The organism is Mesorhizobium sp. M0293 (assembly GCF_040321735.1).
Lineage (GTDB): Bacteria > Pseudomonadota > Alphaproteobacteria > Rhizobiales > Rhizobiaceae > Mesorhizobium.
This window is the reverse complement of record NZ_JAMYSA010000034.1, coordinates 1-55,843: the sequence shown is the minus strand read 5'-3', so window position 1 is coordinate 55,843 and position 55,843 is coordinate 1. Positions and strand designations below refer to the sequence as shown.

At 61.2% G+C, this 55,843-nt stretch carries 58 protein-coding genes and 3 pseudogenes; 33 read left to right on the top strand and 28 right to left on the bottom strand.

Annotated elements, in window-relative coordinates:
• The first annotated feature begins 11 nt into the window (after positions 1-11).
• Positions 12-197: a hypothetical protein gene (locus tag NKJ06_RS15235; RefSeq protein WP_352810126.1), complete on the top strand. Its 186-nt coding sequence runs from the start codon at positions 12-14 to the stop codon at positions 195-197.
• Between the two features lie 65 nt (positions 198-262).
• Here NKJ06_RS15235 and NKJ06_RS15230 read toward each other — a convergent pair whose 3' ends face one another.
• The 3 genes and pseudogenes from NKJ06_RS15230 to NKJ06_RS35805 form a co-directional block, all read right to left on the bottom strand.
• Entirely contained in the window at positions 263-430 is a 168-nt protein-coding gene (locus tag NKJ06_RS15230) for a PAN domain-containing protein (RefSeq protein WP_352810124.1), read from the bottom strand.
• Positions 431-563: 133 nt separating this feature from the next.
• Positions 564-788 (bottom strand): annotated as a pseudogene (locus tag NKJ06_RS15225) (PAN domain-containing protein); the annotation flags it as partial.
• An 81-nt stretch (positions 789-869) separates the two neighbouring features.
• Positions 870-1,169 carry a Mu transposase C-terminal domain-containing protein gene (locus NKJ06_RS35805; protein WP_502905618.1) on the bottom strand — a complete coding sequence of 100 codons (300 nt, stop codon included), beginning with the start codon at positions 1,167-1,169 and terminating at the stop codon, positions 870-872.
• Positions 1,170-1,238: 69 nt separating this feature from the next.
• On the opposite strand from NKJ06_RS35805, the gene NKJ06_RS15215 reads away from it, so the two are divergent.
• The 15 genes from NKJ06_RS15215 to NKJ06_RS15145 all read left to right on the top strand — a co-directional run bounded on the left by NKJ06_RS15215 (position 1,239) and on the right by NKJ06_RS15145 (position 18,039).
• Positions 1,239-1,919 carry a hypothetical protein gene (locus NKJ06_RS15215; protein WP_352810122.1) on the top strand — a complete coding sequence of 227 codons (681 nt, stop codon included), beginning with the start codon at positions 1,239-1,241 and terminating at the stop codon, positions 1,917-1,919.
• Between the two features lie 71 nt (positions 1,920-1,990).
• The gene (locus NKJ06_RS15210; RefSeq protein WP_352810120.1) at positions 1,991-2,239 is read left to right on the top strand and encodes a type II toxin-antitoxin system Phd/YefM family antitoxin; all 249 of its coding nucleotides are present in this window, start codon (positions 1,991-1,993) and stop codon (positions 2,237-2,239) included.
• Positions 2,236-2,643 carry a hypothetical protein gene (locus NKJ06_RS15205; RefSeq protein WP_352810118.1) on the top strand — a complete coding sequence of 136 codons (408 nt, stop codon included), beginning with the start codon at positions 2,236-2,238 and terminating at the stop codon, positions 2,641-2,643. Before NKJ06_RS15210 ends, NKJ06_RS15205 begins: the two co-directional genes overlap by 4 nt.
• A 585-nt stretch (positions 2,644-3,228) precedes the next feature.
• Entirely contained in the window at positions 3,229-3,417 is a 189-nt protein-coding gene (locus NKJ06_RS15200) for a hypothetical protein (protein WP_352632958.1), read from the top strand.
• A 180-nt stretch (positions 3,418-3,597) separates the two neighbouring features.
• A complete protein-coding gene (locus NKJ06_RS15195; RefSeq protein ID WP_352810116.1) occupies positions 3,598-4,497 on the top strand; it encodes a DUF3991 and toprim domain-containing protein in 900 nt (299 codons plus the stop codon).
• 326 nt (positions 4,498-4,823) lie between these two features.
• On the top strand, positions 4,824-5,429 hold the full coding sequence (locus NKJ06_RS15190; RefSeq protein ID WP_352810114.1) for a DUF1419 domain-containing protein: 606 nt from the start codon (positions 4,824-4,826) through the stop codon (positions 5,427-5,429).
• A gap of 10 nt (positions 5,430-5,439) precedes the next feature.
• Entirely contained in the window at positions 5,440-5,838 is a 399-nt protein-coding gene (locus NKJ06_RS15185; RefSeq protein ID WP_352740252.1) for a DUF3085 domain-containing protein, read from the top strand.
• A gap of 86 nt (positions 5,839-5,924) precedes the next feature.
• The gene (locus NKJ06_RS15180; RefSeq protein WP_352810112.1) at positions 5,925-11,015 is read left to right on the top strand and encodes a helicase-like domain-containing protein; all 5,091 of its coding nucleotides are present in this window, start codon (positions 5,925-5,927) and stop codon (positions 11,013-11,015) included.
• A gap of 328 nt (positions 11,016-11,343) precedes the next feature.
• Complete coding sequence (locus tag NKJ06_RS15175) at positions 11,344-11,532, top strand: hypothetical protein (protein ID WP_352810110.1); 189 nt, start codon at positions 11,344-11,346, stop codon at positions 11,530-11,532.
• A 287-nt stretch (positions 11,533-11,819) separates the two neighbouring features.
• The gene (locus NKJ06_RS15170; RefSeq protein ID WP_352810108.1) at positions 11,820-13,007 is read left to right on the top strand and encodes an IS701 family transposase; all 1,188 of its coding nucleotides are present in this window, start codon (positions 11,820-11,822) and stop codon (positions 13,005-13,007) included.
• Between the two features lie 376 nt (positions 13,008-13,383).
• A complete protein-coding gene (locus NKJ06_RS15165) occupies positions 13,384-13,854 on the top strand; it encodes a Ros/MucR family transcriptional regulator (protein ID WP_352785164.1) in 471 nt (156 codons plus the stop codon).
• 664 nt (positions 13,855-14,518) lie between these two features.
• On the top strand, positions 14,519-16,261 hold the full coding sequence (locus NKJ06_RS15160) for a ParB N-terminal domain-containing protein (protein WP_352785161.1): 1,743 nt from the start codon (positions 14,519-14,521) through the stop codon (positions 16,259-16,261).
• A 97-nt stretch (positions 16,262-16,358) separates the two neighbouring features.
• Positions 16,359-16,835 carry a UCP036055 family protein gene (locus NKJ06_RS15155; RefSeq protein WP_352785158.1) on the top strand — a complete coding sequence of 159 codons (477 nt, stop codon included), beginning with the start codon at positions 16,359-16,361 and terminating at the stop codon, positions 16,833-16,835.
• Entirely contained in the window at positions 16,832-17,716 is an 885-nt protein-coding gene (locus NKJ06_RS15150) for a DUF7007 domain-containing protein (protein WP_352810106.1), read from the top strand. The genes NKJ06_RS15155 and NKJ06_RS15150 overlap by 4 nt, the downstream gene beginning before the upstream one ends.
• Positions 17,716-18,039 (top strand): hypothetical protein, encoded by a 324-nt coding sequence (locus NKJ06_RS15145; RefSeq protein WP_352810104.1) that lies wholly within the window; start codon positions 17,716-17,718, stop codon positions 18,037-18,039. The genes NKJ06_RS15150 and NKJ06_RS15145 overlap by 1 nt, the downstream gene beginning before the upstream one ends.
• A 13-nt stretch (positions 18,040-18,052) precedes the next feature.
• On the opposite strand, the gene NKJ06_RS15140 is transcribed toward NKJ06_RS15145, so the two are convergent.
• The gene (locus NKJ06_RS15140; protein ID WP_352810102.1) at positions 18,053-18,361 is read right to left on the bottom strand and encodes an alkylphosphonate utilization protein; all 309 of its coding nucleotides are present in this window, start codon (positions 18,359-18,361) and stop codon (positions 18,053-18,055) included.
• A gap of 515 nt (positions 18,362-18,876) precedes the next feature.
• On the opposite strand from NKJ06_RS15140, the gene NKJ06_RS15135 reads away from it, so the two are divergent.
• From NKJ06_RS15135 to NKJ06_RS15115, 5 genes are all read left to right on the top strand, one after another.
• Entirely contained in the window at positions 18,877-19,464 is a 588-nt protein-coding gene (locus NKJ06_RS15135) for a hypothetical protein (protein WP_352726782.1), read from the top strand.
• A 334-nt stretch (positions 19,465-19,798) separates the two neighbouring features.
• Positions 19,799-20,725, top strand: coding sequence for an ArdC family protein (locus tag NKJ06_RS15130; protein ID WP_352810100.1), 927 nt, complete (start codon positions 19,799-19,801; stop codon positions 20,723-20,725).
• Positions 20,726-21,840: 1,115 nt separating this feature from the next.
• Positions 21,841-22,149, top strand: coding sequence for a DUF736 domain-containing protein (locus NKJ06_RS15125; protein ID WP_023819777.1), 309 nt, complete (start codon positions 21,841-21,843; stop codon positions 22,147-22,149).
• A gap of 354 nt (positions 22,150-22,503) precedes the next feature.
• Positions 22,504-22,914, top strand: coding sequence for a hypothetical protein (locus NKJ06_RS15120; protein ID WP_352810098.1), 411 nt, complete (start codon positions 22,504-22,506; stop codon positions 22,912-22,914).
• A complete protein-coding gene (locus NKJ06_RS15115; protein WP_352810096.1) occupies positions 22,911-25,181 on the top strand; it encodes a relaxase/mobilization nuclease domain-containing protein in 2,271 nt (756 codons plus the stop codon). The genes NKJ06_RS15120 and NKJ06_RS15115 overlap by 4 nt, the downstream gene beginning before the upstream one ends.
• Positions 25,182-25,313: 132 nt before the next feature.
• On the opposite strand, the gene NKJ06_RS15110 is transcribed toward NKJ06_RS15115, so the two are convergent.
• The 14 genes from NKJ06_RS15110 to NKJ06_RS15045 all read right to left on the bottom strand — a co-directional run bounded on the left by NKJ06_RS15110 (position 25,314) and on the right by NKJ06_RS15045 (position 39,159).
• A complete protein-coding gene (locus NKJ06_RS15110; protein WP_352794992.1) occupies positions 25,314-25,595 on the bottom strand; it encodes a helix-turn-helix domain-containing protein in 282 nt (93 codons plus the stop codon).
• Positions 25,592-25,915, bottom strand: coding sequence for a type II toxin-antitoxin system RelE/ParE family toxin (locus NKJ06_RS15105; protein WP_352810094.1), 324 nt, complete (start codon positions 25,913-25,915; stop codon positions 25,592-25,594). The genes NKJ06_RS15110 and NKJ06_RS15105 overlap by 4 nt, the downstream gene beginning before the upstream one ends.
• 221 nt (positions 25,916-26,136) lie before the next feature.
• A complete protein-coding gene (locus NKJ06_RS15100; RefSeq protein ID WP_352810092.1) occupies positions 26,137-28,185 on the bottom strand; it encodes a type IV secretory system conjugative DNA transfer family protein in 2,049 nt (682 codons plus the stop codon).
• 256 nt (positions 28,186-28,441) lie between these two features.
• Positions 28,442-29,488: a P-type DNA transfer ATPase VirB11 gene (gene virB11, locus NKJ06_RS15095; RefSeq protein ID WP_352810090.1), complete on the bottom strand. Its 1,047-nt coding sequence runs from the start codon at positions 29,486-29,488 to the stop codon at positions 28,442-28,444.
• The gene (virB10, locus tag NKJ06_RS15090; RefSeq protein ID WP_352810088.1) at positions 29,454-30,767 is read right to left on the bottom strand and encodes a type IV secretion system protein VirB10; all 1,314 of its coding nucleotides are present in this window, start codon (positions 30,765-30,767) and stop codon (positions 29,454-29,456) included. The genes virB11 and virB10 overlap by 35 nt, the downstream gene beginning before the upstream one ends.
• 7 nt (positions 30,768-30,774) lie before the next feature.
• Positions 30,775-31,611 (bottom strand): P-type conjugative transfer protein VirB9, encoded by an 837-nt coding sequence (virB9, locus tag NKJ06_RS15085; RefSeq protein WP_352810086.1) that lies wholly within the window; start codon positions 31,609-31,611, stop codon positions 30,775-30,777.
• Positions 31,608-32,339, bottom strand: a complete 732-nt coding sequence (locus NKJ06_RS15080) for a VirB8 family type IV secretion system protein (RefSeq protein ID WP_352810084.1) — start codon at positions 32,337-32,339, stop codon at positions 31,608-31,610. Before NKJ06_RS15080 ends, virB9 begins: the two co-directional genes overlap by 4 nt.
• A gap of 13 nt (positions 32,340-32,352) precedes the next feature.
• Positions 32,353-33,423, bottom strand: coding sequence for a TrbL/VirB6 family protein (locus tag NKJ06_RS15075; protein ID WP_352810083.1), 1,071 nt, complete (start codon positions 33,421-33,423; stop codon positions 32,353-32,355).
• Positions 33,424-33,649: 226 nt separating this feature from the next.
• On the bottom strand, positions 33,650-34,363 hold the full coding sequence (locus NKJ06_RS15070) for a type IV secretion system protein (protein ID WP_352810081.1): 714 nt from the start codon (positions 34,361-34,363) through the stop codon (positions 33,650-33,652).
• 11 nt (positions 34,364-34,374) lie between these two features.
• Positions 34,375-35,256, bottom strand: a complete 882-nt coding sequence (locus NKJ06_RS15065; protein WP_352810079.1) for a hypothetical protein — start codon at positions 35,254-35,256, stop codon at positions 34,375-34,377.
• Complete coding sequence (locus tag NKJ06_RS15060) at positions 35,253-37,664, bottom strand: VirB4 family type IV secretion/conjugal transfer ATPase (RefSeq protein ID WP_352810077.1); 2,412 nt, start codon at positions 37,662-37,664, stop codon at positions 35,253-35,255. Before NKJ06_RS15060 ends, NKJ06_RS15065 begins: the two co-directional genes overlap by 4 nt.
• Before the next feature lie 2 nt (positions 37,665-37,666).
• On the bottom strand, positions 37,667-37,975 hold the full coding sequence (locus NKJ06_RS15055) for a VirB3 family type IV secretion system protein (RefSeq protein WP_023819753.1): 309 nt from the start codon (positions 37,973-37,975) through the stop codon (positions 37,667-37,669).
• Between the two features lie 5 nt (positions 37,976-37,980).
• The gene (locus NKJ06_RS15050) at positions 37,981-38,289 is read right to left on the bottom strand and encodes a TrbC/VirB2 family type IV secretion system protein (RefSeq protein ID WP_023819752.1); all 309 of its coding nucleotides are present in this window, start codon (positions 38,287-38,289) and stop codon (positions 37,981-37,983) included.
• A gap of 12 nt (positions 38,290-38,301) precedes the next feature.
• The gene (locus tag NKJ06_RS15045) at positions 38,302-39,159 is read right to left on the bottom strand and encodes a lytic transglycosylase domain-containing protein (protein ID WP_352810075.1); all 858 of its coding nucleotides are present in this window, start codon (positions 39,157-39,159) and stop codon (positions 38,302-38,304) included.
• A 56-nt stretch (positions 39,160-39,215) separates the two neighbouring features.
• On the opposite strand from NKJ06_RS15045, the gene NKJ06_RS15040 reads away from it, so the two are divergent.
• Both NKJ06_RS15040 and NKJ06_RS15035 read left to right on the top strand, forming a co-directional pair.
• Complete coding sequence (locus tag NKJ06_RS15040) at positions 39,216-39,788, top strand: hypothetical protein (RefSeq protein WP_352810074.1); 573 nt, start codon at positions 39,216-39,218, stop codon at positions 39,786-39,788.
• The gene (locus NKJ06_RS15035; protein ID WP_352810072.1) at positions 39,788-40,387 is read left to right on the top strand and encodes a thermonuclease family protein; all 600 of its coding nucleotides are present in this window, start codon (positions 39,788-39,790) and stop codon (positions 40,385-40,387) included. Before NKJ06_RS15040 ends, NKJ06_RS15035 begins: the two co-directional genes overlap by 1 nt.
• Here NKJ06_RS15035 and NKJ06_RS15030 read toward each other — a convergent pair.
• Together NKJ06_RS15030 and NKJ06_RS15025 are read right to left on the bottom strand one after the other, a co-directional pair.
• Entirely contained in the window at positions 40,344-40,628 is a 285-nt protein-coding gene (locus tag NKJ06_RS15030; protein ID WP_352810070.1) for a hypothetical protein, read from the bottom strand. The genes NKJ06_RS15035 and NKJ06_RS15030 overlap by 44 nt on opposite strands.
• 255 nt (positions 40,629-40,883) lie before the next feature.
• Positions 40,884-42,122, bottom strand: coding sequence for a DUF1173 family protein (locus NKJ06_RS15025; protein ID WP_352810068.1), 1,239 nt, complete (start codon positions 42,120-42,122; stop codon positions 40,884-40,886).
• A 221-nt stretch (positions 42,123-42,343) separates the two neighbouring features.
• Here NKJ06_RS15025 and NKJ06_RS15020 point away from each other — a divergent pair, with 221 nt between their 5' ends.
• The 3 genes from NKJ06_RS15020 to NKJ06_RS15010 all read left to right on the top strand — a co-directional run bounded on the left by NKJ06_RS15020 (position 42,344) and on the right by NKJ06_RS15010 (position 43,855).
• Positions 42,344-42,562, top strand: a complete 219-nt coding sequence (locus tag NKJ06_RS15020; protein WP_352810066.1) for a hypothetical protein — start codon at positions 42,344-42,346, stop codon at positions 42,560-42,562.
• A 382-nt stretch (positions 42,563-42,944) separates the two neighbouring features.
• Positions 42,945-43,376, top strand: a complete 432-nt coding sequence (locus NKJ06_RS15015; RefSeq protein ID WP_352810064.1) for an antitoxin Xre-like helix-turn-helix domain-containing protein — start codon at positions 42,945-42,947, stop codon at positions 43,374-43,376.
• Positions 43,373-43,855 (top strand): RES family NAD+ phosphorylase, encoded by a 483-nt coding sequence (locus NKJ06_RS15010; protein ID WP_352810062.1) that lies wholly within the window; start codon positions 43,373-43,375, stop codon positions 43,853-43,855. The genes NKJ06_RS15015 and NKJ06_RS15010 overlap by 4 nt, the downstream gene beginning before the upstream one ends.
• A 178-nt stretch (positions 43,856-44,033) precedes the next feature.
• On the opposite strand, the gene NKJ06_RS15005 is transcribed toward NKJ06_RS15010, so the two are convergent.
• From NKJ06_RS15005 to NKJ06_RS14990, 4 genes and pseudogenes are all read right to left on the bottom strand, one after another.
• Complete coding sequence (locus NKJ06_RS15005) at positions 44,034-44,798, bottom strand: ABC transporter ATP-binding protein (protein WP_352810060.1); 765 nt, start codon at positions 44,796-44,798, stop codon at positions 44,034-44,036.
• A 24-nt stretch (positions 44,799-44,822) separates the two neighbouring features.
• Positions 44,823-45,821: an ABC transporter substrate-binding protein gene (locus NKJ06_RS15000; RefSeq protein WP_352810058.1), complete on the bottom strand. Its 999-nt coding sequence runs from the start codon at positions 45,819-45,821 to the stop codon at positions 44,823-44,825.
• A 51-nt stretch (positions 45,822-45,872) separates the two neighbouring features.
• Positions 45,873-46,286, bottom strand: a pseudogene (locus tag NKJ06_RS14995) (ABC transporter permease); the annotation flags it as partial.
• Between the two features lie 567 nt (positions 46,287-46,853).
• Complete coding sequence (locus NKJ06_RS14990; protein ID WP_352810056.1) at positions 46,854-47,195, bottom strand: hypothetical protein; 342 nt, start codon at positions 47,193-47,195, stop codon at positions 46,854-46,856.
• A 587-nt stretch (positions 47,196-47,782) separates the two neighbouring features.
• Here NKJ06_RS14990 and NKJ06_RS14985 point away from each other — a divergent pair.
• Positions 47,783-48,235 carry a helix-turn-helix domain-containing protein gene (locus tag NKJ06_RS14985; protein ID WP_352810054.1) on the top strand — a complete coding sequence of 151 codons (453 nt, stop codon included), beginning with the start codon at positions 47,783-47,785 and terminating at the stop codon, positions 48,233-48,235.
• Between the two features lie 144 nt (positions 48,236-48,379).
• Positions 48,380-48,712, top strand: coding sequence for a hypothetical protein (locus NKJ06_RS14980; RefSeq protein ID WP_352809409.1), 333 nt, complete (start codon positions 48,380-48,382; stop codon positions 48,710-48,712).
• Between the two features lie 42 nt (positions 48,713-48,754).
• Here the strand turns inward: NKJ06_RS14980 and NKJ06_RS14975 are convergent, their stop codons facing one another.
• The 3 genes from NKJ06_RS14975 to NKJ06_RS14965 are packed head-to-tail and all read right to left on the bottom strand — an operon-like array spanning position 48,755 to position 50,472.
• Positions 48,755-49,453: a transglycosylase SLT domain-containing protein gene (locus tag NKJ06_RS14975; protein ID WP_352810052.1), complete on the bottom strand. Its 699-nt coding sequence runs from the start codon at positions 49,451-49,453 to the stop codon at positions 48,755-48,757.
• A gap of 1 nt (position 49,454) precedes the next feature.
• On the bottom strand, positions 49,455-49,964 hold the full coding sequence (locus NKJ06_RS14970) for a hypothetical protein (RefSeq protein ID WP_352810050.1): 510 nt from the start codon (positions 49,962-49,964) through the stop codon (positions 49,455-49,457).
• Between the two features lie 58 nt (positions 49,965-50,022).
• The gene (locus NKJ06_RS14965; RefSeq protein ID WP_352810048.1) at positions 50,023-50,472 is read right to left on the bottom strand and encodes a hypothetical protein; all 450 of its coding nucleotides are present in this window, start codon (positions 50,470-50,472) and stop codon (positions 50,023-50,025) included.
• Between the two features lie 208 nt (positions 50,473-50,680).
• On the opposite strand from NKJ06_RS14965, the gene NKJ06_RS14960 reads away from it, so the two are divergent.
• Both NKJ06_RS14960 and NKJ06_RS14955 read left to right on the top strand, forming a co-directional pair.
• Positions 50,681-51,751: an acyltransferase family protein gene (locus NKJ06_RS14960; RefSeq protein WP_352810046.1), complete on the top strand. Its 1,071-nt coding sequence runs from the start codon at positions 50,681-50,683 to the stop codon at positions 51,749-51,751.
• Positions 51,748-52,038, top strand: a complete 291-nt coding sequence (locus NKJ06_RS14955) for a hypothetical protein (protein WP_352810045.1) — start codon at positions 51,748-51,750, stop codon at positions 52,036-52,038. Before NKJ06_RS14960 ends, NKJ06_RS14955 begins: the two co-directional genes overlap by 4 nt.
• 550 nt (positions 52,039-52,588) lie before the next feature.
• Here the strand turns inward: NKJ06_RS14955 and NKJ06_RS14950 are convergent.
• Complete coding sequence (locus NKJ06_RS14950) at positions 52,589-52,927, bottom strand: hypothetical protein (RefSeq protein ID WP_245263590.1); 339 nt, start codon at positions 52,925-52,927, stop codon at positions 52,589-52,591.
• 724 nt (positions 52,928-53,651) lie between these two features.
• On the opposite strand from NKJ06_RS14950, the gene NKJ06_RS14945 reads away from it, so the two are divergent.
• From NKJ06_RS14945 to NKJ06_RS14935, 3 genes and pseudogenes are all read left to right on the top strand, one after another.
• Positions 53,652-53,843, top strand: coding sequence for a hypothetical protein (locus tag NKJ06_RS14945; RefSeq protein WP_352810043.1), 192 nt, complete (start codon positions 53,652-53,654; stop codon positions 53,841-53,843).
• Positions 53,844-54,421: 578 nt separating this feature from the next.
• A pseudogene (locus NKJ06_RS14940) lies at positions 54,422-54,805 on the top strand (autoinducer binding domain-containing protein); the annotation flags it as partial.
• 12 nt (positions 54,806-54,817) lie between these two features.
• Entirely contained in the window at positions 54,818-55,057 is a 240-nt protein-coding gene (locus NKJ06_RS14935; RefSeq protein ID WP_352810133.1) for a response regulator transcription factor, read from the top strand.
• The last annotated feature ends 786 nt before the right edge of the window (positions 55,058-55,843 follow it).

The window sequence follows — 55,843 nt, the reverse complement described above, 5'->3', positions numbered from 1 at the left end:
ATTAGTTCAAATTGAAAGACCTCAGTTCTTTGCTCGACATGACCATCGACCAGATGGCCGGCGACTGGTGCGAGCACCAGACCCGCCACGCTGGACGACAGCAACACGACGTCAACCAAACCCGAACCGCCAATATGAAAAGCCAACCATGCTGGCAGGACAATTCCGACGCCAACGATAAAGAAAAAAGCCGATGAAAAAGGTATAAACAGCGGGTCTTTCCGAATCGTCAAGCGAGACACTTTCCCGGCTTGTTCTCCGATCAAGCTTGGCGTTTTGCGCCGCTGTCAGTTCCCCGGCTGCTTGAATATTCGCCCGGTTGGTCGAAGAGGACGCAGCGCTTCTGGGATTGGGTGAATCCGAAAGCGATGCACTGGTCCAGCGCCGAGCAATCCCGTTCGCACTCGCCGCGGACGCGGGCGGTCAGCACGCGGAACCCATTTCCCGAAGAAAGGCCGGTCGTCGAAATACTCGAAGTAGGCAGCTGCGCCTGACGCGGTCAGGGTTCCAAGCTCCGACATGACGCGGCTGGTGGCGCGGGCGTTCATCAAGAGTCGGCCAGGTCCTTCCTTGAGGAAGCATTTCCGGTTCCATGCGTCGTAAGTGAAAGCCCTGCACCAGCCTTCCGAGGCCCGACACATGGATTCACACTGATCCACTTTCGGCCTGCCTGGTCTCGGTGGCTCTGCTTTAAGGTCTCTGTTGAGGAAGCGCCTGAACGTGGCAGGCGGTGACGTCCCGGCAATCGCCTGCTGCGCCGGCTGGTCAGGCCAATCCGCATGCCCCAAGACGTTTCATAGGTCGCTCCCAAAAAGCCATCGCCATATGGCATTCATTCATGAAGCCCTTCAACCTACATGGCCGCGTGTTTAATTCTCCGTCCTTCGAGGGTCCCATAACGTCGTCGGTGCGAGCGCACCGTCGCGCCTCTCGACAGCGCGAAGTTCTCTGGTCTCCGGATCCCGGATGTAGATGTGGCTGATATCGCGAGGATCGTATCGCACTTCGAGCCTGCCCAGCCGGTCTCGCTGCGGTACCAGGCCGCCGACGGATCGTGGAGATCGCCGGTGGGCACAAGTCGTCAATAGTTGACCTGGGAAATGCCGTCCGCCGAACCCACGCGGCAGAGGTGCCGCTGCACTTTTTTCCCAACGTACGCACCGGGCCACTATGTGAGTCTCGTGGGGCTTCCAAGCGCCGATTTGGCCGGTTAGGGTTTGCAGGGGCGCGAACAACGGATGAACGAACGGCAGATGCTGGAAAAACTGCGCGCCTGTTGGGGTTTTACCCCGACCGTCGATAGGAACATCGCCCTGGTCGAAGGCTTTCTGACGGGCAAGCCCTTCGCTGACCTGGCGCAGGAACATGACTTGTCGACATCGAGGGTGCGCCAAATCATCGAGAAGGCTGATCGGCTCGTGGGCGGCGGCATTCTGACCGAGGCTGAACCGTCCAAGGCCTCGCCTCGATCCGATTTCATGGTCGCCTATCCGTATGTGTGGAACCTAGCCGAGATGCACCGGCTCGGTAGCGTCACGCCGCATCATTTCTTCAAGGAGCTGGAACGCGCGGGATCGCTGGAGCGGCTGGTTGACAAGATGAAGCGGTTGCCGAGCCGCGCACGAACAACACGTGAGTTGGCGCGCCTCGTTTGGCTAAAGGAAAAGGGCGAGAGCCCATGGCCTGCAATGAAGCGATCAAGCATTGCGATCGTGCAACCAAGCTGCCCGGTTGACCATCCGGACCGCGGCCTTCAGTGCCAGCTCGCCTTGGGACCGGCCCTTCAGCAATTGTTTGAGCGCGCAGCGGAATTCGGCTGGACCGAGGACGAGATAGCCTTTGCGCTTCTCGAACTCGCCCGCGTGCGCCTCAAGGGACGGCAACCGAGCGGTGCGTTATTTGATCGGGATGGTACCTGAAGCAGGGAATTTAACCGTATTGCCAAAAACAGCTATTTCGCCTATTTTAGGCGTGAAGATGGAGAGCCAGGATGACCAGCTTTACGCTAACCGACCTCGGCAACAAATCCGGCGAGGTGGTCGAGGCGGCATACCGAGGGCCTGTCGAGATCACAAAGCGCGGCAAGCGCAAGTTCGTGCTCCTGACAGCTGAGCAGTTCGATCGATTGTCGGGACGAAGCGCACAGCGAGCGTATCGTGTCGAAGACCTCAAGGGAGTCGAGCGTGATGAAATTCTCGCTGGCCTGGACGCCGTCGCCTTAAGGGATAGCGGAGAATGACCGAGCCTGAACACGGCCACGTCATTCTCTATTCCTACCTGTGGGCGCGCGAATTCGATCGCGGTGAAGAAAGTGGCCGAAAGGCTCGGCCGACTTGTGTGATGGTAATCGTCGCAGGCAAGGATGGCGGCACGCGGCGTCTGCTTTTTCCCATCACGAGTAAGGCCCCGGGGCCTGGCCGGCGTTGCATCGAGATCCCGGAGACTGAGGCGAAGAGGGCGAAGCTCTATACGCCGGCCTGGGTCATCGTGGACGAATTCAATGTCGATGACCTCGCCACCTCATGGGCTTTGGAGTCCACCGTTCCGGTAGGCCAGTTCACGCGACGTTTCATGGCGAAGGTTGCGGCTGAGGCAGCGGGGGCCATTCGGGCCAAAAACATTCGCAGCATACCGCGGCAATAATCATCGCATTGCTCGCTGAAATCCGGCGCGTCCCTCACTTGATCAGTATCGACGAGGGTCGCGCCGGATTACCCCGGTCGCCTTTCCAGCCTCCCCATCGATACCTGCAAGAACCTGGAACGCGGCTTTTGCAGCTCCTTCACCGCCAGTCCTAGGCGACAACGCTATCGGCGGTCAGCCCGATCAGGCTTGATGTGCCTCTCGTATTCTCGGCGGCCATGGTGTTGCCCGGATGGGTTCTTTGTGCGGACGCCACTATCGTGGCGGCGTCATCGGTACAGGAAGAACGGTTTTTTCGCCTAGACCTTGATGAAGCCGGCATAACTCAGCCGCAAAGTGCCGCAGGCATGAATCCGCGCGGTTTCGTGGCGAGTGACTTGGCTCCTGTGCGGGGCCCATTTCCCGCTCTTTCGGCTTAATTCCCTTGTTCCAGCCCGGACCTTGCCGATCAACCCGCTTCGGGGTCGGACTACGCAAGCGTGCCGTCGCTCAAGGCTTCGCCATCGCGATGATCGCGGTCCCGACTGGACCCGACGGGCGCCTGTCGAGCGGGGAATGGTCCCCGCGAACACGGGAGCCAAACAAATGTCGCACGAACTCAGCCTCGCTCAGAGCCACGCCTGGAACCTCGCTCGCACCCTGATGACGCCGGTCATCCTGTTCAGGGTCAATGACAACGAGTACGGCGTTCTCCCTGCCGAAGACCTCGACGGCGACGAGGTCGAGGCGATTGCCGAATACTGTCCATACACAGGAGGCCGGCCGGTTCATTGAACCGGCCTCTATGCCACGGCGTGCCGCTTGCGAGCGGCAGGCCGCAAGGGAGGCTGCGCCGCGGCGAAAGCCGCGCCCTTGCGCCCTTTGCTCTTCGCGGCGGTTGGGGAGTGTTCCGCCAGTAGTGCGGAACAAATTGACTTGAAGAAAGGCCGGCCGGAAGGCTCTCGGGAGAGAAGAATGGAAAAGACGGATATAGAAGCGCTGCGCGGCCGGGTCGGCTGTGCCGCGGTGCTGGAGACCAGCGGCTTTACGGTCGACCTCAAGGAAAGCACGCGCAAAGCGGTCAAATACCGTCGTGGCGACGATATCATCATCGTCATCCATGACGGCAAGGGATGGTTCGACCCGTTGTCGGATCGAAAGGGCGATGTCTATTCGCTGGTGCAGCATCTGGATGGCGGCGATTTCCTGGAAGCCCTCTTGCAGGTAGCCTCGCTTGCGGGGTTCGTGCCGAGCGAGCCGGAATGGAAACGACAGTCTCGGGGGACCGAACCCGACCAGTCAGTTCCGAAGCGATGGGCGGCCCGACGCAAGCCGTGGCGCGGATCGGCGACCTGGCGCTATCTGCGCGATGAGCGGCACATTCCCGAACAGGTCATTGCGACTGCGATCGCTCAGAACGTTCTGAGGGAAGGCCCGCGCGGCAGCATGTGGGCCGCCCACAGCGACGCGGCCGGTCTCGTCACCGGCTGGGAGGAGCGCGGACCGCAATGGCGTGGCTTTGCCGCCGGGGGCGGCAAGGTGTTGTTCCGGTTGGGGTCCGCGACAGCCACCCGCATCTGCGTCAGCGAAGCGGCCATCGACGCCATGAGCCTGGCCGCGATCGAACGGATCCGGCGCGATACGCTCTATGCCAGCACCGGCGGCGGCTGGTCGCCGGCGACGGACACGGCTCTTCGCCTGTTGGGAGGAAGGCCGAACAGGCGGCTTGTAGCGGCCACCGACGCCAACCCCCAGGGCGAGGCATTCGTGTCGAGGCTGCGTGAGCTTGCCGGCGAGGTCGTCTGTGACTTTGAGCGGCTGAAGCCGCGCGCCGAAGACTGGAACGCGATGCTGCAGGACGCGGCATCCGCCTGATGGCGCCGATCACTCAACCGCAGCGCAGAATTGAAGATCGCCGGCCGTTGTCATGTCCGCTCGAAAGGGTGCGCACGTTGCCATGACAGCCGGTTCGCACCGCCAAATTGGGGAGGGCAACAAGGAAAGGGAGAAAAGAAAAGGAAACCCGGCTGCCGCATGCCCGCCGGTCGCGTGCAAGGGTGAAGCTTCGCCCGGCTGCGCCGGCCCTTGACCCGCCCGGACGGAGAGGCGGCCGCAGGGGAGGGGTCATGAAGGGCTGAAGATGATGGGCATCCACGGGGGTGCTGCGCGCTCAGGCCCGACGAGGCTGAAGGAGCCCGCAAATGAACCCCTTTTTTCCCAATCGCAAAGTCTACCAGGGCATCGCCGACCGCCGGCAGATGTTTCGCATGTTCGATCGCCATGCGCAGCGCCCGGAACGAGATCACGTCGATGCCGGATCTCTTTATAGCGGGGAGTGGTTTGGAGTAGGCCGCGGCGAGCACGACTACATGCTGGAGATCCTGCCACCGCTCTGGATGCGAGGCGAGATGTTCGCGCTGCGCGAGTTCCTTACCGATAGCATTACCAGCGTCTTCTACACGCTGCGCATCGACGGCAGAACGCGTTACTATCATGCCTATTGCGACCTGAATGTCGCACGATCGGCTGCCGAAATGCGCGATGCCATCGTCGAGCGCGAGTCCTGGCCGGTGAAGGCGATGACGCGCGAAGAGCGGCTCGAGCATATCTGGAGCGCCACGCACGACGAGTACCGCGGCTATGCCGGGGACCGCTGGCTGCCGGAGCATCGCGGCAAGCGCACGGTGCTCTGCTATGGCGGCCGGCAGGGCGCCATGCCGAAGCTGCTCGACGAGCTCACCGATGATGAGATCGCGGCGAAGCTGCCGGTGCATCTGCGCCACCTTCCCGCCGCCGTTGCCGCGTGAGGGGGAAGCGATGTTCACTTTTCCCATTCTTGCCGTCCGCAAGGTCATCGAGCGCGGAAAAACCGATGCCGCCAACAACGGGGGTTTTCGCAATCCCTATTATGGCCTCAAGCCCGGCCAGGGCGAGATCCCCGGCCTCTGGCTGGTTGGTGACGAGGGCGTGTATGTGCTTTCGAACGGCAAGCTGGCCGAAGGCCAGAAGGCGCTCATTTGCTATTCCGAAGAATGCCACCCGATCGGCAACCCCGACTGGTTTCACTACAAGCAGCGCCATTTCGGCGGTGACGACGGCATCGAATTCATCGACGCCGAGCAACTGATCCCGCTGTTCGATCGCAACCTTCGCTGCACGCATCTCAACGTGCAGCTCACCGAGACCGAAGTCTCGCTGTCCCTGATCGCCCGCTAACCCCCAGCAAACCTGCCAGCCCTTTCACGCGGTCGCCAACGCCGTCCGCGCGATCGTGCTCGCCCTCAAATCCAAGGAGATTTTCCATGGCTCATGACGACCCCTTTACCATCGACCTGTTCGGCAGCACGGCCATTTCGTCCGGACTTGGCCTTGGCGTCACGGCCTTCGCGGCTGACTTCCGGCCGGGCGATGAAGATGATCCCGATTCCTCCGCGCCTTGGCCGGTCACGCCGGCGGTTGCAGCCAGGCAACCGATGTCGAAGCCTCGACGGGTTCATGGACTGAACTTTCATCTTGCCGGCGATCGTGGGCTGGCCCGTGGCTGGAAGGATCGGGCCCGCGACAACATCGCCTCGATCCGGCTCGCCGCCGAGTTCGGGGCCGACAATCGTCCTGCCCCGCGTGAGGAGCAGGAGCGGCTGATCCGGTTCACCGGCTTTGGCGCGTCCGACCTTGCCAATGGTGTCTTCCGCCGCCCCGGCGAGCCCGAATTCCGTAAGGGCTGGAACGAGATCGGCTCGGACCTGGAAGATGCCGTCGGCGAGATCGACTATGCCTCGCTCGCACGCTGCACCCAATATGCCCACTTCACGCCTGAGTTCATCATCCGGGCGATCTGGTCAGGTCTCCAGCGTCTCGGATGGCGCGGCGGTCGGGTTCTTGAACCAGGCGTCGGAACCGGCCTATTTCCGGTGCTGATGCCCCAGTCCCTGCGCGGCGTCTCCCACGTCACCGGGATTGAACTCGATCCCGTCACCGCGCGCATCGCGCGGCTGTTGCAGCCGCAAGCGCGGATCATAGCCGGCGATTTCGCCCGCACCGATCTGCCGGCGAGCTTCGACCTCGCCATCGGCAATCCGCCGTTTTCGGATCGAACCGTGCGCTCCGATCGGGCGTATCGGTCGATGGCATTGCGGCTGCATGACTATTTTATCGCGCGCTCCGTCGACCTGTTGAAGCCGGGGGCATTCGCCGCCTTTGTGACCAGCTGCGGCACTTTTGATAAGGCCGACAGCACCGCGCGCGAGCATATCGCGAAGACCGCGGACCTGATCGCCGCGATCCGCCTGCCCCAGGGCAGTTTCCGGACCGACGCCGGCACGGATGTCGCGGTCGACATCGTGTTCTTCCGCAAGCGTAAGATCGGCGAGCCAGAGGGCGACCTGTCATGGCTCGACACCGAAGAAGTTCGGGCCGCGACCGCAGATGAGGGCGCGATCCGCGTCAACCGATGGTTCGCGCGCCACCCGGATTTCGTGCTCGGCACGCATGCCTCGATCTCGGGGCCTTACGGCGAGGCCTATTCCTGCCTGCCTCATCCCGGTGTCGATCTGCAGCGGGCGCTCACCGCTGCGATCTCGCTCCTTCCGGAAGCCATTTACAACGGCGAGCCGGACGAGATTGATCATGACGCCGAGGACAGCGACGATGTCGTGGATGCCTTGCCGGAAGGCGCCGGCGTGCGCGAGGGCAGTTTCTTTGTCGCGAAAAATGCCGCCCTGGCGCAGATGATCGACGGTGCTGCCGTCACCATCACCGTGCGCAACGGCCGGGCGAGCGAAGGCGTGCCGGAAAAGCACGCGCGTATCATCCGCAAATTGATCCCCATCCGTGATGCCGTGCGTGAAGTCCTGAAGGCCCAGGAGTTCGACCGGCCCTGGAAGCCGGCCCAAGTCAAGCTGCGCATCGCCTGGTCGAATTTTGTGCGCGCCTTCGGCCCCATCAACACGACCGTCGTTTCAACCACCGAGGACGCCGAGACCGGCGAGGTCCGCGAGGCGCATCGCCGGCCGAACCTGCAGCCTTTTGCCGACGATCCTGATTGCTGGCTGGTGGCTTCTATCGAGGATTACGATCTCGAAACCAATACCGCGCGGCCGGGTCCGATTTTCAGCGAGCGCGTCATCGCGCCGCCCGCAGCACCCATCATCACAAGTGCTGCCGATGCGCTTGCCGTCGTCCTCAACGAACGCGGCCATGTCGACGTCGATCACATCGCCGAGCTGCTGCACGCCGATGCCGAAGCAGTCATCGCCGAACTTGGCAACGCCATCTACCGCGATCCCGAGACCGGTTCCTGGCAAACGGCCGACGCCTATCTCTCCGGCCAGGTCCGCGACAAGCTCAACACCGCAAAAGCCGCTGCCACACTCGGCCCCGCCTTCGAGCGCAATGTCCGTGCCCTGGTCGAGGTTCAGCCGGCCGATCTCCGGCCTTCCGATATTACCGCCCGTCTTGGCGCACCATGGATCCCCGCCGCCGATGTTGCCGCCTTCGTCAAGGAGACCATGGGCGCCGAGATCAGGATCCATCATATGCCGGAGCTGGCATCGTGGACGGTTGAAGCGCGGCAATTGGGATGGATGGCGGTCGGCACGTCCGAATGGGGCACCGATCGCCGTCATGCCGGCGAGCTCATAGCCGACGCGCTGAACAGCCGGGTGCCGCAGATCTTCGATATAGTGAAGGAGGGCCCTGCTGAAAAGCGCGTGCTCAATGTTGTGGATACGGAAGCCGCCAAGGAAAAGCTGCAGAAGATCAAGACCGCTTTCCAGAACTGGATCTGGTCCGATCCCGACCGGACGGATCGGCTGGCGCGGGTCTATAACGACCGCTTCAACAACATCGCCCCCCGAAGATTCAACGGGGAACACCTGCAACTTCCAGGCGCCTCCGGCGCCTTTTCTCTTTATGGGCACCAGAAGCGCGGCATCTGGCGCATCGTCTCGGCCGGCTCGACCTACCTCGCCCATGCCGTAGGCGCCGGCAAGACCATGACGATTGCCGCGGGCGTCATGGAGCAGCGCCGGCTTGGCCTGATCGCCAAGGCCATGTTGGTCGTTCCCAGCCATTGCCTTGCACAGATGGCTCGCGAATTTCTGGCGCTCTATCCGACCGCGCGAATCCTGGTGGCCGACGAGACGAATTTTTCTTTAGCCAAGCGACATCGCTTCCTGTCACGGGCGGCGACCGCTGCTTGGGACGCGATCATCATCACCCACAGTGCCTTCCGCTTCATCGGCGTGCCGTCGGCATTCGAGCAACAGATGATCCACGACGAACTGGAACTCTACGAGACGCTGCTGACCAAGGTCGAGAGCGACGACCGCGTCTCGCGCAAGCGTCTCGAGCGGCTGAAGGAGGGGCTCAAGGAACGGCTGGAGGCGCTGGCGACCCGCAAGGACGACCTGCTCACCATCTCCGAGATCGGCGTCGACCAGGTCATCGTCGATGAAGCCCAGGAGTTCAGGAAGCTCAGCTTCGCCACCAACATGTCGACGCTCAAGGGCGTCGATCCGAACGGCTCCCAGCGGGCCTGGGACCTTTATGTCAAATCCCGGTTTGTGGAGACGAGGAATCCGGGCCGGGCGCTCGTGCTGGCCTCGGGCACACCGATCACCAACACGCTTGGCGAGATGTTCTCGGTGCAGCGCTATCTCGGTTACCAGGCGCTGCTTCAGCGCGGGCTGCACGAGTTCGACGCCTGGGCTTCGACCTTTGGCGACGTCACGACTGAACTCGAATTGCAGCCATCCGGCAAATACAAGCCGGTGACGCGCTTCGCCACCTTCGTCAACGTGCCGGAGCTGATTGCGATGTTCCGCTCCTTCGCGGATGTGGTGATGCCGCAAGACGTTCGGGACTATGTGAAGGTGCCGGCGCTTTCGACCGGCGCACGTCAGATCATCACCGCCAAGCCGTCCGCCGCCTTCAAGCGCTACCAGATGGTGCTCGACGCCCGCATCAAGGCCATCGAGGAACGCGACCGTCCGGCAGAAGCTGGTGACGACATCCTGCTGTCGGTTATCACCGATGGCCGGCACGCTGCTATCGACCTGCGCCTGGTTGATCCCGACAATGACAATGAGCCGGACAACAAGCTCAACGATCTGATCGGCAATGCCTTCCGTATCTGGCAAGAAACAGCGCAAAGCAGCTATGTCCGCGCCGACGGCAAGCCGTTCGAGCTTCCTGGCGCAGCGCAGATGATTTTTTCCGATCTCGGCACGATCAGCGTCGAGAAAACCAGAGGCTTTTCGGCCTATCGCTGGATCAGGGACGAGTTGGTCCGCAGGGGCGTTCCGGCATCGGAGATTGCGTTCATGCAGGATTTCAAGAAGTCGGAGGCCAAGCAGCGCCTGTTCGGTGATGTGCGGGCCGGAAAAATCCGGTTCCTGATCGGCTCTTCCGACACGATGGGCACCGGCGTCAACGCGCAGCTCCGCCTCAAGGCGCTGCATCATCTCGACGTACCGTGGCTTCCTTCCCAGATCGAGCAGCGCGAAGGTCGTATCCTGCGGCAGGGCAACCAGCACGATGTCATCGATATCTTCGCCTACGCCACGGAAGGATCGATGGACGCCCAGATGTGGCAGAACAACGAGCGCAAGGCCAGGTTCATCGCGGCCGCCCTCTCCGGAGACACGTCCATTCGGCGGTTGGAGGATATGGGTGAGGGGCAGGCCAACCAGTTTGCTATGGCCAAGGCGATCGCCTCGGGCGATCCACGTCTGATGCAGAAGGCAGGTCTGGAGGCAGACATTGCCCGCCTGGAGCGCCTTCGCGCGGCCCACATTGATGATGAGCACGCCGTTCGGCGGCAGATCCGCGATGCCGAGCGCGATATCGAATACGCGACCCGGCGCATCGGCGAGGTCGGCAAGGATATGCAGCGCCTCGTGCCGACGACCGGCGATGGGTTCAGCATGGTGGTCGGGGGCGAGGCGTTCACGGAGCGCAAACTCGCCGGTCGTGCGCTGATGAGGGAAATCCTGACTCTCGTGCAGCTTCAGCAGGAGGGCGAAACCACTATCGCCTCCATCGGCGGCTTCGATTTCGAATATTCGGGCGAGCGTTTCGGCAAGGACGGTTACCGCTATGCCACCATGCTGATGCGCACCGGCGCCGATTGTGAAATCGAGCTGCCGGTGACCACTACGCCGCTTGGTGCGATTTCTCGCCTCGAGCATGCCTTGGCCGGCTTCGAGGGCGAGCAGGTACAATACCGTCAGCGTCTTGAGGATGCCGAGCTCAGGCTCACCTCCTATCGCTCGCGTCAGGGTGGCGAGTTCGGATTTTCTGGTGAACTGGCTGAGAAGCGCCGGCAGCTTGCGGAAATCGAAAACGATCTTGCGTCTTCGATTGATGGCCAGGATCCGCGTGCAGCCGCATAGCCGGCTCGATACAGGCTGCCGCTCATTGTCTCAGGCATTGACCGGCGGCAAAGGTTCAAGGTGGCTCGGGTGCAGGCGATGCAGGAGGCGCGCTGAACTGCTTAACATGTTGGATGCCGCGTTTCTGTCATGCTCGGCTCCGGCCAGCCAGACCACATGACGTTACGTCAAGAATCAGCTAACTGGATCATCGCGGCGGACCTGATTGGACCGTCCGGCTGGCGCCTGCCAGAGCCCCCCGCAAAAGCAGGCGCCGGCCTTTTAGCGCTTGAAAGATCGAGCAGTCATATTGTTCGTCTTGTCCCCATCCAGAGACGAGGCAGTTGCGATGGACGACACCAAAGGCAGCGCAAACCACACGTCCGTTGAGATAGTCGAGGCCATGGGCGAGTGGTTCGTCCGTGTTGTTGGGGACGGCGAAGAACCTACCCGGTCATTCGACCTGGAATCGTTCGCCCTTGCCTTCGCGGAAAGCCAGCGGATACGCCTAGGGCTTAAGGACTTCAAGCGGATCTGACCCGACTTCCGCGTTCACACCATAGCCGCCTAAGTTCAGTTTGCTATTGATCCGTTGCGGGATGGCCCTATGCTGTGCCGATCAACTTCCGTTCTTCACCATAAGACGGCAAGACTAAAGTCTTGCACCACGCAAGCAAAGGTCTAACGTAACCGCTTTGGTTCCGTACTTGTCCGTTGGACGTTCCGTTATTTTAGCTAATCGGCACATAATAGGTCCGTCACTTAGTACTACAGTTGCGGATCATTTGATTTTCTGATTCACTTCGACAGGTTATGGAGGGAACCATGTCTGTCGCTTCGTGGTCAGGGTCGTTGTTGGCTTGGGAGCAGGAGCTCACAGCGCTGAAGGCGCGGGTTGGGCGGGTGCTTCCTCGTCGTGAATTGCGGGAGACGGGCGCCGATTTCCTTGACGGCCTTCTTTCCGGCATTGAGCGCAAGACAGCCTGGCTGATGGCTGAGCAATCCGGAGCGGAGCGGCCCTATCGGATGCAGTCGCTGTTGGGGCGCAGCCACTGGGACGCTGATCGGCTCCGAGACGAGGTTCGCGATTATGTGGTGGAGGCGTTGGGCAATGAGGATGGCGTCCTGATCGTCGACGAGACGGGATTTGTGAAGAAGGGCGATCGTTCCGCCGGTGTCGCGCGTCAGTACTCGGGAACGGCGGGGCGGATCGAGAACAGCCAGATCGGCGTGTTCTTGGCTTACGCGAGCCGCTACGGCCAAGCACTGGTCGATCGTCGCCTTTATCTGCCGGAGAGCTGGACAAAGGATCGGGCGCGATGTGCCAAGGCGTCGATCCCGGAGACGGTCGAGTTCGCGACCAAGCCAAAGATGGCGCGCGCCATGGTCGAGGCGGCGCTCGATGCCGGCGTCCCGTGCGCTTACGTTCTGGGCGACGCTGTCTACGGGGCGGACAGCAGCCTTCGCCGGATGCTGGAAGCTCGCGAGCAGCCCTATGTCTTGGCGGTTCGAGGCGCTCACTTCATGCGCCGTGGAGGGGATCGTCTGTTTGAGGAAACCTCGCCCGAGGAACTGGCCAGCGAGTTCGAGCCCGACGACTGGGTCTGTCATGCGGCAGGTGAAGGCGCCAAAGGGCCTCGGCTCTACGACTGGGCACGCATCCGCCGCCCTTGGACGTCAAAAGGCGGCTTCGAGCATTGGCTTCTCGTCCGCCGCAAGCGATCGACATCCGGAGAAAAAGCCTATTACCTGGTCTTCGCCCCGCCCGGTTCCTCCTTGGCCGAATTGGCGGCAGTGGCCGGCCTGCGCTGGGCGATCGAGGAGTGCTTTGAGCGCGCTAAGGATGATCTCGGACTTGATCATTGCGAGGCTCGGTCCTGGCACGGATGGCATCGCCACATGAGCCTGTGCATGGCCGCCCTGGCATTCCTGTCGAAGCTATCGGCTGATCTTCGCCGCAGCGCATGGAGCAAACCGAACGAAACGAGTCCAAAGGAGCCAATCGCCGCCTGATCCGGATGGCTGCGCTCGTCCCGAGCGTCCCCGAGATCCGCTATCTCCTCGCCCGGATCCTCATCTTCCCACCGACACAAAAGCCCTTCATCATTGCCTGGTCGCTATGGCGACGACGACATCAGGCTGCGGCCACCATCTGTCACTACAAACGGCATCGGCATCCGCAACTGTAGTATTAGATGGCTGATAGGCCGTCAGTTTTATTGGTCTAAAGCAAAGTCGCGGCCAAAAAGAACGCATCAATTTCGGCGTCGCTCTTGCCCTGCGCCGCAAAGCCAGATGCCATCATTGGCTTAGAATAGATCAGGCCCGGTTGCGTACTGGACATTGGTCAAATAGAGATGGGTACAAATCAGACAAAAGGACCGACACATTGACAGAAGAATCCGACCACCGCGCCGCCGAACTAGCCGAGCTTACTGCGGAGATTGTGTCCGCCTACGTAAGTAAGAACCCTGTACCGGCTACCGGCCTGCCTGAACTAATCGCATCCGTGCACAAGTCTCTGTCCGGGCTTGGTACGCCGATCGCGCCTGTCGTTGAGCCGCAAACTCCCGCGGTCAACCCAAAGAAGTCGGTGACGCCAGACTTCATTATCTGTCTCGAAGACGGCAAGAAGTTCAAATCCCTGAAGCGTCACCTGAGCACGGACTTCGGGCTGACGCCGGACGCTTATCGCGAGAAGTGGGGCTTGCCGCGCGATTATCCGATGACGGCTCCGAATTACGCCGCTCAGCGTTCGCAACTGGCGAAGTCCATCGGGCTTGGGCGCAAGGCTGAACCCGTCGCACCAGCCAAGAAGGCACCCGCGAAGCGGAAAACCAAAGTGTCCGCCACCACCTGACGCTACGTAACGACTCAGCTATGTCAAGGCGCGGCGGATCCCAATCCCGCCCGTGGCCGGCGCCATTCGGATAAGCTTCAGCGAGGGCGCCGGCCTTTGTTCTTAGCGTGGCGGAACTCGCCGGGCGAAGAAACCCCAACCACCTCAAGCCCGGCGAGCCTAGACCTGATCAAAGTTCGCGATCAGGACCGGGATCAACCGGCACCACGTCCGAAGCAAGAGCAATGCCAGTACTTTGGTCCCGAAATGGGACAATGCCGGGTTCCCTCGCTAGCACCCGGGTTTCTCTTCAGAAAAACCAACGTAGAACAAAAACCCTGTGAGCTTTCGCCACGGAGCCGCCGCGCCAAGGCAGAGAACCGTTCTGCTTATCGCCATGCCCCGGTCTACGTCGCAGGGTTGAGGAAAGGAAAACTTAGGAGGAATAAAACCCGCTCGCAGATCGGGCGGGCCGCTGACGCTGGCGCTCAACCGCGCCGCTCGCGATCCCGGCCGCGTCGTCCTGCGCAGGGCTGTTAGCCCCGCTCGGCCAGCCGGGCAGGGATGCTCGGCCGCAGGTGCACCGGCCCGCCCGCTCCGCGGGCCAGGGGATGTCTTCAGGAAGAAGACGAGGAAGGACGCAGCGATCAGCGGTGTCCCGCAAAACCCTTGAAGGAGCATCCCGATGGAACTGAAGTTTGTCGACCCGCGCGCGCTGAAGGATAACCCTGACAAGGCGCGACGCTCGAAGTCGAGTCCGCAGGCCGACGCGCTGCTGCTGGCTACGATCCGTGCCGTCGGCATCGTGCAGCCGCCTGTCGTCGCGCTGGAGACCGATGGCGGCAATGGCTACGTCATCGATGCCGGCCATCGTCGGGTGAAGCAGGCGATCGCGGCCGGTCTCGAAGAGATCGCCGTGCTGGTGATCGAGAGGGCCGAGGATGGCGGCGCCATGCGCTCGCTAGCGGAAACGCTCGCTCACGAGCAGCTCAATCCCGTCGACCAATGGCGCGCCATTGAGCGGCTGGTCGCGCTCGGCTGGACCGAGGAAGCGATCGCCGTCGCTTTGGCGCTGCCCGTCCGCCAGATCAGGAAGCTGCGCCTGCTGGCCAACGTTCTGCCGGCCATGTTGGAGCAGATGGCTAAGGGCGACATGCCCAACGAGCAGCAGTTGCGCACCATCGCCTCGGCTTCGCTTGATGAACAGAAGGAGGTCTGGAAGAAGCACAAGCCCTCCAAGGCTGATCCCCAGGTGTCGTGGTGGAGCGTGGCGCAGGGCCTGACGAAGCGCCGCATGTACGCGCGCGACGCTAGCTTCGGTGACGATCTCGCCCAGGCCTACGGCATTGCCTGGGTCGAGGACCTGTTCGCTCCGGCCGACGAGGACAGCCGCTACACGACGGATGTCGAGGCCTTTCTTGGCGCCCAGCAGGAGTGGATGGCAAACGCTGTGCCCAAGCGTGGCGTGATCGTGGAAGCCGGTCAGTGGGGCGAGCCGAAGCTGCCGGCCAAGGCCGAGCGTCTGTACGGTAAGCCGTCGAAATCCGATCACACCGCCATGTATCTCGACCGCGACGGCAAGGTGCAGTCGGTCGCGTATCGTATGCCGGCCGTCAAAAAGTCCAAGGACAAGAATGGCGCTGATGTCGAGGCCGATGGCGATGATATGGTCGTTACGGCAAAGCCGCGTCCGGACGTGACGCGCAAAGGCATGGAGATGATCGGCGACCTTCGTACCGACGCACTGCACGAGGCGCTGTCGCGCGCACCGATCGAGGACGACACGCTGATGGCGCTGCTCGTTCTCGCCTTCGCCGGCCAGAATGTGACAGTGGCATCTGGTGCCCGCGACATCTCCTATTACGGGGCGGCAGGCCTCGGCGAGCATGCCGCGCGCCTGTTCGACCAAGAGGGCAAGCTCGCGTTCGACATGGACACGCTGCGCATCGCCGTGCGTTCCCTGCTGATCGACGTTCTGTCCTGCAGGGAAAATCGCTCGGACAGCGGCGTTGTCGCCCGTGTCGCCGGCGACGTCATCGCCGCCGACAGCTTCTTAGCCAACATGGGGACGGAGGATTTCCTGTCATGCCTGTCGCGGCAGGCGTTGGAAAGTGCCTGCGCGGATACATCCGTCCTGCCCCGTCAGAAGGTCAAGGATACCCGTGCGGCCCTGGTCGAGCATTTCAAGGAAGGCCGCTTCGTCCACCCGTCGGCGCTGTTTGCGCCCACTCCGGAAAAGCTGACCTCCTGGCTGAAGAAGAACCAAGCCAGGGAACAGCCTGACGACGGCACGCCGGAGGACCAGGACGAGCTCGACGGCGATGCGATCGTCGATCCTGCACATGACCATGTCGGCGACGATGACGCTGCGCAGGACGAGGACCTCACTGACGAACAGATCGAGCCTTACAAGGTGGCCGCCGAGTAGGCGGCTGCGCCTTACCTTTCCCTTCGAACGATCATTCCGCCGCCGGCACATCACCGGCGGCGGTTCTGTTTCCACCATGAGCACCACGGAGAAAACGATGTCCGCCCAATTAATCTATGACCTTGTTCCACTCGCATCCATCGTGACTTATTCCGACGGATCCCCACGCCCGCCAGAGCGGCATCGCAAGAAGCTCGCAGCCTGGGAAAATCGCAACGGCGGCGGTCGCCTGATCCGCAAACAGGCCGAGGCCCGCATCGGCAGTACGACGCTGCCCGCCTCGATCACCCTGCAAAAGGGCGACTATGGCAGTCAGGGAACCATTGTGCTGCGCGTCCACCAGACGTTTTCGGTGAACAGCGACCTGAAGTTTTCGGTCAAGGAGCGGCCCGCCATCGGCTCCGTCCTGGTGCTCGACCGCGCCGGCGCCGATGCCGAGCTTGTCCATCTTGCCGCCAATCGCAGGGCGGCCGAGGAATGGCTTACCCGCTACGGCTATCCGAACGCCGTGTTGCAGCAAGCCACGGCCGACACCGTAGCGGCGGAAACTGTGGAGGGGAGGACGGCAGCATGACTGCGCGAACTTCTGAAACCCATGTCGTCGAACCCCCCGGTTCTCCGGAAGTTACTTTTGGCCGAAGCGCCGATGGGCTTTGCGTTGCCCTTGTCGGTGAGCACGCCTTCGCCATGGCTCCGGCCCGCGATGGCCGGCACTATCTTGTCACGGGCTGGCGTATCCGCCGGCCCATGACCGAATGGACGCGCAGCGATTTCTACGGCCATGCCGGTGAGCTTGCCGACGAGGCGGCATTTCGCGGGCATGTCGAGGAGAACGCCCTTCACCAGCAGCAGCGCGCGGCTCTCGGACGTCGCGAGATCCACTCCCGTTCCCACACGCCATGGGGGAGGTCGCAGGGAGCGACCGTCTATGCCGAGGGCGTTGTGGCTCACTCAACTGCGGGCCATGGCGGGTTCCATCTGTCGGCGGAGCGAAATTGCAAAGTCCATGACATGCTCCGCGCCAATGGCGGCTGGTATGAAGAGGACTGCCATTGGGCGGCCGTCGCCCAGGCCTTCCCCCAGTTGTTCACGGACTTCGAGAACGATTGTGCGGAAAAGTCGATACGCGACTGGTACCCGGATGGCTGGGAGGCGATCCACGGCAGGGTGCTCGAACCCGGCCAATCTGCGAAAAAGGACGAGCGGGCATTTTTCGAAAAGCATACCGATGACTGGATCGTGGTGTCGGCGATCCGTTCCGGGCACCAGCCCGGTTTCACCGAGGTTATCGCGACCCCTGGCGGCAGGCGCGGACCGGGCACGGAGGAACGTCGCTTTCTCGTTGCGACCGACGAATACCATGTCGGCCGCTTTGGATTCGTCATCGATGTTGCGCGCCACCGCGTCTATGGCGGGCCCTCGAGCTTCATGGATTGGCAGGGGAGGGAGACATAATGTCCGTCTCCGGTCGCCGCGCACAGCTCTTTCGCATGGAGGAGGCTCGGCGCCACACACAGCGCCAGCTCGATATGATCGACCGGCAGATCATGAGGCAGATGACGGCGATCATTCCGCAGCTCAAACTCCAGCGTATCGGCCACCGACGCCGAAACCCTGCTGATGCCAGGACCTTTCTGGAACGGTATCGATCGAACCTTGCCGCGATCACACAGGAAAGGCAGCACGAAATCGATGCGCTCTCACGCAAACTGGCCAGGCAGGACGCTGCAATCGCAGCACTGCGTGACAGGATCGCGCAGGACCTGCTGCGTGCCTAATACTGGTGTCTGATCAGCGCTTGCGGACGAACTCCGTTCGCAACACCAGCCCCTTGATCGCATCATGTCGGCAATCGATTTCTTCGCGATTTTCGGTGAGCCGGATCGACTTGATCACGGTCCCCTGCTTCAGGGTCTGGCCGGCACCCTTGACCTTGAGGTCCTTGACGAGGACGACGGAGTCGCCGTCGGCGAGCACATTGCCGGCGGCATCGCGCACTTGAATTTTTCCGGCAGAAGCTGCAATGGCAGCCATCTCCGACGCTGGTCGCCATTCCCCTATTGCGTCGTCATAGACGTAGTCGTCGTTGTGACCGGTCATCGCTGCCCTCGTTTCGGAGTTGAACACGCTACGCTGCCAGCCCGACATGGGAGCAGGCCAAAGAGTTGATCCGCAGCAGCGGACCGGCGCAGCTCATCTATACCAGCAGGAGCCGGCGTTCAAACCACTGTCGACCCTCGCGCAGCCTGGCGGGCAGGCGGATCGTGTGGACGCGGGAATTGAACACTGCATTTCCTCGTGCATACCGATATCCGAATTCATCCCTTGCCGGTCTTCCCGGCGGGTTTGCTGCGGTCTGAACCGGCGGCTGTCCGCTTCAAGGCCGCTATCGCGCCGCGGGGCGGCCGGATCCCGCCGATCTCGGCAAGGCTGGCCCGCGTCCCGCGCAGGGCCAGTGAAGAACTGACCCCGCTTGTCCGCAAGCCAACCTCGCTCGCCTGGCAGGCTCCGGACCCTGAAGCGTCCAGCTTCTGCCGGTTCCTTTTGACCGCACCCGCAGGAAAGACCGGCAAGGGCCGGAACACCTGAAGGGCATCGCTAGAAAGGAAAGCTCAATGTCCAGTTCAACCCGCTCCACCAAGGCCAAGGCCCGCGTCGTCCAGCTCCGCAAGGGCACAACCCTCGAAATGGTCCGGCTCTGCTGCCCGGATGGCCACCAGGCCACCCTCATTTCCGAAAGCTTCGGCCTCTCCATCCTCGACAGTGACGGCATCCGTGAATTCCATGAGCGCAGTCTGATCGAAAGCGCCGATACGCTCTCCGAGGGCCTTTCCGAAAAGGCCATGCAGATCCACCTGCAAAGAATCGTCGGGTCCCATGTCGGCTCCGCCTTTGGAGCAGGCCAGTTCTACTCGAAGGCCGTCACCGAGGCGAAGGATGCCACGGCCAAGCTCGCCAATGACACCCGCGACGAGGACATTGACGGTCCGGTCGGCTTCGACAGCAAGGCCCAACGCAAGCGCGAATTCGCCGCCGAAATGGGCCTTCAGGCACATGCCCTGCGCATGGCCGCCGAGGGCGCCGTTGCCGCCTACGAGCACATCGTCGGCGAGAGCTGGAAGCCCTACGAACGCCAGACCGAGAACCCCGGCCAGACCGTCAACCGGCAGGCGGCCGATCTCCAGATGGCGGCCCTTGGCTAACTGCCATCGGGCGGAGCTTCGGCTCCGCCCGATCTTCTCATACTGAGGCTGGTGTCCGTTCGGGAGCCGGCCTCTTTGCTGTGCCAAAGGCACCCGGCGCAAAGATGGACACGGCAAGTGATTAAGACCGCGCCAATCGCGGCCGTCACGAATGATGGTCCTGCTCCGGTGCTCGTCCCGCGAAACGGCTGCGCCGTCCTCCACTGACGTTGCGGCCCGCAAGCGATGGTTCTCAGCTTCCCCATCGATCCTCCGCGGGTTCGCGGACCTGCGGTCCTGCGCGTGCGGACCTCGTGACGGCCGCGATTGGCACGGCCTCGAATGGAGGTTTGAAATGGATAGGAACAACAACAAGCCCCGCGTCGACATCTACGCGAAAATCACCGATCGTATCGTCGCGGATCTGCAGAAGGGCGTGCGTCCCTGGGTCAAACCGTGGAGCGTTGCGAATACGACCGGTCGCATCACACGGCCGCTCCGTCACAACGGCCTGCCGTATCAAGGGATCAATACACTGCTTTTGTGGTCGGAGGCGGTCGCGAGGGGCTTTGTCTCTCCGGTCTGGATGACGTTCAAGCAGAGTGCGGAGCTCGGGGGTCATGTTCGCAAGGGCGAGACCGGCTCCATGGTTGTTTACGCCAGCCGGTTCACTACGACGGACACTGACGCGCATGGCGAGGAAGTCGAGCGGGGTATTCCGTTCCTCAAGGCCTACACGGTGTTTTGCGCCGACCAGATTGAAGGTCTGCCGCCGCACTATCATGCGGCGCCAGAGCCTGCCGCCGATCCTGTCCAGCGCATCGAGCACGCCGACCGTTTTTTCGACAACACCGGAGCGGTTGTGCGGTATGGCGGAGACAAGGCCTATTATTCTCCCTCTTCCGACCATGTGCAGTTGCCGTCACCGGAATTTTTCCGGGATATGGCTTCATTTGTCGCCACGAGAGCACACGAGACCCTGCATTGGACATCGGCTCCTCAGCGGCTGAACAGGGACCTCAGCCGCTACCACAAGGATCGAACGGATCGGGCGCGCGAAGAATTGCTCGTCGAGCTTGGTGCTGCGATGCTCTGCGCGGACCTCGATATCGTCCCCGAGCTCGAACCGAGACCCGATCATGCCGCCTATATTCAAGGCTGGGCCAGCCTGCTGGGCAGCGACAAACGGGCGATCTTTCAGGCAGCCGCCCACGCACAACGCGCGGTCAATTATCTCCACGAATTCCAGCCGCAGGCGGAAGAATTGGGGAGGGCGGCCTGATGCTACGCGCTCCGCTGTTGCAAGGGGAGAGCGCCGAGCCCTCCCCGATCCGCTTTCGCGTCATCAGTCTGGGCGCCGGAGTGCAATCGACCCCTTCGTCCTGATGGCGGCACACGGTCATTTTTGCCCTATATTCGCCGATACTTGCTGGGAAGCGGCCGTTGTCTGTGACCATCTTCGCTGGTTGCCTCGCCGAATGTGCTGCCCTTTGCGCGAAATCTCCCCAACGTCGCTGAGGGCAAGCATCGGGCATGATTCCCGCTTTACCCCGGTACCGTCGACCGGGATTTCCATGCGGATAAGCCGAGCCGCGAGACCATAGAGAAGCGCATAACTCGGCGGGATTGCCTCAACTAGGTCGACATCTTGACGTGGCCGGCTAGGGCCAGCTCGACCTTTGGCCAAATGAAGGATGTGCGGCGTGTGATGGTCCAGTTTGGCAAGCGTCGTTCGCTCGGCAGAGCACATCAGGGTGAGGCCCCGCCTTGCGGCTGGCCCCGTTCGGGCGGTAACCCGGGGCCGAACCTGATCAGCCGGCTGGTGCCGGCGTCCAGCCCAAAGATGGCTATCGATGTCCGCTATGCGGCCGCTCCTGCTTGAACAGCAGATTATCAGGCTCCTGGGACTCGCCTCGCGGCCCGTCATCGTTCGACCGATATCAGGAGGCGGGTGCGTCTCTTTCCGAGCTATCCGTCGTTCTACAATGACGCGTGACGGGGACGGCCAGGCTTGATGATGCCTGACGTTAGTCGAAGTTGCGGTGATCATTCCGATGGGAGCTCGACCGTCGTCTGGCCGGCGGTTTCATGGAAAGGCCCACCACCTGCGTCCTCGATGGGGCTGGTCTGACCGAAGGCCGTCTTCGCTTCGCTGCGCCTCGTTCTTAAACCCGCAACAGCCGGTCGCGACTTTCTTCCCCTGGCGACTGCGCCGCCATTCCGCGCGGAACAAGAAAGCCTCCCCCTGGCTGCCCTTCACTGTCGTTGCGGCCCTAAGGACCACCCCATGCGCACGCGCAATGGGGACCCCGGTGGGTGCGGGCCGATCGCCTCCGGTCCATCGACCGCCATCGAGGTCGCGGTGGTCGCGGCCCGAGAAACTCACGGAGACGACAAATGGCTACCATCGGCACATTCACCTCAAACGGCAACGGCTTTTCCGGAGCCATCAAAACCCTCAACCTCAACGTCAAAGCCAAGCTGATCCGCGTCGAGAACCCTTCCGACAAAGGCCCCCACTTCCGCGTCTACTCGGGTAGCGTCGATCTCGGAGCCGCCTGGCAGAAGGTCTCCAACGAGGGCCGCGACTATCTCTCGGTCAAGCTGGACGACCCGAGCTTCCCCGCTCCGATCTACGCCACCCTGATCGAGGTGGAAGGCGAGGAAGGCCTGCAGCTGATCTGGTCTCGCCCCAACCGGGACTGATCGCCTCGACGAGGGCTCCGCCGCAAGGCGGGGCCTTCGGCCGTTCCCAAACCAAGCCCGCAGGCGGAACGAGAAAGCGTGACAAAGCGATGGCTGCGGAGCATTATGCCTATGGGCCGATGCAACAAAGTGCCGAGGTGCATAAGTGCCTGTGTCATAATATTAATTTGCACATCGGTGCAATGTTCCAGGATGCATGATCGGCTCTGGATTAATGTGTCAGTGAGTCAGTATAATGTTTCATATTGAATTGACAAGATACGCAATTTGGGTCCAAATTGGCTGAGCAGGTCGTCGCTTCGCTTCGACCTGGACCGTCTTCGACGTGAGGCCCATCCGCCATAGCGAGGAATTTTGGACACCAGCGCCGCCCACAAGGACACCCGAAAGCGTTCCCGGATCGATATTGGGCCGGAGGCGGGCGCGCTCCTGGATGAGGCCTGCAAGGTGTTCCAGCTTGACCGAGCGGAGACGTTGCGGCGCATTATCCGGGCCAGCCTGAATGTCGGTCCCGCTCTGTCAGCTGAGAATTCACGCACTGTCGCGGCGTTGGCCTCACAAGTCCGGATGGTCGGCCGAAACCTCAGCCAGCTTCTCCATGCCATTCATTCCGGCCACGCTGCCCCCATGGAGGCGGCGTTGCCGATATGGGAAGCGCTGGATGAGAGGGTGAAAGCTGTCGACGCCGAATTGACGGCGATGACGATCGCCCATGGCCTGAAACTTCGGAAGGCGGCGCATCTGCTGGATGGTGAGGGCGCGTGAACCTCGACCAGTCTTCCATGCAAGCCATAGCCGATCGGATTCGCGCGAGCGCGGCTTTTGAAGAAGAGAACCGCAAGCGCCGGCGTCGGGCCCTGTTGTCCTTTGCTGGAAATGACGATGATTGGTTGTTCAAGACGGTTCGCGGCCGGAAGGGGAAGGACGGTCTCGGGGCAAGCCAGCCACCGGAACCGGCCGTGCCGCGCTCGGCTCCCGGGGAGCTGGAGCCGCCGCGCGGTAAAGCCGGGCGCCTAAACCTCGCCCTGCCAGCGAAGCGACGGAAGCTCGCCGGCGGCCCTCGGCCGAGGGCCGCTGCCGACAAGCTGGCGGCCGGGTATCAGCCGGCCGTTCTGAAGGTGATTTCCTACGGGCATGGCGTCACAAGGGCAGCCGCCATCGGTCAATATATCCAGAAGGAGGGCGTCGCGCTCGAGACGCATGACGCGCGTATCCTGGCAGCGCAGGAAGCTGTTGCCGAGGAAATGAAACAGTGGGGCAAGGGTTTCGACAAGCGGCGGGAGAGCGAGGATGTGGCGACGTTTCGGCTTTCGCTGGGAGGGCAGGAGAATGCCGAGCGCCTTTCACAGGCAGTTCAGGCAGGTTTCGCCGGCCACGGTTTCGCCTATCGTATCGACACACTGCAGGACGGATCGAGCGTCGCGCGCGTCGTCGCGACCATGGCCGGACACAGCGTCGTGCGGGGTGAGAACGGGGACGACAAGGTGCAGCATCGGTTTCACTTTTCGGATCGACGCCAGCAGGATCGCCAGTTCTCGGCACCGACCCGGGCCATGATCGCCTCGCGGATCTCCGAGGCGCTTGGGGTCAAGGAGGATACCGTTTCGGTGAAGCCAATTGGGGAGCCCAGCCACGGCAAAGCCGGTGTCGTGTTCCAGCTCGCGCGCCTTAGCCATGACGGAGCGGCGATCGGCGCCGACGGCGCCGCGATCGCGTCTGAGGAGGCGGTTCGGCAGACCGCGCAGTCCTGGGACAAGACCCTGAATTCCTACAAGCCTCGCGACACCATGCACATGATCCTGTCGGCCAAGGCGGGCGAGGATAGGCAAGCTCTGGTGAGGGCCGCGCGTGGGTTCCTGCATGAGCAGTTCCCCAATCACAAATTCGCCTTCGGCATGCATGCCGATATGGCGGAGGAGGGCGGTCATATTCATGTCCACGCCATCGTTGCGGTGAAGGGTGAGGACGGTGAGCGCTTGCGACCAGGTCCGGCCCAGCTTCGCGAATGGCGCGCGCTCTATGCCCAGCACGCACAAGCGCAGGGCATGAAAATCGTCGCGACTTCCGCGGCCTATCGAGCGTCATCACAAAGCTATGGTCCGCGCGACAAGGCGATTGTGGCCACGGCCGAAAAGCCGCGGCCGGGCAGGGAGGCGCGTGACCGCGCCTACGCCCGTGCAAACCCGCACGTCATCGAGAAAGCCCGCCAGCGGATCGACTACGCGAGGGCCAACCCGATAAAGATTCCGATTTCGGCGCGCCAGCTGCAGGCCACCCAGGCAAGCCTTCGGGACTGGCACTCGGTTGCTGCTTCCCGGCCGGATAACGCGATAGCGAGTCAATTCATTGATCGGATGACGCAAGCTTCCCGATCCGGTACTGTTGTGGTCGCTATTCGAGATGGAAAGGGTGTTCAAATGAGTTCAAATGCCACCGCGGACCAGATGCGGGAAAACCTAAAACAGATCAACGAGACCGTTAACAAGACAGCGGCCATGATGAACGGCCAGACGAAAGCGGAGTTCTTACGGCGCGCGGCGCCCACCATGGAGCTGTTGGCGATCCGGACGGATCTCAAATCGCTGCAGGAAGGTGGCGTCACGCATGTCAGTGAAGACCAGGCCCATAGGATTGCCGGCGCGCGCGCCGAAGCTTTGATCCATCGCGCTCAGGAGATCGAGGCCGCTGAGCGGCTTGAGGCCGATCGCGCTCGCGAGATACGCAATCGCGCCATCGAGCAGGAGATCCGCGACGAACGAGCCGGATCGGCTGATCCGACCTCGCTTGAGCAGGTTGCGCAAGACCGCGAAATGGTGCGCAACGCCGAAAGCATCGCTGCGAAGGAAGCCCGCGAGGCACAAGCCGCAAACGAAGCCGCGCGTTCATTGGCGCAGAATCCTAACGAGCGGCTTGATCCCGAGATCGTCAAAGGCGAACGGCTCGAAGAACTGCAGCGCCTGCAGTCGAGGAGCATCAACACCGCTCCAGTCGAAGGCGAAGAGCCGGATTCACAAAAGCCGCAAAAGCAGTAGTTGCCTCGTCATGCACCACTGCGTGGGCTCGTTGTTCCCCAAGCCGGGCTCTGGCAGCGGCTCGGTTCGGCACACGCTCGCGTCCAAACGCGGATGTACTCCGAGGAAAGACGAGGATTAGAGATCTCGTGATTATGCAACTTCCTTCACCCGGATTTCTATATCCAGGTGAGCGGAGGCGGCGATGTTGACGAGCGCGTCAAGCGAGAACTTGGCGAGCTTACCGCGCAGCAGATCATTGATACGAGGGCGCGTCAGGCCAAGCCGCTTGGCGGCTTCCTCCTGAGAAATTTCCCAACGCTGGACTGCCTTACGGATTTCGTAGAGCAGCGCCGAGCGCGCCTTGAGGTTTGCTGCCTCCTGTTCGGTGTCCGCCAGTGCGTCCCAGACGTTCTCATAGATTTCTACGTTCATCGTTCTGCCTTCCATCGTTTTAGCCGTTGAGCCGCCAGATTGAGGTCTTTCTTGGATGTGGCCTGTGTCTTCTTCTGGAACGCATGAAGCACCAAAACGCGGTCCTCCAGGGTTGCCAGATAGATGACGCGGAACGCTCCCGATGCCTCCCGGACTCTGATTTCCCTGACGCCGGCCCCCACGATCTGCAGAGGCTTCCAGTCGTCGGGATCGTCGCCGCGCTGGACAAGTTCGAGCTGCCAGCCGGCCTCTATCCGCGCATCGTCAGGAAACGCTCGAACATCCGCCCTACTGCTTCCAAGCCATTCAATCACCTTCATCGGGGTGCACTGTATCGGTTTTGATACATGTTGGGTAGAGCGAAAATCAATCGCATTTTACGGACCAGCAATCAGCTCACGTCCCCACCAAGAACCGGGAGGCGCAACGAAACGGTTCGATGCGCACGCCATCGGATTAGGGACGCTTCGTCTTGTTCTCACACTCGACTTAGGCGCCGAAGGCACAAATCGCTCATTTGTGTTCAACTGAATTTCACGTCCTAGCGATCGCCGTGACGTCTAATTTGATCCTGCAGCGCCTCAAGAGCGGCTGACGGTCCCCCGTCGACATCTCCGCTATCCACTGACGGTGACAGGGAACGAGCGCCGGCCTCCACTTCCTGATCGAGCGATGCGAGCAGCGCGGCGATCGACGTGGACTTGTTTCCCGGCCGGACTTGGAATTGCAAGACACTCGCCTTGCCTTCAGACGGACTCGGGTCGGACGCCTTTGATGCTGCCGGCGCCGATCGCCGGCCAAGGGTGGGAAGCGGCCGCGGCGCATCATCGGCCGTCTGATCGGTCCGCTTCGGCTTCAACTCCGGAACGTCAGCGGCCACCTCGCTCTTTGCTTCAGCCTCACCGCCCGTTGGAAGGCCTGAGCTTGGCAGCGCCTGTGGTGCGTCCGCGCTGTCGCTCTTTACTTTCGGTTTTAACGCGACGGGATCAGCCCTTTCAGCCGCCGCACCAGTCGCAGGCGGCGCCGCATCGGCATAGACTGTATCGCCCGAAACCGGCGCTTCGACGGTATCGGGTTCCCCCAACTCGAAAGGTGCCGCTGGCGCGGTGTTAGCCGCCGCTTCGACGTCCGCCATGGAGCGCAGCGGAAGATCCTGCCATCGGGAGAGAGGCGGCACTTTCAGGCGCCGGTGCCGAAATTCCTGGTAGGTCGCTTTATAGGGAGCGTCCTTATAATAGGTGATCTTGCGCACCATGAAACCAGGGGGGCTCGAGCCCAGAACCACGGCCTGCTTCGCCGGCATTTGCCGAAGCTCCGCCGCCGTTCGGAACGGCCTTTCCTGATAACTTAAACTCTTGTCTCGGCCACCAAATATACCTTGACCAGCCCTGATGATCGGTGTGGGCACCTCGATCGTGGTCGGTCCCAGCATTACAGAGACATGTTCCGAGGTCTCCACGTCGTTCATGCGGATGAAAAGCTTCACCTGACACGCGGTCACCGTGGTGTGCCGCGTCGCTTTTCCATAGACTTCGTCAAGCTGGGCAAGATCCTGCAGGATCAGGACCATGCGAAAGCCATAGCCCGCGTTGATCGCCAGCTTGGAAACGATGGACTCCATTTTGCCGAGCTGGCGAAATTCGTCGATCATCACCAGGACCTGATAGGGCTCGTCCGGGCCTGGCGAGGAAGCCATCAGCACATCATGGATTTGCTGAACCAGGAGTTTGATGATGGGCCGGAACACGTCGAGCTGCGCTACCGAGCAGCCGATGAAGAGAGCCGTCGGATCCTTGCGAAACTTCGAGATATCGAAATCGGTCGACGCCGTAGCGGCTGCAACGAGATCATTGGTCCAGGGGTTGAGAGCCGCCGTCAGGTTGAAGTAGGCCGAGTTTCGCGTTTCCTTTTCCAGCGCAATGAACTGGTTGAGCCCGTGCACGACCCACGAAGGCAGATATTTTTCCTCCTCATTGCGGATATTCGTCAGCACTCTGAGAAAATCCACGCCGGTCGAAAGAAGCATCGCGACGGCGCGCAAATGACGCTGCCCCTCATAGCGTGGTGACGTCAGCACATAGCCGATCATGGCCGAAAGCAGCTGCCGGCCGGCGCGCGCCCAGATCTCGGAACTTCCTGTCGCCTCGGGGATGATGAAGGAGGAGACCACCGCGCAGTCCGTCGGCATGCGCGCATCGCGCCGGATGAAATCCAGCGGATTATAGCGATGCGAATCCTGCTCGCCGGGCGAAAAGAAAAAGACCTTGTCGCCGAGAGCCTGCCGGTGCGCACCGAACGCCTCGAAGTTCTCCCGCTTCGGATCGAACCACACCGAGGATCCTCGCCACATATAACCGTTCGGAATGACAAAGCTGACGCCCTTGCCGGATCGGGTCGGCCCGACCACCAAGACGTGCGCGGACTCGTCCGAGCGGATCGTCGCTCCACCCATCTTGCCGAGGATCAAGCCTTGCTTTGCCAGCAGGTTTTTCCTTTCGGCGTCCATGATCGTGCCGAACCGCGCATCGCCGTAGTGCTTTGGCTTGCGGTTGATCAGGCTTGCAAAGATCAGGCCGACGCCGATCGCCACGACAACCGCGACCGCGATCGCGCCCCGGATGATCGTCTCGCCCTGCGTGGGATGATAAGCCAGGCGCTGACTGAAATGCTGCCAGGCAACGAACAGGCCGCTTAGGCTGCGTTGCGCGTTCTGGTATTTTAGAAGCCCCCAGCGCGAGGCGCCTTCAGAGGGCAGCGCGGGATTCCACCGCCATGTCGCCACCAGCTCGTAGGCCAGGCTCCAAAGGGCAAAGAAGGCGGCGAGGCCGATGAGGCCGAGGAGAAGCCTATAAGCGAATACGCGAGACATTCTGGGGAACCTTTCTGGCGGCTCTCCATTCGGTCATGCGGTTGAACCAGATCGCCGAAGTTCCGCGCCAGCCGCCCCGGCGCGTTTGTTGGATCACAATCGGCAGGACCGACCGCACGTAATCGATGATTTCTGCCTTGCTCAGCCCGAGCCCAGCCTGCATGACCATCAATGCTAGCTGCTCAAACGCACCGGTCGGGCTGTCCGCATGGATCGTCGTGATCGATCCGGGATGACCTGTGTTGACGGCGCGCAAGAACGAATAGGCGTCCGCTCCCCGGATCTCGCCCAGGAAGATTCGATCCGGCCGCAACCGCATGGCGGCTTGCAGCAGCGTTTCAACGGTCACGTGCGCCAGGCCCTGGTCGCCCTTTGATGCGACGAGGGGCAGATAGTTGGGCTGGTGTGGTTTAACCTCTCGCGTATCCTCAATGGTGAGGATCCGCTCATCCGAAGGCACCTCGTGCAAAATCGCGTTCAGAAACGTCGTTTTGCCCGACGATGTGCCTCCTGAAAGCAAGATCGAATACCGTTCCCGCACGGCCAGGCGGAGGAAATCCTCGATCTTGCCGGCGTCGAGATATTCGCAAAGGGCGCTGTCGGTCTCGCTCAATTCGCCGGGATCCTGGACGGAGATCGTATCGAACGACCCCCGCTTCCGGTAATCATCAAGGCGCATATCCTTCACGACCTGCTTGCGGATCGCGAAGGCGCCTCCTGTCGGCGTCGCCGGCGCAAGCACGCCCTGGAAGCGTTCGCCGCCGGGGAGGGCGGCCGAAAGCAAGGGATTTTCCTCGCTGATCGATTGCGAGGATGATGCCGCTATACGTTCCATGAGGTAAGTGATCGCGGCGCGGTCGAGCTCGGGGACGTCGAAGGGCTCCATATGTGTCGAGCCAACAATTTCGACCCACACAAGTCCAGGCCCGTTTGCACAGATTTCGACCACGCGATCGTCGTCGAGCCAGCGCCGCACCGGCTCCAGCGCCTTATTTAGAAAGACGGTTCTTTGCTGCCCGCTCACGTCGTATCTCCGTCAACGCCTCGCGCACCGGGTCCGGATAGAACTCGGAAAAATCGAGGTCGCGGCGGACGAACACCATGATGCGCGACCCCTGATCGACATGGATCGTGGGCGCGATATTGATCGAATTTCGAAGCGCCTCTTCGGCAATGCGGTTGAGGCTTTGCGAAATCTGTTGCGCGCCGATCTGGCGCGCGCTCTGCAAGTATTGGTTGGGCTGCGTCTGGATTGTCACCGTCTGTCCGGTCTGCGGGTCCGTGTAGGTCTGGTTGGTGTTCGACCCATTCTGGTCGTTGCCAAGGTTGGCGATGAATTGCGTCGCACCGCCCACGACACTTAGAAGGATCGCCGAGCCGAACCGCTCGAAATAATGGTTGTCGACCTCGCCCGGCATGCCGCTGCGACCGAGCTCGTCGGTGCCGGTCGAGCCGAGCTGCACCGACATGCCGTCCGATCGAAGCAGGCGTGTCCACACTATGAACACCCGCGTTTGGCCGGTTGCGAGGCCACTGCGATATTCACCGATAAGGCGGGAGCCAGCGGGGATCAAAACCCTGCGACCGTCGAACGACCACACATCCTCCGACACGACGGCCCGAACCATACCGGCAAGATCGCTCTGGATCGCGGTCTCGAGTACGCCCTTGATCATCGTCCCTTGGGCGACCAGAGCGTCCGTGCGCGGGTTCATCGTGGCTTTCGATGTATCCGCTCCGCTCTGGCTCGCCCTTGCCAAAAAACGCCGATTGGGGTCCTCCTCGCCCTCGCCCGCGTTTACGGCCGCCGCTGCATCCGCTCCATTGCCGCCGAGCGCTGATGCACTGCCAGGCGCATCGCCGCTATCGACGACGAGCTGCTTGGCGCGCAAGCGCTCCCATTTGCGGCGCTCCTCTTCTTCTTGCCTGCGCCGTTCTTCCTCGGCCAGACGACGGGCCTCGGAATCATCCTGCACCTGTGGTGGAGCTGCAGGCGGTTGCAAGGCTGGTGGAGGGGGAGGCGGAGCCTCGACCGTCGCCGGCGGCTCCTCGGGAGCCGTCGGGATTTTCAGGGTGCCGTTATCAAGCTGAGGACGCGGCGTATCGAGCCCCGGTGCGGGAAACTGTGTGGTGTGAAACTCCTCGCCATCCGACGCCGTCAACAGCGGCTTGTCTGGCGCACGCGTCGCCGCATAGATCATCCAGCCGGCGAAGACCACCGCACCCAGCGGCACCACGATCTTGAAGAATGTGCTCGCCCCGAATTTTGGCGGGACGACCACTGTTCCTTCCTCGGCGAGCATTCTGTACTCATTGGGAGATGGCATCAGGCCCCCTCACTTTCCGAACAGTCCCACCGCCGACACGCTGCGGCTCGTAAGGTTCAAGCCCGGTCGGTTCGTTCACATTGTTCAGTCTCAGATTGAAGACGCAGGTTGCTTCGTTGCCATTGCGCAGCGTCCATTGGTAATTGACCTTGTCGACGACGATGTACGCGCCCTCGCGGCGATAATTCACAAGCGTCTCATTGCGCTCGCTGTCGACGACATAGATCGCCGGCACTTCCCTTGCCGGATCGAAGCGGAACCAGGTCTTCACGCCATCGTCGTAGATCACGAGCGGCTTATTTGCCGACGACCCCTTATAGGCATAGGACGAGTTGGCGTTTTCGGCCTTGAAACCCTGCCGGTTCGGCTGTGCCGCCCGGGCCTGGGCTTCGTCCATCAGCGCCGCGTCCGACACCTCTTCGGGATAGCGGAACTTGATCGCATAGACTTGTTGCGCAACCGGCCGAAACTCGCCGTTGAGGAAGAACACATAGCTGCGCTTGTTGGTCAGGACATTGAGATTCCCGCCCGCATTCTTCTCGATCGGCTTCACAAAGAGCACATTGCCCTTCTTGTTGGGCTCGATGCTCCAGGCCGGGACGTCGCCAGCGCCGAGGGTTTCGATTTTCTCCTCATCGCCGAATTCGATCATGGTCGAGGCGCCATAGCTGGCCGGCACCGACACCACATCGTCCTTTTGATACCAGACGAAGCGAATGCGACTGTCACGAGATCCCGCCCGAGGGGTCTGTTCGGCAAGGGCCGGCTGAACCGCGCAAACGCCGAGCCCGATTGCCATCAGGATGGCGGCGACCTTCATTGCGGTGTCTCCGCGGTGGGTGCCGGCGCCGTCTCCTGATCGCGCCGGTATTCGAGCACCTGGAAGCCGAGCGGATTTTGAAAGCGGATCTCGTTTTTGGCCGGCACGCCGGTGTAGCGGAACCGGATCAACGACACCCAATGCCGCTGCACGGTGTTCGCCTGGCTCTTTTCCTCCGTCATGAACCGGACCAGGGCGGTCCTCTGGTTGGGAAACGTCACGGACTTCACGGTCACCGCCACGACGGTGTTTCGCCCGTAGAGCACGACGGGGTTCGTCACCTTGTTTGCCGGGCTGAAAAGCTCGACGAGCTCCCTCGAGGCATCGCCGGCGCTCAGCAATTGCGCGAGATCGAAGTTGTCCTTCAGCGCCTTCGGATCGTAGGTCTCGCGAGCCTTCACATAACGGACGATATCGAACATCCCCATCGACTCGTCCTGCTGCAAAGGACCCTCGGCCAGCGGCCGCTTGACCTCGACAAACCCGGTGGATTTGTCGACCACCACCATGTAGGGCTCATAAGTCTTGAGCGGCAGCGCAAGGATCAGCGCGCCCACCGCTGCAACGGCAATGACCGAGGCGACGCTTGCCACACACCACGCCAGAGATCGCGACCAGCGATTTCGCCGCGCGATATCTTTTTCCCAGATTGCCGCATCCACGTAGTACGGCAAGGGAGACTCGGTTTCCTTCGCCGGTCCCCCAGCGCTTTCCTTCACATCGCTCATTGGTGCCCCAAACCTATGCGGGATCCGTCAGCTTTCGGGAAAGCCGTGCATATTCCGCTGAATCCTCATACCTTCTCTGTGCGAGGCTCACGCGCGCCCGCTCGCGACCCGCCAGGCGTTCCTGCCGGGTGCTCCAGCCCAAGCGTCCCATCAGCCTGCGCTGACCGGCTTGGCCCATCGCTGCGAAGGCGCCGCCGTAGAAGCGCCCAAACGAAGGCGTTCCAATACCAATTCCGCCCGCGAGCGAGGCGGCAACGTTGGTGATTTGCGACAGCAGCAGCACGCCAACAAGGCAGATCAGGATCAGCGGCGCGGCTTCGGTCAAGGTCGTCGTCGCAGCGCCGTTCGACCGGTTGACCGCGTCGAAATAAGTCTGGGTGATCGAGATGAAGAAGGCGCAGAAGGCATAGACCAGAATCTGCACGCACATGTACTGCACGATCGCGGTTATCCAGCCGGCGAAGAACCGGGTCGTGTAGCCGAACAGCATGAGAATGATGAACACTGGGGCAAGCGCGAGCAAAAGCCAAAGAAAGATCTTCGACAGGATGATGAGGAAGATCGCATAACCGATGAGCAGCGCGCCGACGACAAGGATGATCGCCGCCAGTACGTAGCCGCCGAAGTTCAACACGCCAAGGCTCTTGATAAAGGCGGACGTGGAATTGGCGAGCGAATCCCAGATATTTTGCAGCGCCGTCTGCACGGAGTTGACGGAGTTCAGCCCGGCCGATGTCCCGGTCACATTGGCCGAAACGCTCGTGAGAAGGCTGTTCCCGATCGCGGAAGGTGTCTCATTCGCGAACGAATAGGCATATGTCTGAAAGTCCCCCCAGCTCGTCGCCAGAGCGTAGATGACGAAGGCGCGGAACAGCCGCCAGACCATCTCTTTTCCCGATCCGGTCGAGGTTCCCTGCCAGATGCTGATGGCCCAAAATATCACGTACAGCGTCAGCATCAGGCCGGCGACACCCACCTGCCCCCCGCCGGTCAGGGCCGACGCGAGGTTCTGGTAGGCTTGCGATACATAGTTATTGCCGAACTGATCGACCTGTTGCAGAAGCGTCGTGATATTGAAGTTCATTTTTTCGCCGTCCCACCTGGAAACAGAGATGGATCGCTATTGAGTGCCTTCATCGGGCCGCACTCGAATGGCTTCTTCGCTCCTGTTCCTGGTTCAGGCGCGGCGAACGCCATCGGCTGCATCGGTCCCTCGTCGCGCGAGCATGGAGCCTTGAGCGGCTTGTGGCCGCACCCGGAGGTCGCGACAGCGCCAATGATGGCGGCCGCTGATAGAAGAAAGCGCACCGTCATTGGCCGGATTTGTACTCGAGCCCCCGCGAGGCCTGGGTGATCAGGTTCATACGATCGATGTTTTCCTGGTTGGCGGCCGCCGTAGCTGTGTTCACCGCGCCGATCAGCTCGTTCACGGTCAGACCCGTTTGCACCATGATCTGGCTGTTCTGATCGATCGAGCCCTTGATGTCCTGCGCCGTGCCGATCCGTTGAGCGCCCGACTGAAAAGCGCTGGAACGGGTCTTCACCCCATTTTGCGAGGAGTCCACCAGTCCGGTGACCGTGGCCGCGACGTTCACCAGGGCGCTGTAGTTCTTATCCATCTGCGTCGTCTGGCCATTGATCAAGCCCGAAATGGTTTTCACCAGCTGCAAGCCATTGATCATGTTCGAAACGATGCCCTGCGATCCATTGCCGAGGCCGGCGAACGACAACGTGCCGCCCGAGATCACGCTACCAAGCGAAGGCGCGTCCCCCATGGAGAAGCCGCCATTGCCCAAGGCCATCTGCGCGAGCTGGCCGGCCTGGCTCGACCGGTCGCCAGTGACTGCCTGCAGCGTCTTTTGTGTATAGTTCATGATGTTGCGGTCGGTGCTGAGGATCTCGCTCGTGGCCGACGCAATCTGCCGAGCCTGTTCCAGATTAGCGTCGTCGATCGTAGGCACCTGCGCAAAGGCGATGCCGCCCAAGCCAAGCAAGAGTGCCGCTGTTAACGGAATTCCACGCATAGCGCTTTCTCCTATTGAGCCTGATATTGCTTGACGGCCGACATCAGTTCGTCGGTCGTCATTGTCACGGGAGCGCGGTTCGCGTCCCTTTGGATTTGCGAAAGCACGGGCGAGACGTTTTCAACCGTGTCGGTCGTGCGCGGCGCCGTGCATGCGCTGTCCGTCGAGGGGCAGCACGGGTTGCCGGCCGTGCCGCCGCCGCTCGTAGCCCCGGGACAGCTCGTCGGGCCACCCGAGCCAGGCGGCGGGGACGCGGGAGTGGGCACCACCAGGCCGGAGGATCCCCGACTTGTCAGTGTGGCAGTGCCGATGTTTCGCACGTTGAAAGCTTGGGCGAAGAACCCTGTCGCCTGGATCACCTCGTTGAAGGTCAGCCCGCCTTGGGCGCGGATTGCGCTGTTGCGGTCGAAGGCTTCCATGACCGTTTTGTCAGTCCCGATATCCTGACCCATGGTCTCGAAGGACTGCCTATTGGGGGCCACCGTTGCCATGCTGCCATTCATGCCGCCGAGAACCTGACCGGTGATATCCAACTGGCCCCTTTCGCCGGCATTGCCGCCGATAGCGCCCGATCCCGACCCGGTCGAGGCGAAAGCCGAAGAGCTCTTTACGTCCGGATTGGCCTCTTCCAAGGACGCCTGGCCACTCGCCGGATCGACCGAAGCCTTCGGGCTCTTCACGTTCTGCGCCTTTTTGGGTGTCGTTACCGAGCAATTGACGCCCTGCGTGGCGGACTTGGTGTCCTCCTGGATGAGCTTGATCTGAACCTTGTCGGCCTTGTCCTCGCTCCGCTGCGACAGAATAGGGCTGTCAGAAACCGGCACGGCCGCCATGGCCGTCGATCCCGCGAAAATCGTCACAAGGGCGGCCGTCGTGCCCATAATGGTCTTCATTCCGGGTCCCTCCCAAGAAAGATTGGCAACCAAACCTGCGGATCGTCGCCGACACGCGCGCGCAGCGCGTCGAGCTCCTGAACCGTCTCAATTCGACCGGAGAGGATCTTGATCGCATCAGGCATCGCGCCCAGATTGAGGCGCGCAATGACGCTGTCCTGATCATGCTTGATCAGGAATTTGCGGGCTTCGGGCGGGGTTTCGCGGATCCATTTGATCTCGCGCTCCGACAGCCCGAACGCCCTGTGCGATTCCTCGTCGGCCTTCGGGTTGGGGAAAAAAATATTGGTCGGCGTCTGTTCGATCAGCGTGTTGGCGATCGATGACTTCACAATGTCCGCCGCTGACTGCGTGCCGAAGCCAACGATGCCATTCAGCTTACGAATGGTTTTCAGCTTGTCCTTGATGAAGTAGCTGAAAATATCATTGTCCAGCAGCTTCCAGCCTTCATCGAGGAAGATCATGACCGGTTGCCCGTCAAGCAGCTCCTCGATGCGATGGAAGATATAGAGCAAGGCTGCCGTGCTGGTCGTTGCGTCGCTCAACACGCTCGTCATGTCGAAGCCGAAAATGGACGACATCGAAAACGAGTCTTCCGCGTTGTTGAACAACCAACCGCGCTGATCGGGCCTCATCCATGGCTGCAAACGCGAATAGAGATCGTCATCGCCGGCGCGCATCGCACCGCGCAACAGCTCGGCGAACTCCTCCATGGTTCGACCTTCCGGCGGCGCGCTCGCCACCTGGGCGATCGCGTTGCGGATGACTTGCTCCTCGCGCGTCGAGTGGGCGTGTCCGTCGGATCGACGCAGCATGAAGCTGAAAAGCTGGAAGAGAAATTCCCGGTTGCGCGGCGTATCGGGCAGGCGCAACGGATTGAAGCCGGAAGGCTCGCCGGCCTTCAAAACCTCATAGCGGCCGCCAAGCGACCGCACGAAGATATCCAGGCCGCGGTCCTTGTCGATCATCACCAGCTTGGGGCGCGGCGTGATGCGCTGCGCCTGTGCCGCGAGAAAGCCGAGCAGCACCGTCTTGCCCGAGCCCGAGGGGCCGTTCAGAGTGAAGTTGCCGAGGTCTCGAACATGGAAGTTGAAGAAGTAGGCGGTTTGCGACGTCGTCTCGAGGACGCTTATCGGTGTTCCCCAATGCACCCCGCCAGTCCGGCCGCTCGGATAGTTATGGAAGGCCGAAAAGCCCGCCATGTTCTTCGATGAGATCATCGACTTGCGCACCACATAGGCGAAATTGCCGGGCAGGGTGGCCCAGAACGCAGGTTCACAATTCAGGTCCTCGCGAACCCACAGGGCGGACACCTCGGTCAGCGCCGTGCCGACATCGGTCACGCAGCGCGCCACGTCGTCCATGGTTTTCCCAAGGCACAGCACCGTCAGATGATGCAAGCCATAGAGCGCTTCCGAGGACAGAAGCTCATCGCGCGCTTCACCGAGTTGATCGGCCACGATCGAGCCGGCTTCATCCGACATGTCGATCTTGCGCCCGACCCGCTCCATCTGGGTCAGCGCCTGGGGCTTGTCGATGATGGCGAAGGATTGCGTGACGATGAATTCGTGCGGCACCTTCAGCATGGGGTTGAGCATCCCCGGTCCCGTGATCGAGGGGTACTCGCTTACCGAAATGATGGCGCCGTATCGCGTTTCGCCAGGGAACGCCCCGCGAATTTCCAGCGCATTCGGGCCGAAGAACAGCCGCTTTGTCGCTAGCGCCTCCGCGAGTTTCATGCGCGGCAGTGCCATCGGCCGCGGAAATCCGCCATTGACGAGCTGCACCAGGAATTCCAGCGGCTCGGAATGCCAAACGTCACTGCGCTTGACGACGCTGAGAACCCGCGCGCCATAAGCCTGCAGGCTCTCTCGGACGGCTTTCATCACGTCCGTGAGTTCGATCAGCGCCCGCTCCTCGCTCGAAGATCGACCGTCCGCAGCCCTTCGTCCCAAAAGCTTGCGGATCACGAGATCCGCCGTCCCGACCGTGCCTTGCAGCTCGCGCCGCACGATGGTCAGGTAGATATCGTTCACAAACATGCGCTGGGTGCGCAGGGCCGCCGTATAGCGCTGGTCCAGCTCTTGGCAGAACTTGTTTTCGAAGCTCGACTCGATCGCGGGCTTCACCTCGCGGCGCACGATATGCGAGTAGATCGCATAGCGGGAATTCGCCAACCCCCGAATGAGATCGTTGCGGCCGAGCAGGCGCGAATTGATCTCGGCGATATCGATCGTCTCGAAGCACAGTCCGCTCATGTGAACGAAGGACATCAACATGCCGTCCTGCGTCTTGATCACCTCGTCGGACACATGCCGCGAATAAGGTATATGGGCCGAAACCGGATTCTCCCGACGAGACACGGCCCCGAAACTCAGTTCATCGCGAAGAGCCCGCGCGATTGCCATGGTCACACCCGATAACTGCGCGCACCCCAGAAGCTGGCGCTTCGGGGCGGCGTCTTGCGTGAACGGATGAACATGATCTCGATGAACATGGGATCGCGCATGATCGCGATCCTGGCAACCGCATAGAGCGGCACGCAGATAGAGAGCATGACCAGATTATGGGTTGCGAGGAACACGACCGCCGTCAGCACGCCGATGAACCCCGCAAGCTCGTAGGGAATGCCGAGCACCGTCGGCGCTCGGGTCAAGCCCTTGACCAGCGGAGTGATCAACAATTTGGGCTCGCCAGGATCGATCCGGCCATCTGCCATGCCGATCACCTGCCGACCGCGGATTGAAAGAATTCGACGATCTGGGCCGAGCCGAAGACCAGCACGATACCCAAGACCCAGCTTCCAGCCACAAACCATGACAGGCGTGCCGCCCAGGCCATGAAGCCCATGAAGATGCAGAACAGAACGGCCAAGGCCGTCGCGATCGGACCGGTCAAGGTCTGCACCAACGTCTGCAGCGTGCTTTGCACAGGCTGGAGATTTCCGCCCCCAGCCATCGCCTGCGTTGCCAAGAGCATGAGCGGCATCGCCACACCAGTGCTGCGTGCAGCAAACATCTTCCACAAGGTCATCAAAGCTTCTCCTCAGTCAAAGTTTTGCACCATCCCGCTCTGCCAGACCGGCGCCGTCGCTTCGCGAGACGTCATTGTGCTGCCATTGCGGGAGTTGGCGCGGGATGTCGGATCATTTCGTTGATCCGCTGCGCCGGCCGCAGCCGGTTGAACGCCGGCGAGGTCAAGGCTCACCGCCCCGGCGGGCATCACCGCCTCAGACCCGGCCGATGGCCATTGGTAGAAATCGTTGATGACGTTGGCGACGTAGCCAACCGTCTCGGGGTAGGGCGGCACGCCCTTGTATTTGAGAACCGCGATCTCGCCGGCATTGTAGGCGGCGAGCATGTATATCGGGTTCGGAAATTTGCGATGCAGATCCCGCAGAAAGCCGATTCCACCTTTCACATTATCCTCGGGATCGCAGATATCGACCCCGTAGCTTACCGCCGTGGACGGCAGAAGCTGCATCAGGCCATAGGCTCCTTTGGGCGATAGCGCGCCGGAATTGAAGCGGCTTTCGGCCCGGGCAACCGCGAGGACGAGGGGCGGGGCAAAGCCTTGCTGGCGCGCGACCGTTTCGACGATCCGCTGTCCTTCTTCCTTCGACAGCGCAGCGACGCCGGGGCAGGGGTTGTCAGCCTTGGTCGATGTCACAGTAGCGGCCGCGCTGTCAGCGCTTCCCGCCGTACCGATCCGCTGCACGTCATGGCTCCCAACCTCAAAGGCCGGCATTACCCGGCCCTTGGCGTCGACGGCCGCGTTGACGATGCGACCGGTAGGTGCCGTGACGCTGCCCTGGGAGTTCCGGGAAGCCTCCTGTGCAGACGCCGCTTGGCACGTCACCAGGATCGCACCCGCTGCAAGTACCGTTTTGCGGGATCGAATCATTAAAATAATCCTGCGCCGTTGCCGATTCTGGAATGCTGAATTAATACAATGACTCGATGAACCGCAATCGCGAAATTGAGGCAGACACAATGAAAATGAGCAGGGTTCTTTCCGTTGTGGCGTTTTTGCCGACCTTGTCGGTTCTGTCGGCGGCGCCGGCCCGTGCTGATGATTTTGGCTGCGAGGTTTTGCTGTGCATCCTCAACCCGCAGGGTTGGGCGAGCGTCGGCGAATGTGTGCCCCCGGTCGAGCGCGCTTTCCGTATGGTCGCTCATGGGGAGCCCTGGCCTCAGTGCCCCGAGGCCGGCAGTTCCGGTCGTATCGGATATGAGAAATTCAAACCCTGCCCGGACGGCACGATCGCCGTCTCGCCCGAGACGGAATCGAGCGGAAGCGACAACAGCTCTCGCTCCCAAACCGTCTACAAGCCCGACAGTAACGGCGCTTTCTGTGCTGCGCGGAATGCAACGAATGCCTCTTGGGCCACGAACCCGAGAGGTTCGGGTTACGGTGCGCGTCCAACATCGGCGGTGACGCGGCGCGAGCAGAGGACGGAGCCGAACTATCTCGATCTCACGACCACCGACGGCAAACAACGGTTCTGGTTCAATCTGAGCAGGTATCAATAGTGAAACCTGGCTTCGCCGCCGCCGGCATTCTCGCGGCCGTCCTCGCCAGTATTCCGGCACTGGCCGAGGACAAATCCAATCCCTGGTTTCCGATCCCCGCCACAGCATCGTTCAGCACCGGCGACACCTGGACCTATGCCGGTGAGACCCACCGTCTCTACGGCGTTCAAGCCTGCCTGCGAGGCACATATTTCACAAATAGCGCAGGGGGGCATGTCGATTGCGGGGAGGCAAGCCTTGCAATGCTCGTGTCTCTCATCCGGGATCTCAAACCTCAATGCTACACGGCCGCTTGGCAGGCCGCGACCAAAACGCGCTTCGTCGTTTGCGTCGCGCAGCCTACTTCAGGATCCGCAGCCGGTTCTCGCATCGACCTCGGCACGGCGCTGATCTCGACCGGCTGGGCGTTCGCGGCCGCCACTCCGAACGGCGCTCCGGTCCATGCTCCCTATATCGTCGCGCAGGAGGTCGCTAAAAAGCAGCACCTTGGCCTGTGGCAGTTTGCCGACGTGCCCGATCCGAATGCCATCATCCTCCGCGATATCCGAAACGCATCTAACCAGGCTGGTCAGTCTTCGAATCCGCCTGCAAATCGATAACTGGTCCCCGGCGCGTTGGATCATACTGTACATTCTGCTGAGGCCATCGCCGGACCACGAACGCGACGGCAAGCGCAATCGCCGAAATCAATCCGAGAACCATAGCCGCGACCAGCCCCGGCTCTCGCCAAAACGATAGACTGTCCCACTGGTTCAAAAGCCGGGCGCCGGACAGCACCAAAATCAGGACTGTTGCGATGACGATGCCCGTTCCCGGATCCATATCGAATTTCTTCAGCATCGCTTTCTCCTTTTCGCACTCCCTGGCCACGGCCCCGATCAACGATCGCTTCCAGCGCAAACGCCGGCGCCAGACGCAAGCTCAGGCGTAGCCTGCCCTACGGGTGCGCCAGCCGTCGTCCGCGCTTCGTCGCGCTCACGGACCCTCGCCAACCGCATCGAATCATTGCCGTCATCTTGTCTTTCGCTTGTTCACGATTTTTATGTCCTGGCTGGGTCCAATTACAGCTGCAGCCTCGCACGCACTTCGGCTTTTTCAGTTGTTCGGTCGATATTCCAAAGCCTGCCTGCCGGGCGGAGGCGAAAGCCGCTGCTGTTTGCCCGGTAGCGCCGGCCGGGGGCCGCTTGCGTCCCAGCGCCAGGTCTCGAGTTCGCAGCTTGAAATCAGATGGTCGAATTCCGCCCGTACCGCCTCGTTAGCATCGTGCGGTACGACAAAAAGCGCGGTTCCCTGCTGGTCAACATCAGTCAGAAGACCGAACGCCATGGGCACCGACGGCACGACGTTGTAGCGCAACGTTTTCACAAATCGCCGATGCTCCCCGGTCAGGACCTCGATCAATTCCTTTTCGTCGTTGTGCTGAAACGGAATCCAACTCTCAGTCACGTTCATAAAGCCGATTTCGTCGATCGCCAGAATGCCGGACGGCATCTGCATGACCGTTGCGATGGTGATCAGGTGCGAATTTTCGTGCAGTCGCCACAGGTCGAATTCTGCTGCAAAGCGCTTCGGCACTGCCCTGAACATTTTCTCATCCATGAAGAGCGGCGCGTCGGGCATATGCTTGATCGACAGCTTGCCGCCAAACCGGGCAGGATCGAGCGATTTCACAATGCCGATCACGATCTTCTTGTGCTTGGCCTTGGCTGCCGCCGCGAAAGCCCGCTCCCGATCCGCTGCCAGGCGATCCTTGTGCTCAGGGGAGTACATTGCCGGCATAAACAGCAGCTCGCGCAACTGGAACTTCTGGCTCGACTTCGCATCGGCCGCGCCCCAAAGAAATTTCCGGACCAACCCCCAATTTCTTTTTCCCACGAAGCCGGGTGCCATTAATGTCAGTTCCGCCTCTTCCCAGAGATAGTCGAGCAAGCCTCGCAGGGTGAGCTTCCTCGGATCGGCTTTGACAGTGTGGTGGGAAGCCCCCTCGCCGGCTGATCCCTGTCGCGCCTTGCCTTGTGTCAGTGCGAAGGCCAGCTTCAGTCGCGCCGCCTCCGATGCAGGATCCTCGATGATTGCTTGACCCAGGATCTCCGCCTTTCCCGACAGTGCAACGGGCAGTTCATAGCGATCACAGTCGACCGCATGGTCCTTGCCGGTGTTCGGCATGCGCTTGATGATCAATTCCTCGCCGACGGCGGCGATGTACATCGGCACCCCGGGATGCCGACACAAACACAAGACGCGAGCCTGCTGATCCCGCGCCTGACGCAAGAGCGTCTGAATTTCCGGGTGCTGGGGGCCAACCGTGCGACCCAGAATAGCAAAGTCACTCATAAGGTGCCATCCGACTTTCGATCGTTCGCCTTATGATTAAATCATTGAACCGATGTTTCGTTCAACCCATTGGGTTCAACGATGCTTCCCATGGATTGACAGTGGTTAACCCAGCAGAGTCGAATGGGCTGATGTTTCAGGTAGGCGACCATAGAGCCGCAAGCAGCGGCTGTGGCGGCGATGTAGCCGTCCGCGGCGTGATTCGCCTGGGATGGTGAAGCATGATCAATCCGGTCCTCGACTTAGACTGTTTCATCGATGGCGTGCATGAAGAGCACGCGGTCATGTCCTCGTGCCGGATGATCCAACGAAGCTACGCCACTATGGTGACCTCTCAAGACCGGAACCGCGCGCTTGTGACGTTCTGTAATGTGGCGCACGAATTTGTGCCGTTTTATATGATCTTTGGAATCCTATTCGTCGCCAAGGCGTTGAAATAAGATCAGACAGGTAAAATCGTTCGGTGGTTTCCTCCCATTTTCCACCGGACGGTGTTCCTCCCTGAAGGCTTTAACCTTCTTTGGCCGGGCCGTATCCGAGCCCGGCCATTCTTTCTTCCGGGCTTCCTTGTTCAGCGCTGGCGCAAACGCGTTTTCCTGGTGTCAATCATTCGCGACCAAGGCGGTTCGCACTCGCCGCCTTAGCGCTTTTCGAAGGCTACGCAGGCGAGGTGTCGGTGGGACTGATGCTGCTGGCGGGCGCCAAAGGCTAACGCGTGACGGCAAGGATCGCAGGGTGATCGGATCGGTTCGCGCTGACGCAGGGACTTGCAGGGCGCATCATGTGAGGCTATATTTTGCCTCACATGGAATGGAGAGTGAAATGCTAGCGTTCGGAAATGTCGCCGACGTGTTGGGGCTGCCCGTTAAGGAGGTGGCGTCACGGTCGCCTTTCGGGCTGATCTCCCGGATCGAGAATGGACTTCCCATCGGGGCGCTCGAGCGCGTTGCGCATCTTCTGGCACCTGGCGATGCTCAGTTCAAATATCGGCTGATCCCCAAGGCGACCTATGAGCGGCGCAAGGCGGTACATCGTCTCTCGTCGGACGAGGGCACACGATTGGCCCGCGTGGCGCGCGTCTGGAGTCTTGCTGTCGATGTCTGGCAGAACGAAGAGGAAGCACGTGATTTCTTGTTTCGGCCGCACCCGATGATTGAGGACAAGCGACCGATCGACGTCGTTATCCTGAGCGAGTTCGGCGCCGAAATGGTGGTCGATATTCTCGGAGGTCTGAGGTACGGCAGCGCTGCGTGACGGCGCAGACTCTCGATCGCACGCTATCGTCCTTTCGCATCGGCGATCCGGCCGGCACCTACCCGATCTTCGACGCGACCGGCTCGACAATCGCGCCAGGGCGATGGAACACGCCCGGAAGTCCTATCATCTACACCAGCGAGCACTATTCGACGGCCCTCCTGGAAAAGCTGGTGCATGGCAGTGGCCGGCTGCCGCCCAACCAGCACTACATCGAAATCACAATTCCGCGCGGACTGAGCTACGAGGTTTTTTCGCAGCCGTCACTGCCCGGCTGGGACACGATGCCGGCGACGGTCAGCAAGGGATTTGGCGAAGCCTGGTGTTTAGAACGGCGCAGTGTCATCCTGCTGGTGCCGAGCGTCGTGGCGCGTCTCGATAGCAATGTGCTGATCAATCCAGCGCATCCAGAGTTTTCAAGGATCCACACCAGTCTCCATCAGCCTGTCTACTGGGACCGGCGACTGTTTGGCGCATAAGGGAGGGGCTTTCTGCGCCCTACCACTCCAGAGCTATCGCATATGGCTCAAAGCGTTGAGATATCGTCATTTCATGCGTAGGACCGATCGCGCTTGAGCATTCCTCAGCGGTTTTTCTTGCCCATCCCGCAGGGTTACCACACCGGCCAATAGAGATGCGCTAATCCGTTCACTCCCGTCAGTGCAGACCAAATTCGCGCAGCAATTCCTCGCGATAGCGCACGAACCTGGTTTCGCTGCGTTCGCGCGGGCGTGGCAGGTCGATGTCGATTAGCCGCGCCGCGCCGCCTTTCTCCTTGGGCAGGATCAGCACCCGGTCGGCAAGATAGATCGCCTCTTCCAGATCATGGGTGACCATCACCATGGTGACGTTCTCCTCGCTCCAGATGCGGGACAGTTCCTCCTGCATGCCGATCTTGGTCATCGCGTCCAGCGCCCCCAGTGGCTCGTCGAGCAGAAGGATCTCGGGCTTGACAGTGAGCGCCCGGGCGATGCCGACGCGCTGCGCCATGCCGCCCGAGAGCTGCGCGGGATAGGCATCGGCGAATTCGGCGAGACCGACCAGCGCGACGTAGAAGCGGGCCCGTTCCTCGGCATCGCTCTTGGGCACGCCGCGCACTTCAAGGCCGAAGGCGACGTTGCCGAGCACGCTCAGCCAGGGCAGCAGGCGCGGTTCCTGGAAGATCACGGCGCGTTCGGCGCCGACGCCATGCACCGGCTGGCCGTCGATCGCGACAGCCCCGCTGTCGGCCGCCTCCAGCCCGGCAAGAATGCGCAGCAGCGTGGTCTTGCCCGAGCCGCTGGCGCCGACGATGACCAGACATTCACCCGAACGAATGTCGAGATTGAGCGTCCGTAGCACAGCAAGCTGGCGCCCGCCGAGACTGAAGGATTTGGAGAGGTCGCGGATCGAGACCTCTCCGCCGCGGTTGGAACCGGCCATCTTATCTCTCAGCTATTTCAGAGCTCAGTTGATCTTGGTTTCGCCGGGCCGATACAGAATGTCGGCGGCCTTCAGCTTTCCCTTGGCCAATCGTCCGTCGCGTTCCAGCACGGCAACCCAGAAGTCGATGTCCCGGTCGGTCGCGTGTGCGCCTTCGCGCAAGCCAAAGCCGGTCCAGTAACGGGCGAGATCGCCGTTTTCGCCGCGCTTGTTCAAGATGTTGGCCAGCACTTTGCGGGCTTCCTCCGGGTTCTGGCGCGACCAGTCTGAAGCGCGCGCCGACTGTTCGACGAAGCTGCGCGCCGCGTCCGGATTGGCGGCAATGAAGTCGCGCCTGAGCACGACGAAGCCGCCGGCGAGTTCGCCCAGCACCTGGGTGTCGTCGAACACGCCGCGCACGCCGCCATTGGCGACCAGCGCGCCGGCAAACGTTGCCTGCCAGTAGCCGAGCCCGGCTATGTCGACCTGGCGTGAGCGCAAAGTCTGCTCCAGCTGCGGGCCAGGCACGACGACGAGGTTGGCGGCATCCGTCGGCAGGCCGACGCTGTGCAGGGCCTCACGCACCGTATAGTCGAGATGGGCACCGAGCGTGTTGATCGAGATGGTCTTGCCGGCGATGTCGGCGATCGATTTGATCGGGCTGTCTTCCAGCACATAGAAGACGCTCTTCACATCCTTGTTGATGCCGTTGCTCGGATAGGCGGCGACGAAGTCATTGCCGCCCGAGATCGAGTTGATCACCGCCGCGGTGGCGGCCGAGCCGATGTCGACGCTGCCGGAAGACAGCGCAAACAGCGATTCCGGTCCGCCAGAGGCATAGCCGACATTCTCCAGCTCGACGCCGAGCCCTTTGTAGTAGCCGAGCTCGGCGGCGAGTTCGTGCGGGGAGATGCTGCCACGGCTGGCGAGATAGCGAAATTTCACCGGTGCGGTTTCGGCAAAGGCGAGGCGCGGCAGGCCGGCGGCGATGAGGCCGGCGGCAAGCGGTGCGCCGGCAAGCAGGGAACGGCGGGTGATTTTCATGATCCGGTCTTTCCTGATTTTGAGAGAGGCCTGGGTTGAGTTGGGAGCTGCTCAGTTGACTGGATTGCTCCAGCGGCAGAGACGCCGCTGCAGCGCGACCAGCGCCTGGTTGGCGATCAGGCCAAGCCCGGCGAGGATGACGATTGCCGCAAACATCAGCGGGATCTGGAAATTGTACTGCGCGTTCATCACCTGGAAGCCGATGCCCTTGTTTGCGCCGATCATCTCGGACGCGATCAGGAGCAGCAGCGCGGTGGTGGCGCTCAGCCGCAGACCGACGAAGATCGACGGCACGGCGCCCGGCAGCACGACGCGGCGAAACACGGTGAGCCGGCTCGCGCCGTAGACACGGGCCATTTCGAGCAGCTTGGGATCGACTTCCTTGACGCCGCTGGTGGTGTTGAGCAGCAGCGGAAACAGCGTTGCCCAGAAGATGACGAAGATCTTCGAGGTTTTCCCCTGCCCGTGACTTGGTACTGGGCAACGGCACAAGTAGCTGCCGCGCGCCGGGAACCCTCCTAAGGCGCGATATACCTGCGCAGCGCTTGGCCACGACACCTTTGTCATGGACCTGACAATGCCGCCAAGCCGCTATCGAATCAATAGAATAATCTAATAGCGCGTTAAACATTCCCGGCGAAATAGCCGGGGCGTTTCAAGGGCCAGGACTTAGCCGTCCTGAGGGCAGGGTCGCCTCGGCCAGGTAGCCCAAGCCTGCATCGCTGAAAGCGCGATTCGAAAACACTCGAGGTTGGCGACCAGAAGCCGCTGCATGAGGTAATTACTAGAACCATTTGCGCGCGAACTGCAGCATGGTGATGTCTGCGCAGCAGGCGCGCAACCCGACCTTCAGACGATCGGCACATTGGCGGCGTTCCTGGGCGTCTCGGTCTGGGCCTTTTGGGAATTCGGGACGCTGCCTTGCGCAAGCCTCGAATCATTTGGGGCTATCGTATCAGGAGATCACAGACCTGGCGGAATAGCAGGATCGTCTGTGTGCGTGATTGAGCAGATCCTGGCAAGGAGAGCCTGTTAGAGTTTGAAGCGGCCAAGGCGCTGATCGTTGACGCGGTACTGCCAGGCCAGTTTCGGATCCTGGGGGTTGACGCCGGACGTTGACCAAGCGGAGCGCTCGAACTTTGCAGCGTCATGCAAAGGAAGATCGTCATCACAGCGCGACAGTTGTACCGACGAGCGAAGACGATGACGTCCGATACTGTGGGTTAGAAATTTGATGGCACAGACGGCGGCGAGGGACAGGATCAAGAAAGCAGTGGAAAAGCTGAGCATGCGAAGGCCGGCTTCCTGATCGGGCAGGGCGAAGAAAGCGAGCACGCCGCCGGCGAAAATTGCGAACGCGAACCTCATGAACATGACGGCGGGTCTCCTATTTCGATGTCGATCATTATAATATCACAGATTGATCGTCATTATACTGATCAATGGAGATAGGATGATCCCTCATGGATCAAGCGTTTTCGAAGGCTGGGGGCATGGTGCGGTTTTGGCGGTATCGGCTTCAGAGTACCGGCGCCATTTCCATCTCGAACAGGCATAGAGATGGTTCCGGGCAAAGCCTTGCGGCCCCGTCTCAGAGTGTAATCGCCAGAACCACTGGCGTCGAGGTCTCGCTTGTGGTCGACCTGAACCAGGTCATACGAAGTGGTCGGATCAGGGTTGTCCCTCCAGATGAGGTGGCACACGACAAAATCATTAGTAAGAGGGCCCGCGACATCCAACCGGATTCATTTAATTATTCATTTTCAATAGGGCATGCAGATCGTCAAATGCTATCGTGCATCTGGAACGATTGCTGTACGCCGTCACTTTGCGGGAGTATGGGGAGGATGCCGCGACACTTTAATAGGGCAATGAGTTATCGTTTCGGCTACAAGCCCTGAGCACTAGACATTCTGCAAAAAATGGCCGTCATATTCCGACCGATAAGCAGGGGGGCAGCTGTGCCGATATTTAAAAACAAGACAGAAGACAGCGATGGTTGGCTTTCGATCCTGCTCGCGCTGCGACTTCGCCAAATCGAGAACGAGTACCCGGACTATGCGAGTTTTGCCGACGCTACGGGGCTATCGCGCGGCACGCTCTACCAGTTGCGGACGGGGAAGGGGAACCCGACATTCGTCACCCTGGAGCGGCTGGCACGGCACCTGAAGGTTCCGGTGTGGGCGCTCATTGGTCGGACTGGTGACGACGACAGCGTCAAGCGGGACATCGAGACGTTCGGCTTCAACTTCAACGAGATTGCGCGGCATATCGAGGCCACGCGTGCTGTGAAGCGCTCGATGACGGAGTTCAGTGGTGTACCTTCTTTGAAAGAGGCAGCCAGCCCCGCTGGGGCAACCTCCGAGAAGAAGCGGCCGCCTCCGGCCAAAAAGGGACGCAGGGCAAACCAGTAGATACAAGAAAAGTAGAAGCTGCTAAACTACCAGCGTAGATTCATTTGCTACGATTGGCAGAAAATCTATTGTATATTTCTTTGACTCGCATCAGAAAATCCGCCAGCGTCGATGCAAAGGCATCATTTTGCTGAAGGGTTCACGATGCAAGCGAATATCTGGCAAGTCGCAGGAGACAATGCGCTCTATAAGGATGCGGCGGCGTTTGTCGATTGCCACCCGAAACCATGGGTGGAAGAGGTTTCGGAATTTCTGCGGAAGAAAGGCAAGCCCGAGACGATCACTTTGGTGATCGGACAGTTCATCGTGGCGGCTTTGTTCGAAGGACGATACGCGGATCTGCTGTACTGGTCGCTGGTTGCGGCAGAAGTGAACTGCGTTGTGATGGAGCAATGGCCTGATGATGTGCGCCAGGAGTTGGCAAGCCATCTGAAACGGGGATTTGTAAAGCTCTCGTCGCGCAATCTCTCCCATTGAAGGCGGCGCGCCGACGGCATGGCCCTCAATGGCGAGACGGCGTCACACCTGATCAGGGGCAACGTTGATGTCGCTCCCGGCGGGAGCGGGAGCGGATGAAGCGAGTTTTGTCTCACCACCGTTGGGCGTCGGAAAGTCGCCTGGTCCCATTTCGCAGACCGCTTGCGCGCCGCATCCCTGAGGAATGGGTTGGCCGGCCGACTTGAGGGCGGCATAGCGGCGGTTTACGTCGTTCGTCCAGTTACGGCGCTGGCTTTCAGTGCTGCCGTTGTAACGATCGGCGAGGCAGCGAATACTTGACGTGCCGCCGCACGATTTGACGGCATCGCGAAGCGTCATTACGCCGCCTTCAATGTTTTCGGACAAGATGCCCCGATCCATTCCGTAGGCCCGGCCGGTCGCCCCCGTAAGCTGCATCGGTCCAAGAACGCCACTGAAGGAGCCGGCACATGCCGACATCGCGCCTTCGTGAGCGGACACGGCAAGAGCGAGCTTGGGATCAACACCATACTTATTGGCGGCGTCGACAATCATATTGGCGATGTTCGGGCTGCGCTCCGTCATCTCTTGCGTGGACGGATAGCTCGGCAGACCCGCACCGTTCGTACAAAGGGAACGCAAGGTTGTTTTGTCATGGAGATCGCAAGAACTTGCATCCTGATCGAAGGAATTCGCTTGCGCAACAGGCGCTTGTCCAACGACCAGGAGCGCGGAGAGGAGTATTGGGAAGGGACGCAGCATCTTACTTCCCCGGGCAGAAATTATAGATGGCGCCATTGATGGAGAGCGCGTCGCTGGAAGGGCGCGTAATCTTCATCGGCGTGATGACCGGGGAGCTGCTGCCACGCTCTGTACATGAGGCTTGGAACGCATCGTCTGCATGACGGGTGCCTGCTATCTTGCAGGTGCTTGCGTCGACGGTGATTGCGTCGCCGTCGAACTCGGCAAGTTCGAGAGCGCCGACGCCTTGGTCGAGATCGGCACATGTGTGTGTGGACGCTACATATGATCCCTGCGGAGCCTTGAGCGGATCAAGTTCTTGCGCGATTGCCGGCGAGATCAAGACGGCTAGAGTCGCGAAGATAGTCGGGCTGGCCATGGCAGATCTCCTGAACATCATCCCGCCGTGGCCGCCGGCAGGAGCCGCGGTCAACGCCGCGCATCGCGCGCCGTCAGGGAAGCCTTGATCCGTTGGCGATGGCCGGTGGCAGGCAGGTGTCCTGAATAACGTCAGGTTCTCCCTGTCGATCATGATTGCGCTCCTTGGGGATATCGAGGTTGCCGAAACACAACGGCGTGGGCTGCTTCCTCTAGGGTTGCGGGACAGGGACCCGGAATTGGCATTCCGGGGCGATTTCACCTTGGAATACGATGCCGGCGCGAATGCTTTTGGCCTCAACATCATATGCACCCATCGCACCATTCCGAGCGAGGTCGGGGCGGACGTTATTCGGTTGCGCGCCATATTCGATGAAACACCCGGAGCCTGCGTCAGCGACCGTTGATCGGCCGTTCTGGTAGATCGCCAAGCGCATGGGACATCGTTTCAGCGTGGCATTGCCGACAGGATCGGCGCGGATCGGCGAGCAGCCGGTGAGCGTGTGCAGGACCGAGAGGACGACGGTTTTGGTCGGACTGCGAACGACGATGTGACTCTCGGAAGCCGGCGCGTTGGCGACCGCAAAGCGCGTATCGCCTTTGGCCACGTAGGCGTCGTTGTTCTTCTTCAGTCGGTCGGCCCATAGGGAGGCGTAGGGCACGGCTTCCGAGTTCGGGAGCTCGAGATCGGCATAGGCGACGGCGCGCCAGGCGTTCGGATCATGCGTGAGCGACTGGGCCGAAGCGTGGGGCGCCAATCTAAGGGCAGCCGCGACTGCGACAAATGTCAGGCGTGCATGCATTCCTTGCCTCGCTTGTGTGCCCTATGATTAAATCAATGTTGTGATGATTGTCGAGCGTGATATTTGGATGGGACAAAAAGCCCGCCTATCGGGGCTGGATGAATTGCGAGGCCTGGCGATCGGGCTGGTGGTGCTGTCGCATGTCGGGCCGGTCTTCGGAGAAGGCGGGACGGTCGCCGCTCTGCTGTTTGCGCCGGCGTGGAGCGTCGGGGTCGACCTGTTCTTTGTGATTTCCGGCCTGGTGGTGGAACGCTCATTGCGAAGCCTGCGCCTCGAGCGCGGTGCGCTCGAGGCGGCCTCCGCCTTCTATGTCAGGCGTGCTATGCGGATCGTGCCGCTGGCCTGGTGCGTCGGCGCCATCCTCTCGACCGGGTTGATCATCCCGGAAAGCGGCGTTGAGCCCGCAGACGCGAAGGCGGCATTCGCCTTCATCTCGAATGCGCATTGGGCACCCTGTTTCGGGGGCGCCACAGGATGCGGGAACGCCTATGCGTTTGGGCCATTCTGGTCGATCGCCGCCGAAATGCAATTTTATCTACTGGCTCCGCTCCTGGTGTTCTTGCTACCGCGGCGGGCGCTCGTCGCGCTGGCCGGACTCGTTCTCGTGGTCGGGACGTTCACGCTGCGGCCATGGGGCGGGACGCTTTGGACGTTCCGCATCGATGCAATCGCGGTCGGGCTGGCGATCGGAGCAACCATGAGCGCAAGCGCATGGCCACGGCTGGCGGAACACCTGAGGGCGATCGGTAACATGGAAACGGTGTTCTGGATGACGGTCGGGGCCTTCATGCTGGCGATCTTGCCGCCGGCGACACATGGTGTGGCGACTGCCGCACTGGCGCTGATGTGCGGGTGGATCGTGACAAGGGCGACCTTGCGGGATGATTCTGTGAACTGGCCGGGGCGGATGCTGCGCCGCTTGGGAGGCATCTCCTATGCCCTCTATCTGATCCATCTGCCGGTGCTGGCGTTGTTCAACTGGGCCCTTGGCCAATTCCTGGGCGCTCCGGCGACGGCAACGCTCTCGGTCGCGGTCGCGATCGGGCTGTCTCATGTGCTGACAGCGGCGATCGGAAATCCGCTCCGCCAGCTCGGCCGCCAATGGTCAAATCGAACAGTCCGGGAGGTGTCGCCGTGACCGAAGAAAATCGTCAGTGGTCGCTTGGTGGTGAAGATGTCGATCAAATTCCGCGAGGAGCGAGGGCGCTGGCGGAGCAGCTATTGACCGAGACCGACGGCGATGCCGTGGCAGCGCTCGTCGCGGCATGCTGCGTCATTGGAGCCATGCGCTCGGCGGTATCGAGGGGTATGGTGCGCAACGGATCGCCGTCAGGGGTCGATATCGCGCAAGTGCTGGACGTGTTCGTGCGAAGCGAGCCCCCAGCAGAAGAGCAGAGCCTAACCGATAGAGGACCCCGACCGTGAAGTATCTGCGATGGGCTGTGCGGCCTGCCGCTCGCTCCCCCGGAATGCTGAACGCCCGATACCCGCAGTTTGATCTTCGTAGGCGACCGTCAGCAATGCCGAGCACTGCCCCCTATTTCGCCCCGGAAAGGGACCTTGCGAAACGCTTCGGCCGAACGACAGATCGCTCTCGCATAGCGAGTGGCTTTGAAATAGTCGCTCGCCGGGCCTGTTCTTCCTAAGAGAAAAAGTGCGGGAAGCATGATTTTTCGGCCGGAGGTGAGCGATGCGGCCTCCATGCGTGAAGGTCGCCATGACTGCTGGCGCGACCACACGCAATACGCTCGAAGTCGCCGAAGACGGTCGTCGCAATCTTCGAACTGGGATCTGCACGAAGAGACGCGGTGGTGAATTGGCACGCTGCGTGACGACACATCCGGAGCGTCGTAAAAGCCGCTCGCAGCGTACCTCTCATACGCCCGCGGACAATCTTGCCGACGCCGGCGCCGTTGGTTTGGCCGTCGGCTTTTGTGCGCATCTGGCCAGCCGACACGCGGCAGTGTGACGGCGCTTAGTAGCGGTCGCCGAACCAGCCCTTGCTCTTGGGCGGCGAGGGTTCCTGATAGGCCCACGGGACAGACTTGTAGGACGGCCTCGGGTCTTGGACGCGCCAAGCCTTCTGCCAGTAGTAGAAATTGAGGGGTACTCGGGCGAGCACGCGACCATCGGCAGACAGGAGGTCGGAAGCGCAGGCGACGACGGGGCCGTCGTAAAATTGCACGCGGCCAGTATAGCCGTTGAGCGCTCCTGGCCGGCAGGCAAAGACGCGAACGCCTGCAGCGATCGTGTCCGGGGCTTCCGCTGGGACGGAGATCGTCTTGATGCCTTCCTTGGTGATGAGCGTGCGCACAGGCACGGAGTTCCAATGCGAGCGGCGCAAGGCGTTATTCGCCTGAGCTTCGGTTGGGTAGCCGGCTCGCCGGGTAATGACCGGCGGGAAGCGCCCCCAGTCTGGCGCATATTCTTGCCGGCTGCGACTGACCCGATCAGGCTTCCAATAGGAGTCCGTAGCCGAAACGGGGCCGGCCGAATGTGAAGCATCCGGCACTCGCTCGGCGCAACCGGCGAGCAAGGCCGCGGATGCGACGAGGTGGAGGATGTGACGAAAAGAACGCATATCGTGCTCGGGGGTCATGGGTTTGTAGGTGAGAATTTCCGGTGAAGCCAAGGCATCTGGAAGGTGCTGGCCCAAATGCCGCGAAGGGTTTTGCGAGCTGACGCTCGATCTGGGCGTAGAGGAGGATGCGACGATCGAGTTCATCGGGGAGGGTGACGGCTACGCCTGCTTTCCGCCTTTCGCCGGCGACGTCGGCCATTTCGCTGGTTGCACAACGCCCTCGTCTTTCCGGATCGGCGAGCAGACAAGCCATTTTTTCAAGGTGGCGGTTACGAGCCATGCCATGGCGACAACGCCACAAGGCAACGCATGCTTTCCCAGCGTCGCGGTCTGGCCCTGGTCGCAGCCGTCGACGCCGCGATAGGTGCACGAAGCAAAAGTTGATTGCTGGTTCCCCATGGATCACTCCGCTTCAGATTCATTGAGTCAGTAAACTATCTTGCAAATCGCTGTGCAAGTGTCTCTGACTCATATCCCGCGAGGGGAGGAGGGTGCTCGTATCCGGATCCGCGCACGATGGGCCGGGCAGGGCCTCGGTGTCGAGTTGACGCGGGGCCATCAGGCAATCGATACTCTGGATGCGCGCTATGCCGTGGCGCAGCCGCATCCGCTGGACGAACTCAGCGGCTTCGTGGCCGGCCTTGGCTGATATCTCTGCGAGCCGTTCGAAGCCGCTGTTCGAGCGCTAAATAGCGAGCCGTAATCGAGTTCAGCTTTGTGAAAAACTGCCTGCTCTGCGCAGGGTTGCCCGGCGCAGGCGGGGGGAAGAAAGCAAAAAGAGCTTCCCGATCAGCGTCTAATTGTTTTAGCTCCGAGCAGAGACGGCAAATTTCGTGGTCGTCCGTTCCGGAACTCCGATGTGATGCACGGCGCGAGGTACGCGTAGGGTTAGTCTGCCGACCCACATCGTTCGACGAAAGTAAAATCGTATCCAAGGCGTTTCCTCCACGCCGGGTTGTGGTCATCCAATCTGGAATAATGCGGGTTGCAACCTATGTATACTGGCGGTTTTCCCTGTCACTTTTGACAGGTCGTGAGACGCTGGAATCCAGCGAGGAGCAACCTAGTTCGATAGCCGCGCGAATGGCTTGGAGAGGCGCGTCGATAGCAAGGAGGTAAGCTGGATATGGCGAGATTTGACTCAAATTTTCACGACGTTACGGAGGGTATTCACGCAGTTGCCTCTCCTGCGGACGCGGCGGACCTTCTGAACACAATTGTCGAAAGTTAGGTCTTGAGACGGCGGCCTTTCTTACCGTCAGGCCGGTTTACGAGGAACCGAGTAAGCCGTTCTATGTGACCACCTATTCGCCTGACTGGGTGAAACGCTACCTCGAGAAGGATTTTTTCGACATCGATCCCGTGCTTCGCTATGGGCTGCGTGCTGTGAAATTGGTTGATTGGAAGGAGATCGACCTATCGGACAAGCCCGTGCGCACGTTCTTCGGTGAAGCGAGGGAACATGGTGTCGGGAAGCATGGCGTCACGTTCCCGGTTAGGGGTGTCGACGGCGACCGCGGCATTCTGACCGTGACGAGCAACGAGAACGCAGCGGCGTGGCAGACGTTTCTCAAATCCGAGGTTCGCGACTTCCAGCATCTCGCCGGTGAATTTCACAATGCTATCGGTCGAATCCAAGGAAGGCCACGCCATCCGACGGTCTGCTCCGATAGAGAGATCGAATGCCTGAAATGGTACGCGAGGGGAGAGAAGGTCAAACGGACCGCAGAGATACTGTCGCTATCCCCTCGCACGGTCCGATTTCATCTTGATCTGGCACGGGCCAAGCTTGGTGCCAAAAGCTTGGCCCATGCGGTTGCGATCGCGGCAGAGCGCGGCCTTTTCTTTCAAAGACTGTTCTGATCGGTAGCCAAGCGCTTCGCGGGAAGCCGCCGGCAAAACTCGTTCCGTTTCGTGAAGCTGGGAGTGCTAGAATGACTGAATCATGGGGAAAGAAGGGAGATGTCGCTCTGGACAACCTGATCCGGAAAGGCACCGCGACGCTCCAAGGGTAGAATGCTGGCCAAACCAAGTGTCCTATTCGCAAACCACACGGTACCGCTTGCCGGGCTCGCTGACGTTCTTGCAGACAAGCGGCTTGTGCGGCTCGGAAGAGGACAGCGGAGGACTTGCGGCCAGCGATGCACGTCTGTTCGATGTCTTGAGACTTGCCGTCCGGCGCGGTTCGAGCCGTTCCGGCTCCTGTGGCGCAACCGGGAACACGCTGGCTTCGATCCGCGGCTGCTGCAGGCGTGGCGGCTCTTTGTCAAAGAATCGCCTGGCATCAAGCGATCTCGGAATCCATCATCGCTGTGCGCGCAGCCGCTGCCCAACAGTAAGGCTACCCCAGGAAAAAAGGCAGTATCCGTCCAAACATAAGCATAACCCTTGGCGGGCATATACCCCGGCTTGCGGGCCGTCGACAACCGGCGCAATGGACACGAAGAAAGGGCGGCATTGCTTGCCGCCCTTTCGAAATTGTCGAGATGCGTGGACCTTTAAAAGCCCATACCGCCCATACCGCCCATACCGCCCATACCGCCGCCCATGCCGCCAGGCATGCCGCCGCCGCCAGCCGACTCCTTCTTCGGAGCCTCCGCGATCATGGCTTCGGTGGTGACGAGCAGGCCGGCGACCGAGGCCGCGTCC

What these genes read in the sequence shown, in the direction of transcription:
- NKJ06_RS15215 (WP_352810122.1), top strand. Translation starts at nt 1,239, where the DNA reads ATGAACGAACGGCAGATGCTGGAAAAACTGCGCGCCTGTTGGGGTTTT.
- NKJ06_RS15210 (WP_352810120.1), top strand. Translation starts at nt 1,991, where the DNA reads ATGACCAGCTTTACGCTAACCGACCTCGGCAACAAATCCGGCGAGGTG.
- NKJ06_RS15205 (WP_352810118.1), top strand. Translation starts at nt 2,236, where the DNA reads ATGACCGAGCCTGAACACGGCCACGTCATTCTCTATTCCTACCTGTGG.
- NKJ06_RS15200 (WP_352632958.1), top strand. Translation starts at nt 3,229, where the DNA reads ATGTCGCACGAACTCAGCCTCGCTCAGAGCCACGCCTGGAACCTCGCT.
- NKJ06_RS15195 (WP_352810116.1), top strand. Translation starts at nt 3,598, where the DNA reads ATGGAAAAGACGGATATAGAAGCGCTGCGCGGCCGGGTCGGCTGTGCC.
- NKJ06_RS15190 (WP_352810114.1), top strand. Translation starts at nt 4,824, where the DNA reads ATGAACCCCTTTTTTCCCAATCGCAAAGTCTACCAGGGCATCGCCGAC.
- NKJ06_RS15185 (WP_352740252.1), top strand. Translation starts at nt 5,440, where the DNA reads ATGTTCACTTTTCCCATTCTTGCCGTCCGCAAGGTCATCGAGCGCGGA.
- NKJ06_RS15180 (WP_352810112.1), top strand. Translation starts at nt 5,925, where the DNA reads ATGGCTCATGACGACCCCTTTACCATCGACCTGTTCGGCAGCACGGCC.
- NKJ06_RS15175 (WP_352810110.1), top strand. Translation starts at nt 11,344, where the DNA reads ATGGACGACACCAAAGGCAGCGCAAACCACACGTCCGTTGAGATAGTC.
- NKJ06_RS15170 (WP_352810108.1), top strand. Translation starts at nt 11,820, where the DNA reads ATGTCTGTCGCTTCGTGGTCAGGGTCGTTGTTGGCTTGGGAGCAGGAG.
- NKJ06_RS15160 (WP_352785161.1), top strand. Translation starts at nt 14,519, where the DNA reads ATGGAACTGAAGTTTGTCGACCCGCGCGCGCTGAAGGATAACCCTGAC.
- NKJ06_RS15155 (WP_352785158.1), top strand. Translation starts at nt 16,359, where the DNA reads ATGTCCGCCCAATTAATCTATGACCTTGTTCCACTCGCATCCATCGTG.
- NKJ06_RS15150 (WP_352810106.1), top strand. Translation starts at nt 16,832, where the DNA reads ATGACTGCGCGAACTTCTGAAACCCATGTCGTCGAACCCCCCGGTTCT.
- NKJ06_RS15145 (WP_352810104.1), top strand. Translation starts at nt 17,716, where the DNA reads ATGTCCGTCTCCGGTCGCCGCGCACAGCTCTTTCGCATGGAGGAGGCT.
- NKJ06_RS15140 (WP_352810102.1), bottom strand. Translation starts at nt 18,361, where the DNA reads ATGACCGGTCACAACGACGACTACGTCTATGACGACGCAATAGGGGAA.
- NKJ06_RS15135 (WP_352726782.1), top strand. Translation starts at nt 18,877, where the DNA reads ATGTCCAGTTCAACCCGCTCCACCAAGGCCAAGGCCCGCGTCGTCCAG.
- NKJ06_RS15130 (WP_352810100.1), top strand. Translation starts at nt 19,799, where the DNA reads ATGGATAGGAACAACAACAAGCCCCGCGTCGACATCTACGCGAAAATC.
- NKJ06_RS15125 (WP_023819777.1), top strand. Translation starts at nt 21,841, where the DNA reads ATGGCTACCATCGGCACATTCACCTCAAACGGCAACGGCTTTTCCGGA.
- NKJ06_RS15110 (WP_352794992.1), bottom strand. Translation starts at nt 25,595, where the DNA reads ATGAACGTAGAAATCTATGAGAACGTCTGGGACGCACTGGCGGACACC.
- NKJ06_RS15105 (WP_352810094.1), bottom strand. Translation starts at nt 25,915, where the DNA reads ATGAAGGTGATTGAATGGCTTGGAAGCAGTAGGGCGGATGTTCGAGCG.
- virB10 (WP_352810088.1), bottom strand. Translation starts at nt 30,767, where the DNA reads ATGCTCGCCGAGGAAGGAACAGTGGTCGTCCCGCCAAAATTCGGGGCG.
- virB9 (WP_352810086.1), bottom strand. Translation starts at nt 31,611, where the DNA reads ATGAAGGTCGCCGCCATCCTGATGGCAATCGGGCTCGGCGTTTGCGCG.
- NKJ06_RS15080 (WP_352810084.1), bottom strand. Translation starts at nt 32,339, where the DNA reads ATGAGCGATGTGAAGGAAAGCGCTGGGGGACCGGCGAAGGAAACCGAG.
- NKJ06_RS15075 (WP_352810083.1), bottom strand. Translation starts at nt 33,423, where the DNA reads ATGAACTTCAATATCACGACGCTTCTGCAACAGGTCGATCAGTTCGGC.
- NKJ06_RS15070 (WP_352810081.1), bottom strand. Translation starts at nt 34,363, where the DNA reads ATGCGTGGAATTCCGTTAACAGCGGCACTCTTGCTTGGCTTGGGCGGC.
- NKJ06_RS15065 (WP_352810079.1), bottom strand. Translation starts at nt 35,256, where the DNA reads ATGAAGACCATTATGGGCACGACGGCCGCCCTTGTGACGATTTTCGCG.
- NKJ06_RS15060 (WP_352810077.1), bottom strand. Translation starts at nt 37,664, where the DNA reads ATGGCAATCGCGCGGGCTCTTCGCGATGAACTGAGTTTCGGGGCCGTG.
- NKJ06_RS15055 (WP_023819753.1), bottom strand. Translation starts at nt 37,975, where the DNA reads ATGGCAGATGGCCGGATCGATCCTGGCGAGCCCAAATTGTTGATCACT.
- NKJ06_RS15050 (WP_023819752.1), bottom strand. Translation starts at nt 38,289, where the DNA reads ATGACCTTGTGGAAGATGTTTGCTGCACGCAGCACTGGTGTGGCGATG.
- NKJ06_RS15045 (WP_352810075.1), bottom strand. Translation starts at nt 39,159, where the DNA reads ATGATTCGATCCCGCAAAACGGTACTTGCAGCGGGTGCGATCCTGGTG.
- NKJ06_RS15040 (WP_352810074.1), top strand. Translation starts at nt 39,216, where the DNA reads ATGAACCGCAATCGCGAAATTGAGGCAGACACAATGAAAATGAGCAGG.
- NKJ06_RS15030 (WP_352810070.1), bottom strand. Translation starts at nt 40,628, where the DNA reads ATGCTGAAGAAATTCGATATGGATCCGGGAACGGGCATCGTCATCGCA.
- NKJ06_RS15025 (WP_352810068.1), bottom strand. Translation starts at nt 42,122, where the DNA reads ATGAGTGACTTTGCTATTCTGGGTCGCACGGTTGGCCCCCAGCACCCG.
- NKJ06_RS15020 (WP_352810066.1), top strand. Translation starts at nt 42,344, where the DNA reads ATGATCAATCCGGTCCTCGACTTAGACTGTTTCATCGATGGCGTGCAT.
- NKJ06_RS15015 (WP_352810064.1), top strand. Translation starts at nt 42,945, where the DNA reads ATGCTAGCGTTCGGAAATGTCGCCGACGTGTTGGGGCTGCCCGTTAAG.
- NKJ06_RS15005 (WP_352810060.1), bottom strand. Translation starts at nt 44,798, where the DNA reads ATGGCCGGTTCCAACCGCGGCGGAGAGGTCTCGATCCGCGACCTCTCC.
- NKJ06_RS15000 (WP_352810058.1), bottom strand. Translation starts at nt 45,821, where the DNA reads ATGAAAATCACCCGCCGTTCCCTGCTTGCCGGCGCACCGCTTGCCGCC.
- NKJ06_RS14990 (WP_352810056.1), bottom strand. Translation starts at nt 47,195, where the DNA reads ATGTTCATGAGGTTCGCGTTCGCAATTTTCGCCGGCGGCGTGCTCGCT.
- NKJ06_RS14980 (WP_352809409.1), top strand. Translation starts at nt 48,380, where the DNA reads ATGCAAGCGAATATCTGGCAAGTCGCAGGAGACAATGCGCTCTATAAG.
- NKJ06_RS14975 (WP_352810052.1), bottom strand. Translation starts at nt 49,453, where the DNA reads ATGCTGCGTCCCTTCCCAATACTCCTCTCCGCGCTCCTGGTCGTTGGA.
- NKJ06_RS14970 (WP_352810050.1), bottom strand. Translation starts at nt 49,964, where the DNA reads ATGATCGACAGGGAGAACCTGACGTTATTCAGGACACCTGCCTGCCAC.
- NKJ06_RS14960 (WP_352810046.1), top strand. Translation starts at nt 50,681, where the DNA reads ATGGGACAAAAAGCCCGCCTATCGGGGCTGGATGAATTGCGAGGCCTG.